The 57,671-nt window shown below is 67.6% G+C and carries 46 protein-coding genes, 5 tRNA genes and 1 pseudogene (2 of these 52 only partly in view); 17 read left to right on the top strand and 35 right to left on the bottom strand.

Annotation, left to right across the window (positions count from 1 at the left end; translation table 11 throughout):
• Positions 1–1,087, top strand: the 3' portion of a protein-coding gene (locus RIV14_RS03945) for a 6-phosphofructokinase (RefSeq protein ID WP_070658975.1). It extends 35 nt beyond the left edge of the window; only the last 1,087 of its 1,122 coding nucleotides appear in the window; its start codon lies off the left edge, out of view; its stop codon occupies positions 1,085–1,087.
• A 31-nt stretch (positions 1,088–1,118) separates the two neighbouring features.
• Here the strand turns inward: RIV14_RS03945 and RIV14_RS03940 are convergent, their stop codons facing one another.
• Positions 1,119–2,390 (bottom strand): GNAT family N-acetyltransferase, encoded by a 1,272-nt coding sequence (locus RIV14_RS03940; RefSeq protein ID WP_075372547.1) that lies wholly within the window; start codon positions 2,388–2,390, stop codon positions 1,119–1,121.
• Between the two features lie 421 nt (positions 2,391–2,811).
• Here RIV14_RS03940 and RIV14_RS03935 point away from each other — a divergent pair, with 421 nt between their 5' ends.
• The 4 genes from RIV14_RS03935 to RIV14_RS03920 all read left to right on the top strand — a co-directional run bounded on the left by RIV14_RS03935 (position 2,812) and on the right by RIV14_RS03920 (position 6,481).
• Positions 2,812–3,924, top strand: a complete 1,113-nt coding sequence (locus RIV14_RS03935; protein WP_075372548.1) for an ABC transporter permease — start codon at positions 2,812–2,814, stop codon at positions 3,922–3,924.
• Positions 3,921–4,670 (top strand): ABC transporter ATP-binding protein, encoded by a 750-nt coding sequence (locus tag RIV14_RS03930; RefSeq protein WP_075372549.1) that lies wholly within the window; start codon positions 3,921–3,923, stop codon positions 4,668–4,670. Before RIV14_RS03935 ends, RIV14_RS03930 begins: the two co-directional genes overlap by 4 nt.
• Before the next feature lie 44 nt (positions 4,671–4,714).
• The gene (locus tag RIV14_RS03925) at positions 4,715–5,338 is read left to right on the top strand and encodes an SGNH/GDSL hydrolase family protein (RefSeq protein WP_075372550.1); all 624 of its coding nucleotides are present in this window, start codon (positions 4,715–4,717) and stop codon (positions 5,336–5,338) included.
• A gap of 111 nt (positions 5,339–5,449) precedes the next feature.
• Positions 5,450–6,481: a LacI family DNA-binding transcriptional regulator gene (locus tag RIV14_RS03920; RefSeq protein ID WP_075372551.1), complete on the top strand. Its 1,032-nt coding sequence runs from the start codon at positions 5,450–5,452 to the stop codon at positions 6,479–6,481.
• A gap of 81 nt (positions 6,482–6,562) precedes the next feature.
• On the opposite strand, the gene RIV14_RS03915 is transcribed toward RIV14_RS03920, so the two are convergent.
• The 4 genes from RIV14_RS03915 to RIV14_RS03900 form a co-directional block, all read right to left on the bottom strand.
• A complete protein-coding gene (locus RIV14_RS03915; RefSeq protein WP_178387864.1) occupies positions 6,563–8,629 on the bottom strand; it encodes a PTS sucrose transporter subunit IIABC in 2,067 nt (688 codons plus the stop codon).
• Between the two features lie 232 nt (positions 8,630–8,861).
• On the bottom strand, positions 8,862–10,394 hold the full coding sequence (locus RIV14_RS03910; RefSeq protein WP_075372553.1) for a glycoside hydrolase family 32 protein: 1,533 nt from the start codon (positions 10,392–10,394) through the stop codon (positions 8,862–8,864).
• A gap of 43 nt (positions 10,395–10,437) precedes the next feature.
• Positions 10,438–10,683, bottom strand: coding sequence for a hypothetical protein (locus RIV14_RS03905; protein ID WP_081379582.1), 246 nt, complete (start codon positions 10,681–10,683; stop codon positions 10,438–10,440).
• Positions 10,680–11,918, bottom strand: coding sequence for an inorganic phosphate transporter (locus RIV14_RS03900; RefSeq protein WP_075372554.1), 1,239 nt, complete (start codon positions 11,916–11,918; stop codon positions 10,680–10,682). Before RIV14_RS03900 ends, RIV14_RS03905 begins: the two co-directional genes overlap by 4 nt.
• 308 nt (positions 11,919–12,226) lie before the next feature.
• Here RIV14_RS03900 and RIV14_RS03895 point away from each other — a divergent pair, with 308 nt between their 5' ends.
• The gene (locus RIV14_RS03895; RefSeq protein WP_075372555.1) at positions 12,227–13,828 is read left to right on the top strand and encodes an Hsp70 family protein; all 1,602 of its coding nucleotides are present in this window, start codon (positions 12,227–12,229) and stop codon (positions 13,826–13,828) included.
• Between the two features lie 23 nt (positions 13,829–13,851).
• Here the strand turns inward: RIV14_RS03895 and RIV14_RS03890 are convergent.
• The 7 genes and pseudogenes from RIV14_RS03890 to gndA form a co-directional block, all read right to left on the bottom strand.
• Positions 13,852–14,173: pseudogene (locus RIV14_RS03890) on the bottom strand (aldo/keto reductase); the annotation flags it as partial.
• A 126-nt stretch (positions 14,174–14,299) separates the two neighbouring features.
• Entirely contained in the window at positions 14,300–14,827 is a 528-nt protein-coding gene (locus tag RIV14_RS03885; protein WP_009397704.1) for a MerR family transcriptional regulator, read from the bottom strand.
• Positions 14,828–15,144: 317 nt separating this feature from the next.
• A complete protein-coding gene (locus RIV14_RS03880) occupies positions 15,145–15,621 on the bottom strand; it encodes a DUF151 domain-containing protein (RefSeq protein ID WP_075372557.1) in 477 nt (158 codons plus the stop codon).
• Positions 15,622–15,750: 129 nt separating this feature from the next.
• Entirely contained in the window at positions 15,751–16,401 is a 651-nt protein-coding gene (gene ftsR / locus RIV14_RS03875) for a transcriptional regulator FtsR (RefSeq protein WP_075372558.1), read from the bottom strand.
• A 110-nt stretch (positions 16,402–16,511) separates the two neighbouring features.
• Positions 16,512–16,964 (bottom strand): FHA domain-containing protein, encoded by a 453-nt coding sequence (locus tag RIV14_RS03870; RefSeq protein WP_075372559.1) that lies wholly within the window; start codon positions 16,962–16,964, stop codon positions 16,512–16,514.
• 257 nt (positions 16,965–17,221) lie between these two features.
• Positions 17,222–19,921 (bottom strand): aminopeptidase N, encoded by a 2,700-nt coding sequence (gene pepN / locus RIV14_RS03865; RefSeq protein WP_075372560.1) that lies wholly within the window; start codon positions 19,919–19,921, stop codon positions 17,222–17,224.
• A gap of 72 nt (positions 19,922–19,993) precedes the next feature.
• Positions 19,994–21,469, bottom strand: a complete 1,476-nt coding sequence (gene gndA, locus RIV14_RS03860; RefSeq protein ID WP_075372561.1) for an NADP-dependent phosphogluconate dehydrogenase — start codon at positions 21,467–21,469, stop codon at positions 19,994–19,996.
• Positions 21,470–21,825: 356 nt separating this feature from the next.
• On the opposite strand from gndA, the gene zwf reads away from it, so the two are divergent.
• The 8 genes from zwf to RIV14_RS03820 all read left to right on the top strand — a co-directional run bounded on the left by zwf (position 21,826) and on the right by RIV14_RS03820 (position 29,371).
• Entirely contained in the window at positions 21,826–23,409 is a 1,584-nt protein-coding gene (gene zwf / locus RIV14_RS03855) for a glucose-6-phosphate dehydrogenase (RefSeq protein WP_075372562.1), read from the top strand.
• Complete coding sequence (locus tag RIV14_RS03850) at positions 23,406–24,374, top strand: glucose-6-phosphate dehydrogenase assembly protein OpcA (protein ID WP_075372563.1); 969 nt, start codon at positions 23,406–23,408, stop codon at positions 24,372–24,374. The genes zwf and RIV14_RS03850 overlap by 4 nt, the downstream gene beginning before the upstream one ends.
• A complete protein-coding gene (gene pgl / locus RIV14_RS03845) occupies positions 24,367–25,158 on the top strand; it encodes a 6-phosphogluconolactonase (RefSeq protein ID WP_075372564.1) in 792 nt (263 codons plus the stop codon). Before RIV14_RS03850 ends, pgl begins: the two co-directional genes overlap by 8 nt.
• A gap of 82 nt (positions 25,159–25,240) precedes the next feature.
• On the top strand, positions 25,241–26,302 hold the full coding sequence (locus tag RIV14_RS03840; protein WP_075372565.1) for an HNH endonuclease family protein: 1,062 nt from the start codon (positions 25,241–25,243) through the stop codon (positions 26,300–26,302).
• Positions 26,303–26,324: 22 nt separating this feature from the next.
• A complete protein-coding gene (locus RIV14_RS03835) occupies positions 26,325–26,762 on the top strand; it encodes an RNA-binding S4 domain-containing protein (protein WP_075372566.1) in 438 nt (145 codons plus the stop codon).
• Between the two features lie 100 nt (positions 26,763–26,862).
• Positions 26,863–26,939: transfer RNA gene (locus RIV14_RS03830), tRNA-Pro, on the top strand.
• A 471-nt stretch (positions 26,940–27,410) separates the two neighbouring features.
• Positions 27,411–28,358, top strand: a complete 948-nt coding sequence (locus RIV14_RS03825; protein WP_075372567.1) for a CAP domain-containing protein — start codon at positions 27,411–27,413, stop codon at positions 28,356–28,358.
• A gap of 143 nt (positions 28,359–28,501) precedes the next feature.
• Positions 28,502–29,371: an HAD family hydrolase gene (locus RIV14_RS03820; RefSeq protein WP_075372568.1), complete on the top strand. Its 870-nt coding sequence runs from the start codon at positions 28,502–28,504 to the stop codon at positions 29,369–29,371.
• Positions 29,372–29,432: 61 nt separating this feature from the next.
• Here RIV14_RS03820 and RIV14_RS03815 read toward each other — a convergent pair whose 3' ends face one another.
• The 16 genes from RIV14_RS03815 to rapZ all read right to left on the bottom strand — a co-directional run bounded on the left by RIV14_RS03815 (position 29,433) and on the right by rapZ (position 46,465).
• The gene (locus RIV14_RS03815) at positions 29,433–29,729 is read right to left on the bottom strand and encodes a rhodanese-like domain-containing protein (RefSeq protein ID WP_075372569.1); all 297 of its coding nucleotides are present in this window, start codon (positions 29,727–29,729) and stop codon (positions 29,433–29,435) included.
• A gap of 63 nt (positions 29,730–29,792) precedes the next feature.
• A complete protein-coding gene (gene pgi / locus RIV14_RS03810) occupies positions 29,793–31,448 on the bottom strand; it encodes a glucose-6-phosphate isomerase (RefSeq protein WP_075372570.1) in 1,656 nt (551 codons plus the stop codon).
• Positions 31,449–31,536: 88 nt separating this feature from the next.
• Positions 31,537–33,696, bottom strand: a complete 2,160-nt coding sequence (gene der, locus RIV14_RS03805; RefSeq protein WP_075372622.1) for a bifunctional cytidylate kinase/GTPase Der — start codon at positions 33,694–33,696, stop codon at positions 31,537–31,539.
• 129 nt (positions 33,697–33,825) lie between these two features.
• Complete coding sequence (locus RIV14_RS03800; protein ID WP_075372571.1) at positions 33,826–34,986, bottom strand: prephenate dehydrogenase; 1,161 nt, start codon at positions 34,984–34,986, stop codon at positions 33,826–33,828.
• The gene (locus tag RIV14_RS03795; protein ID WP_075372572.1) at positions 34,983–35,957 is read right to left on the bottom strand and encodes a pseudouridine synthase; all 975 of its coding nucleotides are present in this window, start codon (positions 35,955–35,957) and stop codon (positions 34,983–34,985) included. The genes RIV14_RS03800 and RIV14_RS03795 overlap by 4 nt, the downstream gene beginning before the upstream one ends.
• The gene (gene scpB, locus RIV14_RS03790; RefSeq protein ID WP_070658947.1) at positions 35,954–36,553 is read right to left on the bottom strand and encodes an SMC-Scp complex subunit ScpB; all 600 of its coding nucleotides are present in this window, start codon (positions 36,551–36,553) and stop codon (positions 35,954–35,956) included. Before scpB ends, RIV14_RS03795 begins: the two co-directional genes overlap by 4 nt.
• Positions 36,550–37,371, bottom strand: coding sequence for a segregation and condensation protein A (locus tag RIV14_RS03785; RefSeq protein ID WP_075372573.1), 822 nt, complete (start codon positions 37,369–37,371; stop codon positions 36,550–36,552). The genes scpB and RIV14_RS03785 overlap by 4 nt, the downstream gene beginning before the upstream one ends.
• Positions 37,361–38,233, bottom strand: a complete 873-nt coding sequence (locus RIV14_RS03780) for a ParA family protein (protein ID WP_009406376.1) — start codon at positions 38,231–38,233, stop codon at positions 37,361–37,363. Before RIV14_RS03780 ends, RIV14_RS03785 begins: the two co-directional genes overlap by 11 nt.
• Positions 38,234–38,384: 151 nt before the next feature.
• Complete coding sequence (locus RIV14_RS03775; protein WP_070658945.1) at positions 38,385–39,308, bottom strand: site-specific tyrosine recombinase XerD; 924 nt, start codon at positions 39,306–39,308, stop codon at positions 38,385–38,387.
• A gap of 91 nt (positions 39,309–39,399) precedes the next feature.
• Positions 39,400–39,642: a preprotein translocase subunit SecG gene (gene secG / locus RIV14_RS03770; RefSeq protein ID WP_075372575.1), complete on the bottom strand. Its 243-nt coding sequence runs from the start codon at positions 39,640–39,642 to the stop codon at positions 39,400–39,402.
• Positions 39,643–39,873: 231 nt separating this feature from the next.
• The gene (tpiA, locus tag RIV14_RS03765) at positions 39,874–40,653 is read right to left on the bottom strand and encodes a triose-phosphate isomerase (RefSeq protein WP_075372576.1); all 780 of its coding nucleotides are present in this window, start codon (positions 40,651–40,653) and stop codon (positions 39,874–39,876) included.
• 15 nt (positions 40,654–40,668) lie between these two features.
• The gene (locus RIV14_RS03760; protein ID WP_075372577.1) at positions 40,669–41,862 is read right to left on the bottom strand and encodes a phosphoglycerate kinase; all 1,194 of its coding nucleotides are present in this window, start codon (positions 41,860–41,862) and stop codon (positions 40,669–40,671) included.
• A gap of 112 nt (positions 41,863–41,974) precedes the next feature.
• Positions 41,975–42,982, bottom strand: coding sequence for a type I glyceraldehyde-3-phosphate dehydrogenase (gene gap, locus RIV14_RS03755; protein WP_075372578.1), 1,008 nt, complete (start codon positions 42,980–42,982; stop codon positions 41,975–41,977).
• Between the two features lie 249 nt (positions 42,983–43,231).
• Entirely contained in the window at positions 43,232–44,212 is a 981-nt protein-coding gene (gene whiA, locus RIV14_RS03750; RefSeq protein WP_070658940.1) for a DNA-binding protein WhiA, read from the bottom strand.
• Positions 44,213–44,476: 264 nt separating this feature from the next.
• Positions 44,477–45,487 (bottom strand): gluconeogenesis factor YvcK family protein, encoded by a 1,011-nt coding sequence (locus RIV14_RS03745; RefSeq protein WP_075372579.1) that lies wholly within the window; start codon positions 45,485–45,487, stop codon positions 44,477–44,479.
• A gap of 3 nt (positions 45,488–45,490) precedes the next feature.
• Positions 45,491–46,465, bottom strand: coding sequence for an RNase adapter RapZ (rapZ, locus tag RIV14_RS03740; RefSeq protein WP_070658938.1), 975 nt, complete (start codon positions 46,463–46,465; stop codon positions 45,491–45,493).
• Positions 46,466–46,585: 120 nt separating this feature from the next.
• Between rapZ and purT the strand changes: the two genes are divergently transcribed.
• Complete coding sequence (gene purT, locus RIV14_RS03735) at positions 46,586–47,872, top strand: formate-dependent phosphoribosylglycinamide formyltransferase (protein ID WP_075372580.1); 1,287 nt, start codon at positions 46,586–46,588, stop codon at positions 47,870–47,872.
• 30 nt (positions 47,873–47,902) lie between these two features.
• Here purT and RIV14_RS03730 read toward each other — a convergent pair whose 3' ends face one another.
• From RIV14_RS03730 to RIV14_RS03710, 5 genes are all read right to left on the bottom strand, one after another.
• The gene (locus RIV14_RS03730; protein ID WP_075372581.1) at positions 47,903–49,366 is read right to left on the bottom strand and encodes a glycoside hydrolase family 1 protein; all 1,464 of its coding nucleotides are present in this window, start codon (positions 49,364–49,366) and stop codon (positions 47,903–47,905) included.
• A 167-nt stretch (positions 49,367–49,533) separates the two neighbouring features.
• Complete coding sequence (gene uvrC / locus RIV14_RS03725) at positions 49,534–51,681, bottom strand: excinuclease ABC subunit UvrC (RefSeq protein ID WP_075372582.1); 2,148 nt, start codon at positions 51,679–51,681, stop codon at positions 49,534–49,536.
• A gap of 125 nt (positions 51,682–51,806) precedes the next feature.
• Positions 51,807–51,881: transfer RNA gene (locus tag RIV14_RS03720), tRNA-Val, on the bottom strand.
• Position 51,882: 1 nt separating this feature from the next.
• Positions 51,883–51,953 (bottom strand) — tRNA-Cys (locus RIV14_RS03715).
• A 36-nt stretch (positions 51,954–51,989) separates the two neighbouring features.
• Positions 51,990–52,062, bottom strand: a tRNA-Gly gene (locus RIV14_RS03710).
• Between the two features lie 150 nt (positions 52,063–52,212).
• Between RIV14_RS03710 and RIV14_RS03705 the strand changes: the two genes are divergently transcribed.
• Positions 52,213–52,285: transfer RNA gene (locus tag RIV14_RS03705), tRNA-Val, on the top strand.
• Between the two features lie 184 nt (positions 52,286–52,469).
• Here RIV14_RS03705 and RIV14_RS03700 read toward each other — a convergent pair.
• Positions 52,470–53,846: a UTP--glucose-1-phosphate uridylyltransferase gene (locus RIV14_RS03700; protein ID WP_075372583.1), complete on the bottom strand. Its 1,377-nt coding sequence runs from the start codon at positions 53,844–53,846 to the stop codon at positions 52,470–52,472.
• Between the two features lie 208 nt (positions 53,847–54,054).
• On the opposite strand from RIV14_RS03700, the gene RIV14_RS03695 reads away from it, so the two are divergent.
• The gene (locus RIV14_RS03695; RefSeq protein ID WP_075372584.1) at positions 54,055–56,688 is read left to right on the top strand and encodes a DUF2339 domain-containing protein; all 2,634 of its coding nucleotides are present in this window, start codon (positions 54,055–54,057) and stop codon (positions 56,686–56,688) included.
• Positions 56,689–56,748: 60 nt separating this feature from the next.
• On the opposite strand, the gene uvrA is transcribed toward RIV14_RS03695, so the two are convergent.
• Positions 56,749–57,671: the end of an excinuclease ABC subunit UvrA gene (gene uvrA, locus RIV14_RS03690; RefSeq protein WP_075372585.1), read on the bottom strand. It continues 1,924 nt past the right edge of the window; the window shows 923 of its 2,847 coding nt (coding positions 1,925–2,847); its start codon lies off the right edge, out of view; the stop codon is at positions 56,749–56,751.

Here is a 57,671-nt window from a genome sequence, read left to right as displayed (position 1 = left end):
CGACGCCCCGGGACTCAACGCAGCGATCCGAGGCTTCGGAAAGGCGGCGATCCAGGAGCACGGCTGGGAGCTCATCGGCTTCCGGGACGGTATGCGCGGCCTGGCCGAGAACCGCTTCACCGAGCTCGACCCCGCCGCCCTGTCCGGGATCCTCACCACCGGCGGAACCATGCTGGGAACCAGCCGGGACAAGGTGCATCGCATGATGGTGGACGGCGAGCCCCGTGACATGGTGCCCACCATCGTGGACAACTGCGAGAAGGACGGGATCGACGCCCTGGTCTGCCTCGGCGGGGGCGGAACCGCGAAGAACGCCAAACGCCTCATGGATGCGGGTCTCAACGTCATCCACCTGCCCAAGACCATTGACAACGACATCGTCCACACCGACTCCTCCTTCGGTTTCGCCACTGCCCTAGAGATCGCCACGGAAGCCGTGGACCGCTTGCACTCGACGGCGCACTCCCACCACCGCATCATCCTCACCGAGATCATGGGGCACCGGGCCGGCTGGCTGGCCCTGGGCGCGGGCATCGCCGGTGGGGCGGACGTCATTCTGCTGCCAGAGATTCCATACTCGGTGGACGCGATCGCGGACAAGATCGAGCGACGCCGCTCCCACGGGTCGTCCTTCTCCGTGGTGGCCGTGGCCGAGGGGGCATTGTCAGTGACGGATCACGCCGAGCTGGAGCACGCCCGTGCCCTGGTCAAGGACGCCTCCAGTCCCGAGCGCAAGGCGATGGCCAAGCGGGGCGTCAAGCGTCTGGAGGCCTCCCACCGCGCCAACACCTTCACCTTGGCCGAGCAGCTGGAGAGTCTGACCGGGCTGGAGGCGCGCGTGTCCATCCTGGGGTACGTCCAGCGTGGCGGTTCACCCTGCGGCGCGGATCGCCTCCTGGGTACGCGCCTGGGCGTAGCCGGGGCCAACGCGATCGCCGAGGGCCGCTACGGGGTCATGGTGGCCGACCGCGGTCAGGGCACGGAGCTGGTACCACTCAAGGATGTGGCCGGACGCACCAAGTTCGTTCCGGCCGATCACGAGTGGATTCAGGCCGCTCGCGCGGTGGGGACGGCGCTGGGGGACTGAGAGCCCAGTCTGCGGCGGGCGGCTGTGCGCCTCAACGGGCCAGGAGCGGCCCGGGAATCCAGGCGGTCTCTCCCGGCTCCACACCGGCCGAAGCGTCTCCGGAGACGATAACGTCGGCGCGCCGCCAGGGACGGTCCTTGGCGAAGAAGAGGCGCTCGCCGGCCATCCACCAGTGCCAGAAACGCACCGACTCCTCGGCGTCGCCGTTGACTCCCTCAGCGATGTCCCGCTTGATGCCGCGGCGCTCGGCTACGTCGTCGCTGGTCTGGACCCACACGTGTGCGTCAATGAGGCTGCGGACTGCCGCCAGGCCGGCCCCGGTTCCCTCGACGAAAACCACGGGGGAGCCGGCCGGGATCCGGATGGAGCCCTCGCGTCCGTGCTCGCGCCACTTGTCCGGGACAAGGTCGAGGCTGCCGGCCTGACGCAGCCGGGTCAGGGTATCGACGTACAGCTGGTCCCAGTCGTAGAGCGGCTCGTTCCAGATGAGGTCATCCAGGTGGAGGACCTGCGCGCCAGGGACGGCCGCGGTCAGCGCCGTGGTGAGCGTGGTCTTGCCCGAACCGCCTCTCCCGTCGACCGCGACGATCGCCGGCCGCCCCTGCGGGGCTCCGACAAGGCTCAGCAGGTGCGCAACGAGCTCATCGGTGGCGCTGACCTGCCACCGAGTGACGGCGGGTTCCTCGGGCTGCAGCTCGATGGACTGGTCGGCGTTGACCCATCGGGGGCTCTCTCCGTCGGCGGGCTTGTTCTGGTGACAGCACATGGTGAGTCCTTTCAGGCAACGGCTCATGAGGGTCAGGTCGAGGATCTGACCATGCTTCTCGCCGGCCTGTGGGACAGTGCCGACAGTGGTGAAACCATAGCGCGCGTGCAGGTGCACCGAGGTCGCGTTACCCGCCTCGATCAGGGCGATCATGGTACGGTCCCCGGCCCGCCGTGAGGCCTCGATGAGGGCGGCGAGGAGCCTGGCTCCCAGCCCTTTCCCTTGAGCCGACGGGCTGAGGTAGATCGAGTCCTCGACTGTGCGGGCGTAGCCCTCGTAGGAGCGCCAGGGACCGGCCACCGCGAACCCGACGACGTCCTGCGGCCTGCCGCTGACGTGGGCGACGAGAGCCGTTCCACGCTGCACCATGGGGGCCAGCCAGGTCTTGGCCTCAACGGAGTTCTGCTCGATGCTGGTCCAGATGGCCAGGGACTCCCGCACGGCGGCGTTGCGGATCCGGCGGATAGCGGAGCAGTCCACCATGGTCGCCGGACGGATCTGGTAGGTCTGTGCCGTTGTGGTCTCGCGTGAGGGCATGTTCGTTCACCTGCTCGATGTACCGGGCGAGGTACTGTCCCGTCGGCGTACTTCGGTCCGTCACCATCTGCGTCAGTGTTCCGGTGAACACGACACGGCCGCAGTCCACGAGGCGGCCCAGGAGCGTCCCTGGTTCAGGTGATGTTGCCGGACGTCGCCGACCGGATGGCGAGGACATGATGCCGTGCGCGTTCCTCAGCAGAACAAGCCCCACTCATTCAACGCCGATAATGTACATTATGTCATTCTTGCTGGAGCGACCCTCTCCCGCGACACGCCGCAGGACTTGGGCGTCCTGCCTGGTCGCCGCCCCGCGACGGCCACTACCCCTGAACCGTCCGCCGTGCGAGCCCCAAGCGGCATGTACCCTCTCACGGAGCGCGCCAGCCGGCCCGCTGCTGATTTTCCCTTAGGGAGCCCAATGTTCCTCGCGCTGCGCGAGATCCGGCACGAACCCGCCCGCTTCACGCTCATCATCTCCGTCATTACCTTGGTGGCTTACCTCACATTTTTCTTGGCTTCGTTAGCCGTGGGCCTCGCCCATCGCTACCGCGCCGGCATCGACGGCTGGAACTCCGCCAGCGTCGCCGTCACGGACGCCTCTAACGAGAACCTCTCCGCCTCACGCTTGAGCGACAAGCAGCTGAGCGCGGCCACGGACCTGGCCAAGGACAACGGGACCACGGCCTCTGCCCTGATGAGCACGGCCGCTGTTGCCCAGGTACCTGATGTCAAGGACGAGGACGGCGGGGCCTTGCGAGAAGACATCTTCGCCTTCGGAATCGATCTGGACGGACAGCTCAGTCCACCAGTGGCCGACGGACGGGCGATCTCCGCCCCCGATAGCGAGGTCCTCGTCGACGACTCACTGAAGGCCAAGGGACTCGCAGTCGGTGACACGCTCCGGCTGCTGGGCTCCGACCACGACTGGACCATCGTCGGCTTCACCCATGACACCACCTTCCAGGCGGCGCCCGTCGTGACCGTGGACAGCCAGGCCCTGAGCCAGCACTGCCCCGCCAGCCTGTCCCCGGCCGTCTCCGCCGTCGTCTTCACCTCCGACCTGACCACCAACAGCAAGGCCACACAGTCCGCCAAGGACGCGGGACTGACGATCCTCACCACCGAGGAGCTCGTTCGCACGCTCCCCGGCTACTCGGCCCAGGTCCTCACCTTCAGCCTCATGATCGGCTCACTGATCATCATCGCCTCCACGGTGCTGGGCATCTTTATCTACGTGTTGACGCTGCAGAAGAGGCCGGTACTGGGCATCCTCAAAGCCCGCGGCGTTCCCACCAGCTATCTCATCCGCTCCGGATGTGCCCAGACCCTCGTGCTGTCGGTCGTCGGCATCGGCGTCGGCCTACTTCTGACGATAGTGACGTCCCTGTTCCTCCCCCGCGCCGTGCCCTTCAGGATTTCCGCTCCGCTGGACCTTCTCATCGTCACGGCATTCATCGTCATCTCCGTCATCGGAGGCTTCATCTCCGTACGGGTCATCTCCCGCATCGACCCCGTGGAGGCCATCTCATGACCGCATCAGCAGCAGCGAGCGAAGCGACAACCCCCGTCATGTCCCTGGAGTCAGTGACCCGGAACTACCGTCAGGGCGATGAGATCGTTCATGCCCTGCGTAGCACTGACCTTGAGCTGCGTGCTGGTGAGCTGGTGGGAATCCTGGGCCCTTCCGGCTCAGGGAAGTCCACGCTCCTGACCATCATGGGCGGCCTGCGCACTCCCTCCAGCGGCACCGTGACAATCTCCGGTCAGCCCTTCTCCGACCTGTCGGAGAAGCAGCGGGCCAGGCTCCGACTTCGGCGCATCGGCTTCGTCCTCCAGGCCTCGGGGCTGGTCCCCTTCCTGAGGCTCAACGACCAGTTCGGCCTGCACGACCGAGCGGCACGATCGAAGGGCGACACTGACAGACGGGACCATCTGCTGGACTCGCTCGGTATCACGAAGCGCGCCCACGCCTATCCCTCCGAGCTGTCCGGGGGCGAGCGTCAGCGCGCTGCCATCGCGGTGGCGCTCTACCACGACCCAGACATCATCCTGGCCGACGAGCCCACCGCCTCTCTGGATACTCGACGGGCGCAGGACGTCGCTCATCTGCTCGCCGACCAGACCCACGAGCTGGGCAAGGCCACGGTGATGGTCACTCATGACGAGCGGCTGCTTCCCGTATGCGACCGGGTACTGGTCATGCACGACGGCGTCCTGACGGAGCAGCACATGGCCAAGGATGACGAAAGCCAGAGCGACTCGCAAGATGACCGCTGAGCTGCCCTGGTTCCCTCCAGCCTGGAGAACTACAGTCGGTAGCCGTGTCCACGATCCCGCACTCCGACCACTTCCCCGTTGCCGTCTTCCTTGGTGATTCCATCACCACCGGCTGGCGAGCCCTGAGCCATCCCCGCAATCGCTGGACCTCTCTGGTGTGCGAGCACCAGCGGTGGCGGGAAGTGAACCTGGCGGCGGACGGTCTGGGTTTCTTCGCACGACGCGGGGGCCACCTGCCCGGCGGGCAGCGCTCGCCGTCGTGCCGTGACACCACCTGGCTCGAAGCGGTTCTGCGTTGCGAGCCCGACATCGTCACGATCAGCCTGGGCCTGAACGACGCCGCCTTCCTCCCCTCTCAGCGTGAGCTGGTCGAACAGGCGATCGACCACGACCTCAGCTTCGTCGCCACACGCCTGCGGGGTGCGCCGGTTGTCATCGCCCCCTACTTCCCCTCACTGGAGGCCGGCCCACGCTTCCAAGCCGTCCGCCGCCTCGTTCATGAGAGGGCCACCTCCCTGGGTCTGACCTCGACCGACGCCTTGAGCACGGCCATCAACGGTGATGAGGACCGGCTGGCCATCGACCAGATCCACCCCGACGACGCCGGACACGCCCAGATGGCCCGCGCCATGATCTCCTTCTACGCTGAAATCCTGCCCGACACGTAACACTTCCAACCACGTTTACGCAGGTCAGTTGGGTAATGGCCCCCTCGAGGCATATGCTTGGCGGCAGATCGCACTCACCGTGACCGACTGAAGGAGCTCGAGGACCCACTCGTGGAGTCACACCGCGAACCCACACTGGCCGATGTCGCTCAGGCTGCAGGCGTCTCACTGACCACAGTCTCCCGCGTGCTCAACAACCGCGGTTACCTCTCCCAAGAGACACGGGAGCGGGTGGCTGAGGCGATTGCGCAGCTCAACTACCGCCCCAATCAGATCGCCCGAGCACTGCACGGCAAGTCGACGCATTCGATCGGCCTGATCGTCCCCACCGTCGCCCTGCCCTTCTTCGGCGAGCTGACCGAGCACGTCGAGGACTTCCTCGCAGAGCGCGGCTACAGGACCTTCGTCTGCAACTCCATGGGCAAGGCGGATCGGGAACGCGAATACCTCGACCTTCTCGTCTCCCACCGGGTCGATGGCATCATCTCCAGCGCCCACAATGACGGCCTGGCCGACTACAGCTCGATCCGCCTGCCCCTGGTCAGTGTGGATCGGGACCTCTCCCCCATCGTCCCCAATGTCCGCTGCGACAACGAGGCCGGCGGTCGGCTCGCCGCCGAGCACCTGCTCAAGCGGGGGGCGCGCCGCCCGGCCCTGCTGACTTCTCGCACGGGAACCCACAACCTGCGGGAGAAGGGCTACCGCCAGGTGCTCCAGCGGGCGGGTATCGAGCCGGTGGTCCTGACCGTCGACTTCAACACACCCAATAGTGAGCGCCCCGGCCTCATTCGCGAACGGCTCAACCTCGTGGCCGACGACGTCGACGCGGTCTTCGCCACCGACGATCTGGCTGCCGCGCAAGTGATGGAGTGGGCGGCCCAGCGTGACCTGAGGATTCCGGACGACTTCAAGGTGATCGGCTTCGACGGAACGGTCGCCATGCAGCACGCCCTGCCAGCGCTGACCACGATCCAGCAACCCATTACCAAGCTGGCACGGGCAGCGGTCGACCTGCTCCTGAACCGGATCGAGTCGACGACGGCCGTCTCCTCGGAGAGCACGCCGTCGGGCGGTCCCAGGATGAAGGACCTGCAAACTCCCTCCCCCATGCCGGTGAAGCTGCTGCCCGGCCGTACCGCCTAGTGATCCGTTGACGATACTCGGGGCCCCGACCTGGATGGTCGAGGCCCCGAGTATCTGTGTCACAGACAGTCCTTGAATGGATCAGGCCGTGGCCTGTGCGGCGTCGGCCTGAGCATTCTCCTTGCCGTCATCGGAGTCGTCGGTCTTGCGCACAACGTCGAAGAGGGCATCACCTCGGTGAATCGTTCCAACACCGTGCTCCTCGATTCCCTCGTAGCCCTGGGCGTTGGAGACGACGATGGGGGTGACGGTCTGGTAGCCGGCGGCTCCGACGGCGGCCCAGTCGACGTCCACCAGCGGCATGCCGCGCAGAACCTTGTCGCCTGCCTTGACCTTGGGGCTGAAGTGCTTGCCCTCGAGCTGGACGGTGTCCATGCCGACGTGAATGAGCAGCTCGACTCCACTGGCGGCTCGCAGGCCGTAGGCGTGACCGGTCGGGAAGGCCACGAGGACCTCTCCGTCGACCGGGGAGACAACCGGACCCTCGGAGGGGGCGATGGCCATACCCGGGCCGAGCATGCCCGAGGCGAAGGTCTGGTCCTCCACCTCGGACAGCGGGATAGCGCGCCCCTGGATCGGAGCGGTGACGGTGAAGTCCTCGGCGGCCTCAGCGGGCAGCTCGACGGTCTCGGCGTGCTCGGCCATGGCCTCGGCTTCCAGGGCGGCCTCATCGGCGTCGACGTCATCACCGGCCAGAGAGGCCTTACCACGGGTGGTGCCGTAGGCGAAGGCAGCGCCGAAAGCAGCGAAGAAGACGATGACCTCGAGGATGAGGTACTTGACGATGTCGTCGGGAACGATCGAGACGAAGCCAACGAATCCGGCGGCGCCCAGAGCCTGGTTGTGGATGTCGAGCAGGGCGACGGCGGCGCCCCCGAGGGAGGCCACGCCCATTCCGATGAAGAATGGCCAGCGCAGACGCAGGTTGACACCGAAGATGGCGGGCTCGGTGATACCGACGATCGCCGAGACACCACCAGCACCGGCCAGACCCTTCATCTTGGAGTCCTTGGTCAGGAGGAAGACCGCCAGGGTCACGGCACCCTGGGCAATGTTGGCCATGGAGGCGATCGGGAAGATGAAGGAGCCGGGACCGCCGCTGCTCATCTGTGCGATGAGAGGCAGCTCCACTGCCGGGAAGGACTGGTGCAATCCGGTAACGACGATCGGCGAGTAGACCAGGCCGAAGAGGAAGCCACCCACGGGTCCGGCGGTCGTGTACAGCCAGCTCAGGCCGTTGGTGATGCCGTCGGAAAGCTCGCGTGCCAGAGGGCCGACGACGACGAAGGTGAGGAAGCCAGTCACCAGCAGCGTGATGAGCGGGGTCAGCAGGAAGTCGGCAGTTCCCGACAGGCGCTTGTGAAGCCATTTCTCGATGTATGCCAGCAGCCATGAGACGCACAGGACGGGGATGACCATGGCCTGGTAGCCGATCTTGTCCACTGTCAGGCCGAAGAGGTGCCACACCTCAATGGTGCCGGCCTGTCGAGCTGTCTCGATCTCGTAGGCGCTGGTCAGTTGAGTGGAGACCATAGCGGCCCCCATGGCCGCACCCAGGTAGACGTTGCCGCCGAAGCGCTTGACTGCGGAGAAGCCGACGAGCACCGGCAGGAAGGCGAAGGCTGCCGAGGATACGAGGTTGATGACGTCGTCGTAGTCGGCAAGCCATGAGAACCGGTCGACGAGTCCATAGGCGCCAGTGGGGTTGTCCGAGGTGACAAAGGAAGGCGCAGTGAAGAAATCGGCCGTGAGGACGTTGTGAATCGCCATCATAAGACCGCCGGCGACCAGGGCCGGAAGCAGCGGGACGAAGATATCCGCGATTGCCTTGATGAAGCGGGAGAGCGGGTTACCGCCCTTGGCGGCCTGCTCCTTGGCCTCGTCCTTGGAGACCTCCTTGACGCCTCCGGTTCGGATCATCTCGGAGAAGACGAGGTCGACGTCTCCCGGTCCGACGATGATCTGGAACATACCGCCCGCGATGAAGGTGCCCTTAAGATCGGGATCCTTGTCGAGAGCCTTCTGATCGACCTTGTCCATGTCATTGAGGACAAGACGCAGACGCGTTGCGCAGTGCGCTGCTGCGTTGATGTTGTCGGCGCCACCGACGTACGTCAGGACGTCCTTCGCCACGCGGGCGTGATCCATGGCCACCCGGGGGTTTCCTTTCTCGTGATGGGACCGCAGCACCTGGGAGGGCGGGGAAACCCAACGGTCGGGATCATCGCTGACTCCCTGCGGCCACACCTGTGTCAATCGATAGTCACATTACAGTGAGTTAGAGCACCCTGCAACCGGAGAGAAAGGTCCTGGTCAATTCCCTGTCTTCGCCCTGTTCAGGAGCCCTTTGCTCCCGTGGCAACGCCACGTCGGGAAGGCCTCAGGACGGTGCAAAAGTCCTCGCGCTGCCAGCTGTCAGCGCGAGGCTCTCCCCCACCATCAGCCGCGCTCCCGAGCTGTTGATGTCGACGAAACTGCGCAGGGTGAGCACCAGCGCCCCATCACCGACGAAGACCTCAGTCAGCGAGCGGTCATGGATGACCTCCAGCACCGGCTCGCATCCTTCAGGAAGTGTTACAACGCGCGTGGAGCCGTGCTGGGTATAGCGGGAGGTGGAGCGATCCACCCGAAGCACCCGCCCGTCCAGAGTGATGTCCACGTGCGAGTCATCCGATCCGATTCGCAGTCCCCACGGCCCCATGGTCTGCTCTGCGTCGGCCTCCAGGCGCAACTGCCAGCTGCGGTGCGCACTGAGGTCATCGATCTCATAGATGCCCGTTTCCAGGTGCTCACCCACAAGAACCGGCTCCCCAGCGTCGTATGGGAGACAAGCGGCAGGGCGCTGGACGAGCCTCCCCGCTTTGAGACTCAGCATCCGAGGCATACTCAGGGCGTGGACCCACTGTCCGGTCTCGATGGAGGGCTGATCGTCCTCGGAGGCGTTGCCCGCCCACCCGGTCAGCAGCACCGGCCCTGGCTCGGAGGGACGCCGGGCAAAGACCTGAGGAGCGTAGAACTCGAAGCCCCGGTCGACCTCGTAGAAGACCCCGCCGGTGTCTTGCAGCTCAGTACCCACGAGGTGACCCACCGTATAGACGCAGGGGAAGATGTTCTCAAAGCCCTCCCGGTCGGGGTTGATGCCCTGCGGGCACCAGAAGAGAACGTCCCAGTCCTCACCGGTGTCCTCGTCCTTCAGCCGCACCAAGCCGGGGCACTCCCACATGTACCCGAAGGAGTCGAAGGCGCCTCCCGCCCCGGGGAAGCTCAGCTCCCCCTCCAGCTCCCAGGAGACCAGGTCCCGGGAACGGTACAGGACTGCGGCTCCGGTGGCGTTGGCGCGCTGGACCCCGATGAGCATCCGGTACTCCCCCGGCCGGTCGGCGTCCCGGAAGACCTGCGGGTCGCGGTAGTGGGCGGTGTATCCCTCAGCATGGGTGGGGATGAGGGGGTTGCCGGGCCACTTGGTGAAGTCGGTCAGGTCACCGCTGGTCACCAGGCACTGGCTGGCGGTGCGCTCGTCGGTCACCGGGTCCTTGAGGTTCCCGGTGTAGAAGAGGTGATAGGGAACCTGAGCGGCTGCGCCGTTGAGCTCAGCCCCCTCCAGCACGATCGCGTTGCCGGAGTACGCCCCGGAGCGGTCGTAGGAGGAGTCCGGGATGATCGCGGGAGCGTGGTGGCGCCAGTGCAGCAGGTCCGTCGAGGAGGAGTGCCCCCAGTAGACCAGCTTGCGGTGGGGGTGAAGAGGACTGAACTGGTAGAAGGCGTGGTAGGTGTCGCCGTCAACCAGCAGCCCATTGGGATCGTTGAGTCGCCCCACCGGTGGGACAACGTGGAAGCGGGGGTAGTCCGGGTCATCAGCCGCCGTGGACGCGGCAATCGCATCCAGGGCCAGGCCCTTAAGGTCCTCAGTCACGATCGGATGTTAGCAGGGCCACTGTCGCGCACCGGGTCGGTTCTCAGTGGAAGTACGGGATGATGAGCCACAGGCCGAATAACGCGATCATGGCGGCAATGGTGATAAAGACGCCCGCCAGGACCTGAGCCAGACGCACCCCTTCGACCTCGCCGGCCTCGTGCTTGGCGTGCACGATGGCCAGCATGCGAGCCGCCAGCGAGCAGATGGTGAGGATGAAGGCGGTGCCCAGCACCGTCACTGACGCCACCAGCCCCAGCGAGCCCCAGTCGATCGCCATACCGGTCATGCCATGGATCCTGTCGTCATCCGATGCGTACTGTCCTGGTCCGACACGCCGTTGACGATCTCCGAACGCACCTCGTCCAGCGTCAGCGGTTCACGTCCCAGCCCCGGTCCCTGCTTGACGACGACGATCTCGGAAGCGTCATTGACATTGGAAAAATCCACCCGGTTGTGGCCCGCCTGACGGATGATGGCCAGGGCTCCGAGAATGAGCAGGCAGATGACGGCAATCGTGCCCGGCACCCCGCCCTTGACCGCGACATAGGACGTGGCGGCTCCCACCAGGCCTGAGCACGGAAGCGTCACCAGCCAGGCGATCCCCATCTTGCCAGCGGTTCTCCACGAGACCTTGGTGCCCCGGCCGATCCCTGAGCCCAGGATCGACCCGGTGCAGATGTGGGTGGTGGACAGGGCGAAGCCCAGGTGGGAGGAGGCCAGGATCGCCACCGTTGAGGCGGTCTCGGAGGCGAAGCCCTGCGGCGCCTCGACATGTACCAGCCCGCGCCCCATGGTGCGCATGATGCGCCAGCCGCCCGAGTAGGTGCCCAGACCGATGGCGAGGCCCGCTGCGGCGATGACCCACCAGTGGGGGCCGGTACCGGCCTCCTGGTAGCCGCTGGCCACCAGCACCAGCGTGATGACCCCCATGGTCTTCTGCCCGTCAGATGTGCCGTGAGACAGCGCCACCAGCGATGCGGTGACCCGCTGACTGTTGCGGAAGAGCCTCTCGGAGTAGGGGTTGGTCGGATGCGCGATGCGGTAGGCCAGGGCTGTGGCCAGCGCTGCCGCCAGCCCGGCCACCACCGGTGCAATGACGGCGGGCAGAATGATCTTGGAGATCACCGTCCCCCAGTGGACTCCCTGCACCCCGGCCGCCACCACGACCGCTCCAATGAGTCCTCCGAACAGGGCGTGGGACGAGGACGACGGCAGTCCGAACAACCAGGTCGCCAGGTTCCACAGGATGGCGCCGGCCAGACCAGCGAAGATCATGGCCGGCGCCGCCTCGATCACCGTGTCGTCGAACATGCCGTGAGAGATCGTCTTGGAGACCTCGGTCGACAGGCAGGCACCGACGACGTTGAGCACGGCGGCGACCAGAACCGCTCTTCTGGGCGTGAAGGCGCCTGTCGCCACCGACGTCGCCATCGCATTGGACGAGTCGTGGAAACCGTTCGTGAAGTCGAAGATGAGGGCCGTCACGACGACAACGATCACGAGGAAGAGAATGGTGCTCATACCGTTCCCGATGGGAGATTTGGCTGCCCCTCTCGGCCGCCCTGGCAGACGGTTGCGGAGGTCCGGGTCGCGTGAGCGCAACCCACTAGTATTGTTACCCGCCGACCCCCCTGCTGCCTAACCAATCGCATACGAACCTCGCACCGGTTCCGGACGGCTCATAAGCACGTCATGCCCACTCCCCAGCAACACGGTCTTTCGTCCCATCTCAGGGGCAAAGCCGCTGAGCCAATTGTCACGTTCCACAAATACCTCTCGACATGGTGGCATTCCCCGGAAAGAGGAGCCCGTCACGATAGGGTCAACGCATGGCAGCGGACACCATGAAGAGCCTGGACAGCATCGGCAGCGGCATCCTCCCCGACCAGGGGATCGACTCCGAGTCGGCAACGGACATCGACCTGGGTATCGATCTGGGGACGACACGCACCGTCGTGGCACGTGCTGATCGGGGGAACTATCCCGTTATCAGCTTCACCGACGAGCACGGTGACGAGCACGACTTCATCCCCTCACTGACAGCACTGCACGAAGGCGCGCTCGTTCACGGTTTCGCCGCCAGGCAGGCCGCTCACCAGGGGGCTCCGTTGCTGCGCAGCCTCAAACGGGCCCTGGCCTCCCCCACGCTGACGGCCTCGACGCCGGTACGGCTGGGAGACCAGACCTTCTCCGTTTTGGAGGTTCTCACCAGCTTCCTACGCCACCTTGAAAGCGAGCTCGCTGAGCGAGGCATCGACATCGCACGCGTCCGCGTGGTGGTCGCGGTGCCAGCCCACGCCTACGGCGCTCAGCGTCTTCTGACTCTTGAGGCCTTCCAGCAGGCGGGCTTCCGTGTCGCAGCCATGCTCAACGAGCCCAGTGCAGCCGGATTCGAGTACACCCATCGCAAGGCGACCACCGTCTCCTCCAGGCGCACCCGGGTGCTGGTCTACGACCTGGGCGGCGGCACCTTCGACACCTCACTGGTCGACGTCATCGGCACTTCTCACGAGGTGCTGGCCTCTCACGGACTGGGGGACCTGGGCGGAGACGACGTCGACCTGCTCATGGCCACGATGGTCCTGAACCGGGCGGGCATCACCGAGGAGGATCTCTCCCCCACTGAGCTCGACGACCTGCTGGACCAGTGCCGGGATGCCAAGGAGCACCTCACCCCTCAGAGCCGTCGGGTGCTCATCATCCTGAGAGGTCAGGACGTCGTCCTGCCCGTGGCCGACCTGTATAAGGCCTGCACGCCGCTCATTGAGCGGTCCTTGGACACGATGGCCCCCCTCGTCGGCAGGCTGGACGACGGGAGCCCGGATCTGACCGATATCGCCGGCGTCTACCTGGTCGGCGGCGCCTCAGGCCTACCTCTGGTGCCCAGGCTCCTGCGGGAGCGTTTCGGTCGCCGGGTTCACCGCTCCCCCTACCCCGGGGCCTCCACCGCCATCGGTCTGGCGATCGCGGCGGACCGCACCAGCGACTATGACCTCACCGACCGACTCTCACGGGGCTTCGGTGTCTTCCGCGAGGCCGACGGCGGTCATCGTCTCACCTTCGATGCGATCCTCAGCCCCGAGTCAGTCCAGGCCTCTCCCGGTGGCCGGGAGGGTACGGTGCTGACCCGCGAGTATGATGCGGCGCACAACATCGGCTGGTACCGCTTCGTGGAGTGTGCCGGTGTCGACGAGGGCGGCGAGCCCCGCGGCGAGATCGCACCCTACCAGGACATCGTCTTCCCCTTCGAGGCCCCACTGCGGGACGTCGACGACCAGGAGCTGAGGACCTACTCAGTGGAGCGGCGCGATCACGGACCGCGGATTCAGGAGCACTACCGCGTCGATGAGGCCGGTCTGGTTCGCGTCACCATCACCGACCTCACCGACGGATACAGCCGCCGTTACGTTCTGGGCAGGCGCACTCTGTAGGCGCAGGCCGGCCCCACAGTGGGTCAGGAGCGCGCGGCATCGGAGACCCGGGTGAGAGCCCGGGTCTCCTCGTCACTGACACCTCGAGGGTCAGTGCCTCCAAGATCGGCCGAAGCTGACTCAGGTTGCGCGCCGAGGCCAACGGAGCGGTGACACCGGGACGATCACACAGCCAGGCCAGTGCCACCGCTGCCGGATGCGCTCGGGCGTGTAGTTGGACAGCCCCACGTGCCGGATCCTGCCGGCAAGACGGGCCTCTTCGAAGGCGCCGACGGTCTCCTCCAGCGGAGTGGACTCATCGTCGAAGTGGGCGTAGTAGATATCAATGACGTCAGTGCGCAGCTGCACCGCGGCGATACTCGCCTTGTCATGAGTCGGATCGACTCGGCCAGAATATGTGTGAGGCTGGAACCGTCACCACGGTTCCAGCCTCAGCGAACAACCGCTCTGATGGCGCGCGCCTCGCGTCGCTCAGATGGCCTGCTGGCGCTTGGCGGCGCGACGCTTGGCCAGCTCGTCCTCGACCAGCGGCGTGCCGAGCGCCTGAGCGTGATCGACGGGCAGGTCCGCCAGCGCTCCCTCAACCTCGTGCCACACCCGCCCCACGGCGATGCCGAAGACGCCTTGGCCGCCGGCGACCAGGTCGACGACCTCGTCGGCCGAAGTGCACTCGTAGACCGAGGCGCCGTCGCTCATGAGAGTGATGGAGGCCAGGTCCTCGACACCGCGGGAGTGCAGGGCGCTGACGGCCGTGCGGATCTGCTGGAGCGAGACTCCGGTGTCCAGGAGGCGCTTGACGACCTTGAGGACCAGGATGTCGCGAAAGGAGTAGAGGCGCTGAGAACCCGATCCTTTGGCGCTTCGAATCGATGGCTCGACCAAGCCGGTGCGCGCCCAGTAGTCGAGCTGGCGGTACGTGATACCGGCGGCGCGGCAGGCGACCGGCCCGCGGTAGCCCGAGTCGGCATCAAGCTGGGGCAGCGGGTCCCCGAACAGCATGCCCTGAGTACGCTGAGGCCTTGCTATCGCACTGGCTTCATTCATGCTCACGACCCGCTCCTGTCGCCGGAAGAACACGCACCTGAAACTGGTGCGGCGGCACGCCTCGTGCGGCCACGGCTCCACGATAGGGCCACTTGGGGCGATGCTCAACGAAGGGCACGCCTCATCTCGGTGTGCCGTCGGGCGTGAATCTCTAGCTGAGATCAACAGTTGCCTCCCAGGCGCCCACTATTCCCTGCGATGAAGCCAGTTCTCTGCTAGTACGTCACTTTCAACAAGTGATATAGATTACAACATTAGTCACACGAGTCACATCAGTCCCGCGTGTCGTCATCGGCGAGATCATCAGTCTGCGACAACATTCGCTGCCACTGCTCAAGTCTCTCCGCCCCATGGTCGTCACTGAGATCCACAGCCCTCAGGCGCGTCAGCGAGCTGCTGGCGTGCACCGGGAGCCGGTGGTATCCGCTCAGAAGCAGCCCCTCCCCCGGAGTGCAGGCAACCGTCGTCATCCGACTGGTACAGGCAGGAGTCTCAACGATGAGCCTGGCGACGATGCGCGCATCATCGTCAACGTCGAGCTCAGTGCGCCCGATCCGACCACCCAGTGCCTCGACGACGTCGTCAAGGAGCCGTGGCCAGGAGGGCGACCGGTGCGAGCTGTGAGCCTGCAGCGCCAGTCCCTCGTGCGCCGTCACCGGAATGGCCAGCATCGCCGGCCCGCCGTCCTCCACGAGGACGGCGACCAAGCCGTCATCAGGATCAGTGGATCTGACACCCACCAACTGCATCAATGGCACGTTCCAACCCTACGGGAGGCAGTCACCCCTGTCCCGGGAACACGCAACCGATGTACGCTGACCTTCGTCGACACGGGGCCCGGCCTGGTCAACGCCTACTGGGCGTGCGCACACCCGCTGTCAGCCCAGAGCATCGACAGCGCGACGCAGCAGAATCGTGTGCAGATCCGCGACGAGCTCGGCCAGTTCCCGAGCCGTCTCCTCACCGGCACTGCGCGACCGCGAGCGGCGCGGAGCCACCGCCTGATCGATCGTGTCCGCCTCCCGCTCAGCTGAGGCGCGTACCGCACGCAGGTTGCGCAGGGGCACTCCCTTGCGGGTGATCTCCATGGCTAGACGCACGGTCCTCAGGTTCTGCTGACTGTAACGCCCCCGAACATCGGGACTGATGAGTCCGACGGCGACGAGCTCCTCGATCTGGGACTCACTGGCACCGGAGTGGACCAAGAGCGCCTCCAGGTCCATGGGGCCGTCGTCGACGATCTGCCCGTCTCGGGCAACCACCCGAGCAACAGGCTGCGGAGCGGGGGCCTCGACGTCGGCGTCCAGCCGTGCCAGACGGTCACGGATGACGTGCAACGGAAGGTACTCGTCGCGCTGCACCGCCAAGGCGTAGCGCAGACGCTCCAGGTCCGCCTGCGAGTAGCGGCGGTACCCGTTGCCGACACGATGAGGACTGATGAGCCCCTCACCCTCGAGATAACGAACCTTGGAGATCGACAGGGCAGGGAACTCCACCTTGAGGAGATCCACCACCTGCCCGATCTTCATCACGGGCTCTCGAGAGATTCCGCGGGGCCAGGTCTCGCCTGCCGGGCACTCAGAGGCTTCAAGCAAGGAGGAGGGGGCGTCTCGCTTCTTGCTTCGTGCTGTTGCAGCGCTCACCGAGACGCGGCTCCGCCCTGGGGGCCGGGGTGGTAGGTCATCCGGTACTTGCCGATCTGAACCTCATCACCGGAGCGAAGAGCCGCCTGCTCCACGCGCGTGCGATTGACGTATGTTCCATTGAGTGAACCGGAGTCACGGACGCCGTACCCGCCATCGGGCAGAGACGAGAAGACCGCGTGCTTCCTGGAGACGGTGACGTCGTCGAGGAAGATGTCGGCACGGGGGTGGCGCCCGACCGTCGTCTCCTCGGCGTCCAGGAGGAACCGCGCACCGGTAGTCGGCCCGTGGTGGACGAGGAGAAGCGCCGTTCCCGACGGCAGGGCAGCGATCGCAGCGGCGTCCTGCTGGCTCAGCCCCACCACCGGGGAGTCAACTGAGCTGGCAACGTCAACGACCCCGAAGGTCTGTGTGGAGGAGGGATCCTGCTCGATCGGACTGCTCGACATTATTCCTGCCCCTCAGTTCGTTGCGGCGCCCGGTGCGCCGCCTCAGGGACCACCATACCGTTCGTTGCACCGCCGTCGAGCCAACACCACGACGCGGCTCTCCATGATTGTCCACGAGCCTACCCGCTGCACGCCCGCAACAATGCCCTCGAGGTGACCAGGAGCACCGATTGAAGGTCTCAAACAGGTCACGGCTCCGCATTGATGTTGGTCAGGCTAGGACAAAGGTCTCACAGGCATGGAGATGGTCTGAGCTCTCAGAGATCCTCTGAGCCGGTGCGTCGAGCGTTCAGATCACGTCGCAGGTCGTCGAGGCTCTTGAGGACGAGCCGGCGCAGGGCCGACGGCGCATCGGGGTGCGTCGTGAGCCAGTCCTCGACCGCTTGGGCGTCCGCCTCGTCCCCGCAGGCCGGGAAGAGCCCGATGACCAACCGGGTGGCGATCTCCTGGCCGCGCCCGGACCACAGTCCGGGAAGCTCCTGGAGGTATCGAGGGGTGAATGCCGCGGTCAGCTCTCGGTGGGCATCGACGGCGAAGCCCGCCACGAGGGCATCGATGTGGTCGTTGCTCAAAGCGGTGTCGTTCAGGAGCCGGTCGAAGACCTCGGCCTTGAGGTCCTGGCGGGGCATCGAGCTGGAGGCCTGCAGGTGACGGGTGATGCCACTGGCCGTCGGGTCTGCCTTCCGCTGCGCCTCGAGCTCGTCGGCGCTGACGGCATCCAGTCGCGCCAAGGCGGTCAGGGCCCGCCACCGCATGTCGGCGTCCAGCTCCAGGCCGGGCAGAGCGCCATCCAGGATCTCGCGTGCACGAGTGGCCGCCTGGGCGCTATCCGCCTCACCGAGCAGCCGTGCCTGCCCTGCGGCCTCCAGCCAGGCACGGGCTCGCACCATCTGAGCGTCGGAGCCCGGCGCGGCAGCACGGAGCCTGCCCCACCCGCCGCGCAGGACGGCCGGGTCCGTCTCTTTCGACGGCTCGGTCGAGTCATCGGCCAGGAGGAGACCCAGGAGCGCACGACGCCTGTGCCCTCCGGCATACCTGCAGGCGACCCGCAGCGCCTGGTTCAGCAGGACGGTCAGGGTGCTCGGCTCGGTGTCGTCGTCGGCGTGTGCCAGGACGGCCTGGACGAACAGTGCCGCATCGATGAGCGCGTCACGCACCAGGTTGTGCAGCATCGACCAGGCCAGGGACCGCGCCATGGGGTCGCGCAGGGAACCGAGCGAGGTGGTCAGGCAGGACAGTGAGGCGTCGTCAGGCCGCACGATGGCGTAGGTGAGGTCCTCGTCGTTGACGACGACGAGATCGGGAGCGGGCAGACCCACGGCCTCGGCGACGTCGAGCCGCTCGGCATCCAGAGTGACCGGCAGCCTGTGGGTGCGTACCAGCACCCCTCCCCCGTCGAAGGAGTACAGGCCGACGACGAGTGTGTGCGGACGCAGGACGCTCTGCCCGGTCACCGGGTCGATTCCCTCCTGCCTTAGGGTCAGGGAGACGATCCGCCCCTCATGAACGGCCAGCTCGTCGGTGATGACCGAGGGACCTGCGGTGTGGAGCCAGGCGCGAGCCCAGTCGTGCATGTCGCGGCCCGAGACCTGGGAGAGCACGCGCAGGAAGTCGTCCAGGGAGGCGTTTCCGTAGGCCCTGCATTCAAAGAGGAGCCCCGCGGCCTCCAGGAAGGTCTCCTGGCCGACGTGGGCGACGAGCTGCTTGAGGACGGCGGCGCCCTTGGCGTAGGTGATGCCGTCGAAGGCCTGCCGGGCGGCCTCGACGTCATCGACCTGCGCAACGATGGGGTGGGTGGTGGCCGGCCGGGAGTCCTCCAGGTAGGCCCAGGCCTTACGGGTGGAGGCGAAGCTCACCCAGGCCTCGGTGTAGCCGGCCGCCTCGGCCTCGGCCCAGGTGCCCTGGTGATCGGCGAAGGACTCCTTGAGCCAGGTGTCCTCCCACCACGTGGGGGTCACGAGGTCGCCGAACCACATGTGACACATCTCGTGGAGGATCGTGTTGGCGCGTCCGGCCCTCTGGGAGCGGGTGACCGGCCCCCGGAAGAGGTAGAGCTCCTCGTTGAAGGTGACGCAGCCCGGATTCTCCATGGCTCCGAGGTTGTACTCCGGGACGAGCACGCTGTCGTAGGAGTCCCAGGGGAAGCCGTAGGCATAGGCACGGTCGTAGAGGTCCAGGCCGGCGCGGGTCAGGTCGAGGAGCTCGGCGGCATCGAGGTGCTCGGCCAGGCTGGCGCGGCAGGACCAGGACAGTGGGATCGTCAGGCCCGGACGGCTCGGGGACGTCCATTGCCCGGTCACTCGGTGCCAGGGGCCTGCGGCCAGTGCCGTGAGGTAGCTGGGCAGGGGTCTGGAGGCAGCGAAGGATGTCGTCTCACAGCCGGAGTCGGTGCCGGTCGGGGACTGACGGCTCGATCCGCCTGCTTGCGGTCGGGTGTTGGACATGACCGTCCAGCCGCGTGGGTGAGTGACCTCCAGCGAGAAGCGGGTCTTGATGTCCGGCTGCTCCATGATCGGCCAGGCCCGGCGCGCGTCGGAGGGCTCGAAGTGGGTGTAGAGGTAGGTGGCGCCGTCAACCGGGTCGTGGAAGCGGTGCAGCCCCTGGCCCGAGTTGGAGTAGAGGCCGCGCGCCGTGATCTCCACCGTGTGCTCGCCCGGGTCGAGGACGGGCAGCTCGATACGGGCCCCGTCCCAGCTCACCGGGGCGGGTTGCCCGTCAATGCTGAGGGAGTCGACCGCCTGCCCCACGAAGTCCACCCAGAGACCTTCAACGCGTTGCCTGATGTCCAGGCGCATCAGGCAACGCACACTGAAGGCGGGCTCGCGACGGACGGCGGCCCCGGTGATGTCGACGACCACGTGGGTAGAGGGCACCTGGCACACGGAGGATCGCCAGGAGGCCTCCTCGTGACGCAGGTTCGTGGGACTGTCTGAGCGGGCAGGCGCGGTGGTTGTCATGCGCCAGAATCTAGCGCTATGTGATCGCGACTGAGGCCTCCACGAGACGGGTGCGAGGCCTCATCGGGGGTCTCAGTCCCACTTCTCCTCGGTGCGCTCGGGCGTGGCCCACAGGGTGTGGTAGACGCCCTCGACGTCGTCGGTGCGGTGGTAGGTGTGCGAGCCGAAGAAGTCTCGCTGCCCCTGGATGAGAGCGGCCGGCAGACGGCGTGAGCGCAGCTGGTCAACGTAGGCCAGGGAGGAGGCGAAGGCAGGGGCGGGGACACCGGTGGTGGCGGAGGTGGCGACGACCTGGCGCCAGGCGGGCAGGACCTTCGCCAGGGAGGAGGCGAAGACCGGCGCCGTGAGCAGACTGGCCAGAGCCGGGTTCTCGTCGTAGGCGCGGGTGATGTCGTCCAGGAAGCGGGCGCGAATGATGCAGCCGCCTCGCCAGATGCGGGCCATGGCGCCCAGGTCGATGTTCCAGTCGAACTGCTTGGAGGCGGTGGCGATCTCATCGAAACCCTGGGCGTAGGCAGCGATCTTGGAGCCGTAGAGGGCCTGCTTGACGGCATCGACGAAGGCGCCTCGCTCCTCGGGGTCGGTCAGGGCCGTCTGCGTGGTTCCTGCAGCGATGTCGGCGGCCTGGACCGCGGCCCGCGCCGCGCTGGAGGAGGAGACCGCGCGCGCGAAGGTGGCCTCGGCGATGGCGGGCACAGCCACTCCCAGCTCGAGGGCCGTCTGGGTGGTCCACACGCCGGTGCCCTTCTGGCCGGCCGCGTCGACGACGACGTCGACGAAGGCCTCTCCGGTGGCCGCGTCGGTGTGGGACAGGACCTCGGTGGTGATGTCGATGAGGTAGGAGTCGAGCTCGGAGTCCTTCCAGGAGCGGAAGACCTCGGCGATCTCCTCCACGGTGAACCCGCCGACGTGGCGCAGCAGGTCGTAGGCCTCGGCGATGAGCTGCATGTCGGCGTACTCAATGCCGTTGTGGACCATCTTGACGAAGTGGCCGGCGCCGTCGGGACCGACGTGGGTGCAGCACGGCGTGCCATCGACGTGGGCCGAGATGGACTCCAGCATCGGCCCCAGGCGGTCATAGGACTCGGCAGTGCCGCCAGGCATGATCGAGGGGCCGTTGAGCGCCCCCTCCTCGCCGCCGGAGACCCCCATGCCCACGAAGTGCAGGCCGCGCTCACGCAGGGAGACCTCACGGCGCCGGGTGTCGGTGTAGAGCGTGTTGCCGGCGTCGACGATGATGTCACCGGGCTCCATGAGGGCGGCGAGCTCCTCGATCACCGCCTCCGTGGCCGCTCCGGCCTGGACCATGATGATGGCCACACGCGGCGTGCGCAGCGAGGCCACGAAGTCCTTCAGGTCGGCCGCGGGCACGAAGTCGCCCTCGGAGCCGTAGCGTTCGATGAGCCTCTCGGTACGGGCCAGCGTGCGGTTGAAGACGGCGACCGCGTGACCGTGACGAGCCAGGTTGCGGGCCAGGTTCGCCCCCATCACCCCCAGCCCGAAGACACCGAGATCGGCTGTGGCCGGTGCGGGGGTGAAGCTGCTCATGGAAGTCCTTTCCTGTGCCGCAGCCCTGATGACGGCGCTGCGATTCCAAGCCTTGGTGGTGGACGATACTGGTTGCGCTCTGCGAGGACCCTACCGCGTCCAGTCCTCGCGCACGAGGAGCGTCCGTGGTTCAGACGTGTCCGCAACGGCGTGTAACGGCTCACGGCAGGCCTGTCCCTTCCGGGTGAGACGCCTCCGGGGGCGCTACAGTGACATGTGCGGCGAGCACAGTTCCTCGGGGCGGTGCAGTGGCCCTGCAGTGGCCCTGGCCGGGCCTCCGCTCAGAGTGCCGCAGCGCGCCGACGACCCGTTGGTGGCGCCTGGTCCGCCGTTCGTCGAATCTCAGAAAGGCTGACGTGTCCAGCTCCGACTCTGCGACTCCGTTTCCGTCGTCGAGACCCGCGCGGGCGGTCAACCCGCTTCTCGACGCCCGTGACCTTCGCCTTCCGCGTATCGCGGACCCCTGCGTCCTGGTGATGTTCGGCATCACTGGTGATCTGGCCCGCCACAAGCTCCTGCCCGCAATCTACGACCTGGCCAACCGCGGCCTGCTCTCCCCCAGCTTCTCCCTGGTGGGGGTCGGCCGGCGCTCCTGGTCCGACGACGACCTGCGCGCCTACGTGGAGGAATCGGCTCGGGCGGGTGCCCGCACCCCCTGGCGTCCCGCCATCTGGGAGCAGCTGGCAGCGGGGATGCGCTTCGTGGAGTTCGCCTCCTTCGAGGATGACGCCGCCTACGACCGGCTCACGGCCGTGGTGGATGACCTGGATGCCACCCGGGGCACACGCGGCAACCGCGCCTTCTACCTGTCGATCCCCCCGGGATGGTTCCCGGCCGTGACTGAGCGGATCGCCCGCTCCGGGCTCGTGGAGGAGTCGGCTGACGCCTGGCGGCGCGTCGTCATCGAGAAACCCTTCGGGCACAACCGCTCCAGCGCCCGAGAGCTCGACGCCCTGGTGGGACGCATCGTGCGTCCCGACGACGTCTTCCGGGTCGACCACTACCTGGGTAAGGAGACAGTGCAGAACATCCTGGCGCTGCGGTTCGCCAACACGATGTTCGAGCCGCTGTGGAACCAGCGCTACGTCGACCATGTCCAGATCACCATGGCCGAGGACATCGGTATCGGAACCCGGGCCGGCTACTACGACACCATCGGCTCAGCTCGCGACGTCATCCAGAACCACCTGCTCCAGCTCCTGGCGCTGACCGCGATGGAGGAGCCCACCAGCATGGAGGCGGCCGCGGTACGCCTGGAGAAGGAGAAGGTGCTCAACTGCGTGCGCCTGGAGCGCAACGGGGTGCTGGACCTGGACCTCACCACAGCCCGGGGCCGTTACGACGCCGGCTTCCAGGGAGGGCTGCCGGTGCGGGGCTACCTGGAGGAGGACGGCGTCGCCGCCGACTCCCGAACCGAGACCTTTGCCGCCCTGCGTCTGGAGATCGCCAACCGTCGCTGGGCCGGCGTGCCGTTCTACCTGCGCGCCGGCAAGCGCCTGACTCGCCGGGTCACTGAGGTCGCCGTCGTCTTCAAGCAGCCGCCGTTCCTGCCCTTTGAGTCGGCGGCCACCACGGCCGTGGGAGCCAACACCATCGTGCTGCGGATCCAGCCCGATGAGGGCATCACGCTGCGGCTGGCTTCCAAGGTACCCGGAACCCAGATGGAGCTGCGCGACGTCTCCATGGACTTCGGCTACGGAGCCACCTTCAACGAGGAGTCCCCGGAGGCCTATGAGCGCCTCATCCTCGATGCGCTCCTGGGCGACGCCCCGCTCTTCCCCCACCAGCGCGAGGTCGACCTGTCCTGGCGCATCCTAGATCCTGTCATCGAGCACTGGAGCGCCTGCGGGAGCCCCGAGGGCTATCGCCCCGGCTCCTGGGGGCCGGACAGTGCCCACGAACTCCTTGCCCGCGACGGCCGCACCTGGAGGCGCTCATGATTACCACACTGACCGCGACGACCACCTCCCGGATCGTCTCCCGGCTGGTGGAGCACGAGGGGGCCTCCGGCTCCTCCCGGGTGCTGACGCTCGTGATCTCCACCGACGAGAAGGGCCTGGAGGATGCGCTGTGCGCCGCGCACGGTGCCAGCCGGGATCATCCCAGCCGAATCATCGCCGTCGTCAAGCCGCCTGAGGAGGACATCGGCCGCGTGACTCCGCGCAGTCGTGACGGACACGTCTCAGCTCAGGCCGGTGGACACCTGGACGCCGAGATCCGAGTCGGTCACGACGCCGGCGCCGGCGAGACGCTGGTCCTGAGGCCCTGGGACGAGGCGGCTCTGCACACCGACACGCTGGTGGTGCCCTTCCTCCTGCCCGACGCCCCGGTGGTCGTGTGGTGGCCAACGACCGTCCCTGAGATCCCCTCGCAGGACCCCTTGGGCCGCCTGGGATCCACTCGCATCACCAACACTCCCGCACAGGACTTCCCGGCCAGGGCGCTGCGGAAGCTGGCACCGGTGAGCGTGCGCGGCGACATCGATCTGGCCTGGACCCGCATCACCCTGTGGCGCGCCATGGTGGCCTCCACCCTGGACCCGCTGCTGCGCGCGGACGGGCTGCGGGAGGTGGTGGTGGCCGGCGAACCAAGGAACTCCTCGCTCTGCCTCATGATCACCTGGCTGCGGCTGCGGCTGGATGTACCGGTCACGCGAGTCGATGAAGAGGGCTTCAAGGGCATCTCCTCCATCACCGCCAGAACCGACGACGGCGAGATCATCATCGCCCGCCACGACCTGGAGCGGGTCACGATCACGCGCCCCGGCTCTCCCGAGCCTCAGGTGGTCACGATGGCCCGACGCGAGCCGATCAGCACCCTCGACGAGGAGCTGCGCCGACTCACCCCCGACCTCGTCTACCAAGAGGTCCTGGCCTCACTGCTCGAGGAGCCCCTCAATGGCTGACTGCACGCCCGACGCCCAGCCGATCGCCGAGATCCAGGCGGCCGCCTCTGCGGCTGCTGCGCCGGACGTCATCGTGGTTCCCACACTGAACGACGCCGCGCTAAGAGCCTGCCAGGACACCATGCGGCTCCTGTCCACGGTGGTAACGGACCGGGGAGTCGCCCACTTGGCGCTGACAGGCGGTTCCGGAGGGATGGCGCTGGCTGAAGCCCTCGCGCCGCTCATCGCCGCCCAGCCCGAACCGGTGCGTCGCGCCATCCACCTGTGGTTCGGTGACGAGCGCTTCGTGCCCGCCGGGGACCCGCAGCGCAACGATCTGCTGGCTGCGCCGCTCATCGCCGCAGGCATCAGAGAGTCTCAGACGCACCGGCTGGCCGCTCCGAACGAGGTCAGCGGTCTGGATGAGGCGACCGCGCGCATGGTCCATGAGCTTGAGTCGGCAGGTCTGACCCACGGGGGTTTCGACGTGGTCCACGTAGGGCTGGGACCTGACGCACACGTCTGTTCCCTCTTCCCCGGGCACCCGGCCGCGCTCGCGGTAGGAGTGCCCGCCGTGGCCGTGCGCAACTCGCCCAAGCCCCCTCCCGAGCGCTACTCCTTGACCTTCGAGGCCCTGCAGCATGCCGGCCGGGTCATGGTGGTGGCCGGCGGCGGAGGCAAGGCCGAGGCGGTACGCCTGGGTCTAGGAGCCCCCGATGTGCTCAAGGCACCGGCCTCGTGCTGCCGGGGGAATCAGACCACCTGGTACCTGGATGAGCCGGCCAACGCTCTGATGCCTGCTTGAGTCCGATCCGGTCGCCCTGCTGGCGCGCTGTGGGCAACGAGCCCACGATTTTCGTGTCGGCGGGTCAGGCTACCGTAGCCCTATGAACGCTACCGGCCGGCTCCTGGTGCACCTCACGGTGCTCGGTGCACTCAGTGCGTCGGGGATGGCAGCCGCCCTTCCCGTCCATGCCGATGACGCCTCGCCGGTGCCCGTCCAGAACTCCGCGGCCACTGAGCTCGCCGCTCTCCACGAGGCACCCTGGGACCGGAGAGGAGACTTCATCCTGTCCCCGAAGGCCTCTCTCGAGGCGCTTTCGGAGCTGCCCGAGGACGCTCCGGCCGCCCACTCCTGGGCGGAGGGAGGTTCCCGCACCGGCTGGTTCGGTGAGGCGTGGACCGACGTCGACGGCGACGGTTGTGACACTCGTAACGAGATCCTGGCCCGGGACCTGACGGACGCCGACTTCTCGCGTGCCGACGGCGTTCAGTCCCGTGAGGAGGGACGTGGCCAGGGTGCGGGTGTGTGTCCGGACGCCACCGTCTGGGCGGGTGTCCTTCAGGATCCGTACACCGGGAATAGGATCACCTTCACGCGTGGTCAGGGGACCTCGGAAGCCGTCCAGATCGACCATGTGGTACCGCTGAACTACCTCTACGCCCACGGAGCCTGGCAGTGGGATGAGCGCACCCGACTGCTGGCAGCCAACGACCCGCTGAATCTCGTCGCTGTTGAAGGCGAGGCCAACCAGGCCAAGGGCGCCTGCGGCCCGGCGAGCTGTCCCGTTGGTTCCACCGAGACCGGCAGCTGGCGACCGACCGGTCCGGGGGGCTGGTGGCCGGAGAACACCTCCTACCGCTGCACTTACGCGCGTCGATTCGTCTCAGTGGCAGCCGCCTACCGGCTCGGCCTGCCCCAGGCCGACAGGGAGGCGCTGCGCTCCGCCTTGAACAGCTGCCTCGCCGGTGGGAACGGGACCGCGTCGCTCCCGGAACGAGCCGCTCGCAGCGCGAAAGAGGTCGGCTCCGTTATGTGGCGCAGTCCCGGGTACGCCGCGCTGGCGGCCGTCGGCGCCCTGATTCTGGGATGGGGACTCATGGTTCGGGGGCAGCGCCGCGGGCGCGCAGCCTCACGGCGCCGAAGCCGTTCCATGCCCCGCCGCTGAACCACTTGCTTAGGATGCCACCATGGCAGTTCACCCTCGTTCCGCACCCAGTGGCAACAGCACCCCTGGTGCCCCGGCATCGGCCCGTATCGACGTCTGGCTGTGGAGCGTGCGACAGATCAAGTCCCGCTCGGCGGCGACGAGCGCCTGCAAGGCGGGGCATGTGCGTATCAACGGAGAGACCGCCAAGCCCGCCCAGCACGTCTCGGTGGGAGATGAGGTCCGCTACCGTGTCGACGGGTTCGACCGGCTGCTGACCGTCACTCGGATCCTCACCAAGCGGGTGGGTGCTCCTATCGCCCGCACCGCGTACATCGACTCCTCTCCCCCTCGCCCGTCGCCTCTGGATGCGCCGGCCGCCATCATCCGAGATCGCGGGGCAGGACGGCCCACGAAGAAGGACCGTCGTCAGCTCGACGCCCTCATGGGAGGTGGGCGCCATCAGGACGACCGCGCCTGACATCTCGGGGTGAGCGGCCTCACCGCCAGCAGATTTCTGAAGGAGCCGTTCCATGGGTTAAGGTTCTGCTCGTTGCAAGCGGCCCGGTGCCGCAAGTCAACGGGCTGTGGCGCAGTTTGGTAGCGCACTTGACTGGGGGTCAAGGGGTCGTGGGTTCAAATCCCGCCAGCCCGACCAGCATGAAAATCCGCACTCTTTCACAGAGTGCGGATTTCTTTTTGAAAGAACTTTGGCGGTAGATCCTCGCATTATTCTGATATCACCCTCATCAACACTAGTCACATTTGCATCCCACATAACAACCATTGAGTCTATTTAAGTCTCCAACCTCTACTGCAACCCACCGACCCTTAATCACGATCCAGTAAACGCTGCGATGACGCCGCTTCCCCGACGACCCCAACACTCGCACCCACCTTTCATCAGTGTCCCAAGACGAAAGGACTACCCCTCACGATCCGCCACGCGATTCGGTCATGTGACGAATTCGGTCAGGAAAGTCACAACCGAATAACATGCATGGCCGGCGCGACTGTGGTTGAGTGAACACCGACATCAAGGGTGTCTCACAGCATCCCGCACATCGGCTCATAGCCGGTTGTGCAGATCAGACTGTGTTCTCACATTCCCGATCAGAGAGAACGACACATGAACATCAAGCGCGTCATCGCCGCAGCTGCGCTCACCGTCGTGCCGCTGACCGCCTCCTCGGCCGCACTGGCCGCTCCGGCCGCCCCTCAGGGTGCACCGGCAGCCGCCGCTGCGGTCCCCGCCCAGGTGACCTCGGAGGGGGCCCAGTACGCCGACACCGTCCTGAACAAGGTCAACGAGCTGCGCAGCAGCAAGGGCCTTCAGCCCGTGACCCGGTACCAGGAGCTCGACGCCGTCGCACAGGACTGGTCCGAGCAGCAGGCCGCCGCCAACAACATGAGCCACCGCCCCGACTTCACGTCGGCCTACCCGCAGGGCTGGACCACTGGCTCTGAGAACGTGGCCTGGCGCACCGCGGGTGGCGACACCGGCGCGCAGATCTTCGAGCAGTGGCGCACGTCCCCCGGCCACTACAAGAACATGACGGACCCGGACGTCAACTCCATCGGCATCGGATTCGCCCAGACCTCAGACGGCAAGTGGTACGCCACCCAGAACTTCGCCGCCTACAACGTCAGCAACTCGACGCTGACCCCGACGACCACGACGACGACCAACACCACGACGACGAAGAGCAACACCCCGCCGTCGACGACCAACACCCCGCCGACGGGCAGCACCGTCCCCTCCCCGACGCCGACCCCGGAGACCACTCCGTCGACGCCGTCCACCTCGACGACTCCTCCGGCTCCGGTTGCTACCCCGACCGCGGAGACCACCACCCCTGCGGCCACGCCGACGCCGTCCGCTCCGGCCACCACGGTGACCACTGAGACCGGCACCCCGGCCAAGCCGTCCGCAACTCCTGTCGTTACGGCTCCTCGCACCACCCCGACGAAGCCCGCGCTGGCCACCACCGGTCCGAGCATCGCCGTCGCCGTCGCCGCCGCCGGCCTGCTCGGCTCCGGCGCTGTCCTCGTCATGCGTCGCCGTCAGGCCAGCTGACTGAGCTGAAGGCTCTCAGAGCGCGAGCCGTTCCTCTGACGGGCGCCTGCTTGTCCACTGATCGGTGTGGACCAGCAGGCGCCCGTCTTCGTGCTCCTCGCGCCGTGGTGACGTGGAGGTGTCATCCTTGAGAGGATAACGCCGTGAAGCATCTTCCCCTGGAGCCCGAGCTCCTCGCAGCGTTGCCGGCACAGATCGATCTCCGTCTTGTTGTCACCGACATGGATGGAACTCTCCTTGATGGCCAAGGGCGCGTTCCCGCCGGGTTGATGGATGCGGTGGCGGAGATGCGAGACGCCGGCATCGTCTTCGCCCCCGCCTCGGGCAGACAGCTGGCCAACCTGCGTGCGGTCCTGGGCCCCGCCGTTGAGGACTCACCACTGATCGCTGAGAACGGTTCCTTCGTCGTCCACGCAGGTGAGGAGGTCCATTCCGACACCATCAGCGCCCAGGCCGCCGAGGCCGCCATTGTCACGACCCGTCACCTGGTCACCTCCGGGTACGACGTCGGCGCGGTTGTTGCCTGCAAGTACTGCGCCTATATCGAGCGCTCCGATGCGGCCTTCCTGGAACAGGCCAAGTTGTACTACGAGGCACTGGAGATCGTCGAGGACCTCACTGCCATTCCTCTGGATGAGGCGCTCAAGGTCGCGGTCTTCGACTTCGACGATGTTGAGAACGGAAGCTCCCAGGCGCTGACCGCGGCGGTTCCCCACGTGCAGACCGTCGTCTCCGGGCTGCACTGGACGGACATGATGTCGGCTCGGGTCTCGAAGGGGCGGGCCTTGGCGGCGCTTCAGGCCAGGCTCGGGGTCCTCCCGGAGCAGACTGCCGTCTTCGGGGACTACCTCAACGACCTGGATCTCTACAACCACGCGGACCTGGGCTTCGCCATGCGCAACGCCCACCCCGGCATCCATGCCGCAGCGGCGTACACGGCACCCGCCAACACCGAGGACGGTGTCCTGCGTACAGTCGAGGAGATGCTCAGGCGCTCACAGAGACAGGGCTGAGGCACGCGGGACGGCCCCGAACCGGTCAGTCCGAGGCCGTCCCGAAAAGTCGCCCGCCGGTTTACTGGCCCAGCCACGCCTTCATGCCGCCGCTGACGTTGACCAGCTCACCGGTGTAGCCGGCAGCAGTCAGAGCCTTGACCGCCTTGACGGAACGCACTCCGCCGGCGCAGATGACCGCGGTGGGGCGGGCCGCATCGAGCTCTCCCATCCGGTCGACCACCTCACCCAGCGGGATGTTGACCGAGCCGGGGATCGCCGCGCGCTCGACCTCGTCGGGCTCACGCACGTCAAGGACAACCAGGTCCTCCCCAGCCTCGAGCCGGCGACGCAACTCATCGACGCCCACTTCCTTCATCACGTCCTCCTCAACGGGTTATCAGTCGCTGACACAACAGAGCATCCGGCTGGTCTGGTCGGGCTAGTGACGCAGGCTGCGGTAGCGGGTGATGAGGCCGCGGGTGGAGGCGTCCTGTCCTGCGAGGGCCTCCTCGTCGCCCTGGACGGCGGGGGCGATCTCAAGGGCCAGCTTCTTGCCCAGCTCGACCCCCCACTGGTCGAAGGAGTCAATACCCCACACGATGCCCTGGGTGAAGGTGATGTGCTCGTAGAGGGCGATGAGCTCTCCGACGACCGCGGGCGTCAGCGCCGGGGCGAGGATCGAGGTGGTCGGCTTGTTGCCGGCGAAGACGCGGGCCGGGACGATCTCCTCGGCGGTGCCTTCGGCACGCACCTCGTCGGCGGTCTTGCCGAAGGCGAGCGCCGCGGTCTGTGCCAGGTAGTTGGACAGGAACAGCTCGTGGACGTCCACTCCCCCGTCCTTGGTGGGGTGAGCGGGATTGGCCACGGCGATGAAGTCCGCGGGGATGAGCTGGGTGCCCTGGTGGATGAGCTGGTAGAAGGCGTGCTGGCCGTTGGTGCCCGGCTCTCCCCAGAAGACTTCACCAGTCTCCGTGGTCACGGGGCTGCCGTCCCAGCGCACGGACTTGCCGTTGGACTCCATGGTGAGCTGCTGGAGGTAGGCGGGGAAACGGTGCAGGTACTGGGCGTAGGGCAGGATGGCGTGGGAGCCGGCCTTGAAGAAGTTAACGTACCAGACGTTGAGCAGGCCCATGAGCATGGGGACGTTCTCGGCCGGAGCCTTGGTGGCGAAGTGCTCGTCAACGGTGTGGAAGCCGGAGAGGAAGTCGGCGAAGTTCTCCGGGCCGATGGCCACGACCAGGATCGTACCGACGGCGGAGTCCACCGAGTAGCGCCCACCCACCCAGTTCCAGAACCCGAAGGCGTTGGCCGGGTCGATGCCGAACTCGGCGACCTTGTCCAGGGCGGTGGACACGGCCACGAAGTGCTTGGCAATGGCGCCGTCGGTCTCAATGCCCTTGGCCTGGAGGGCGGCCAGGAACCAGTCGCGGGCCATGCGGGCGTTGGTGAGGGTCTCCAGGGTGGTGAAGGTCTTGGAGGCGATGATGAACAGGGTCGTCTCCGGGTCGAGGTCCGCGACCTTCTCGGCGCAGTCGGTGGGGTCGATGTTGGAGATGAAGCGGCACTCAAGGCCCTTCTGCACATAGGGCTTGAGGGCCTCGTAGACCATGACGGGGCCGAGGTCGGAGCCTCCGATGCCGATGTTGACCACTGTCTTGATGGGCTTGCCGGTGATGCCGGTCCACTCCCCCGAGCGCACGCGACGGGCAAAGGCGTAGATCTTCTCCAGGACCTCGTGGACGTCGGCGACGACGTCCTGACCGTCCACGGTCAGGGAGTCGGTGGCCGGGCGGCGCAGAGCCGTGTGGAGGACGGCCCGGTCCTCGGTGATGTTGATGTGCTCGCCGGCGTACATGGCGTCGCGGCGGCCCGGGACGTCTACCTGCTCGGCGAGCTCGACCAGGGCGTCGCGGACGTCGTCGGTCAGCAGGTTCTTGGACAGGTCGACGTAGAGGTCTCCCAGCTCGTAGGAGAAGCGCTTGGCGCGCTCGGGGTCGTCGGCGAACCAGGCGCGCAGGTCTGGGGTCATGGTGTCGTGGAGCTCGGTGAGGCGCTTCCAGGCGGGCGTGGTGGTGGGATCAACCGGATTCAGCATGGCTACAGTCTATGGGTGTTGCGGCTGCGCGCCACTGTCCGGCGCGGCTCTTCTGGAACTGACTATCACCTTCGCGCCCAACCAGGGTTCAGCGCCGCTGGCGCTTCTCGCGCACGCGCACTCCGATCTGGATGGGGGTGCCGGTGAAGCCGAACTCCTCGCGCAGGCAGCGCTCGATGAAGCGCCGGTAGCCGGCGTCAAGGAAACCGGTGGTGAAGATGACGATCCGGGGCGGGGCCACCTGGACCTGGGTGGCGAAGAGGATGCGGGGCTGCTTGCCGCCGCGCACCGGGTGCGGGGTGGCCGACTGCAGCTGGCCCAGGAAGCCGTTGAGCCGGCCCGTGGGGACGCGCGTGGTCCAGCCCTCCAGGGCGGCGTCGAGGGCGCGCACGAGCCGGTTGGTGTGCCAGCCGGTCCGGGCGGCCAGGTTGATGTGGGGGGCCCAGGAGACGTGGGCCAGGTCGTGCTCGACCTCCCACAGCAGCATCTTCTGACGCTCCTCGTCCACCAGGTCCCACTTGTTGTTGACCAGGACCAGGGCGCGACCGGCGTCGACGGCCTGCTGGATGACGCGCACGTCCTGCTCGCTGATCGGCTCGGAGGCGTCCAGGAGGACGACCGCGACCTCGGCCTTGTCGATGGCGCCCTGCGTGCGCAGCACCGCGTAGTAGTCGGCGCCCCGTGACTGCTTGACGCGCCGGCGGATCCCTGCAGTGTCGACGAAGACCCACTGGCGGGAGTCGAGCTCGATGATCTCGTCGACCGGGTCACGGGTCGTGCCCGCGATCTCATTGACGACGACGCGCTCCCTGCCCGCGATGGAGTTCAGCAACGAGGACTTGCCGACGTTGGGCCGCCCCACGAGGGCGATCCGGTGCAGATCCCCCTCCGGCGCTGCGGCGGCCACGGCGGAGACCTCCGGGAGGACCTCCATGACGGCGTCGAGGACCTCGCCGCTGCCCCGGCCGTGCAGGGCAGAGACCGGGAAGGGCTCGCCCAGCCCCAGGTTCCACAAGGCGGCGGCGTCCCCCTCCTGGGCCGGGGAGTCGACCTTGTTGGCGGCCAGGACCACCGGCTTGCCGCTGCGGCGCAGCATCCGCACCACGCGGGCATCGGTCTCGGTGATGCCGACCTGGGCGTCGACGACCAGCAGGACGGCGTCGGCCATCTCCACGGCGACCTCGGCCTGGGTGGCCACGGCGGCGTCGAGGCCGGCCACGTCCACCTCCCAGCCGCCGGTGTCAACGATGGTGAAGCGGCGCCCGGCCCACTCCGCGGGGTAGGAGACCCGGTCGCGGGTGACACCGGGGGTGTCCTGGACGACGGCCTCGCGGCGGCCCAGGACCCGGTTGACCAGAGTCGACTTGCCCACGTTGGGCCGGCCGACGACTACCAGGACCGGCAGCCCGGGCTCGACGCTGTCACCGGTGGGCAGGCCCCCGTCGGCCTCCAGGAGGGCAAGGTCCTCCTCATCGAGCTCGTAGTCGGCCAGGCCCGCACGCATGACCTGGGCCCGCAGGTCCTCCTGGGCGTCCCGCTGAGCGGCGGCGTCTGCGGCCTCCTCCACCAGATCCAGGACCCGTTCAACGGACTGCTCCAGGGTCAGCTCCGAGGTGTCCACCAGGGTGACGCCCTCGGGCGCGGTGAGGAACTGGGAGACCGTGGCGTCGTCGCGGTCTCGGCGCACCACCTGGTCACGCAGGGCCGCGGCGTCGACCTGCTTGCCGGCAGCTTCCAGGTCCCCGGCGCGGCGGGACAGGCGGGCCTCCTCGGAAGCGGTCACCAGCAGGCGGGCGTCGGCGTCGGGCGCGATGACGGTGGTGATGTCACGTCCCTCGGCCACGATGCCGGCACCGCCGGAGAAGGACCCGGTGTGCCCGGTCGCCTCGAAGCGGATGATCTCGCGCTGGCGGCGCGCCAGCTCGGCGCGCACCTCGAGGTTGGTGGCGACCTTCGAGACGACGGTGGCGATGTGCGGGTCACGGATCGCAGTCGATACGTCTGTGCCGTCCACGGTGAAGGTGGGGTGCTCGGGATCCAGGCCCATGTGCAGGGGCATCGCGGCGACGGCCTCGGCGACGGCGGCCCCGTCCTCCAGGTCGATCCCCTCGTGCTCGCACCACCAGGCGGCGGCCCGGTACATGGCACCGGTGTCCAGGTAGGCCAGTCCCAGCTCGGCGGCGACGCGCCGCGAGACGGTGGACTTGCCCGATCCGCTTGGTCCGTCGATCGCAACGACGATTCCCATGGTGCCCTCCATCAGGGTCCGATTGACGGTCATGAACTGGGCCAAGCGTCCCACACTTCGGCGCGGTACTGCGGATCAGGCCCCCATGAGCACTGACACAGGGACCTTCCACAAACGGGTTAACCGGTTTCAACCCGCGACGACGCGCCAGCCCTGGGCGTCCAGGGCCTCCTCCAGCCGTAGGGCGGCCGCCGGTAGGACGGAGATGAGGGCGATGCCCGCGCTCTGCCCGGCCGAGTGCTCCAGGGAGAAGTCCTCGATGTTGACACCGGCGGCACCGACGTCGGAGAAGAGCCTGCCCAGCTCACCGGCGGCGTCGGGTACCAGGACCTGGACCTCGGTGTAGCGGCGCGGCGCCCCGCCGTGCTTGCCGGGAATGCGTGCCCGACCGATGTTTCCCCGAGTCATGACGTCGGTGATCGCGCCGACGGCCCCGGGAGCGACCACACGTGCCGCTCCTGGGGCTGTGTGCTCTGGGCGATCCGGATCGCAGACGGCGGCCTCGATCCCCGTGATCAGCGCACCCAGGTCATCACTGATCCGGCGCAGCAGGCCGACCACGGGCCCGGCATTACCCACGATGATGGCCGACCACAGCCGGGGGTCCGAGGCCGCGATCCGAGTGACGTCACGAAGGCCCTGTCCCGACAGGGCCAGGGCCCCCTCCCCCAGCTCCTCCAGCCGGGCGGCTACAAGTGAGGAGACGAGCTGGGGCACGTGGGAGACGGCGGCGACGGCGGCATCGTGCTCCGCCGCACCCATGCGCACCGGGCTGGCGCCCACATCGACCGCCAGGTTCCTGATGACCAGCTCCGCCTGCGGATCCGAGTCCTGAGCGACAACCACCCAGGGGCGCCCGGCGAAGAGGTCGGAGTCGGCGGCACCGGCGCCCGAACGCTCCCGGCCCGCCATCGGGTGGGAGCCGACGTACCTGCGCGCCTCGGCACCCGCCCGGGACCGGACTTCGTTGACGACGCGTTCCTTGATGGAGGCGACGTCAGTGACCACGGCACTGGGGTGGGCGCTCAGCTGTGCGACGACGACGTCGGCGGTCACGTCGGGCGGCGTGGCCACGACGACGACCTGTGGCTCGGGGCTGTCCTCGCCGTGAAGCGCTCCCGCGCCCATGTCTCGGGCCAGAGCCAGGGAGGTGGGCGAGGTGTCGGCGAGCTGGACCTCGACACCCGCCGCCCGCAGCGCCAGGGCGAGCGAGGTGCCCAGCAGCCCCGTACCGACGATAAGCACCGGGCCGCGCGTGGACACTGACGCCCGCGGCTCGGGGGCGCTCACAGCCCGACCTCCTGCTGCAGCGCGGCAATCTCCTCGCCGCTGAGGGGGCGGGTCTGGCCGGGGCGCAGGTTGCCCAGCCGCAGCGGTCCGAGTCTGGTGCGCGCCAGGCGCGTCACCGGGTGGCCGACGGCGTCCAGCATGCGCCGCACGATGCGATTCTTGCCGGAGTGGAGGGTGATCTCGACGATGGAGCCGCGTGGCCCGGAGTCCTTGACGGTGACCCGGTCCGCCTTGGCCTCACCGTCCTCCAGCTCGATGCCGCGCCGCAGCTTGCGCGGGACCCACGGCTCGACCTGTCCCTCGACAATGGCGACATAGGTCTTGGCGATCTCGAAGCTGGGGTGCATGAGCCGGTGGGAGAGCTCGCCGTCGTTGGACAGCAGGAGCAGCCCCTCGGTCTCGGTGTCGAGGCGGCCGACGTGCACCAGGCGCAGCGAGTCGGGCAGCTCGGGGTGCTCGGCCAGGTAGTCGCGTCCGTACTGGGCCACGGTCGGTCGGCCCTCGGGGTCCTCCATGGTGGTGACCACCCCGGCCGGCTTGTGGAGCATGAGGGTGATGAGCTCGGGGTTGGTGAGGATTCGGCTGCCGTCGAGGCGGATTTCCTGAGCCAGCGGGTCCACCCTGACGCCCGGTTCGGTGACGGTGATGCCGTCGACGCTGACACGGCCGTCGGCGATGAGCTGCTCGCAGGCACGGCGCGAGGCGACCCCGGCGTGGGCCAGGACCTTCTGCAGCCGCTGTCCGGAGGCGACGTGAGGGTCGTCCTGACCGCCCTTGGTGGCGCGCTCACGCATCTCAAGCAGACGGGACTCCTCGTCCTCACCGATGGCCTGGGCGTCGAAGGCGGCCAGATCGGCGGCGTCAGCCTGCTCGTCGAGCTCTTCGAGGTCGTCCTCGTCGTAGAACTCCTGCGCCCCGAAGTCGCTGTGGGGCACGGACTCACTTCGGGTGTGGCGGTTCCTCAGGGTCATGGGGTCCTCCTACCGGCCATCTCATCGGCCTGTTCGACGATCTCCCCCAGCGCCTCGACGCGGGGGAGGTAGGGAGCCAGGGGTGGCAGCTCGTCCAGGGAGTCGATTCCCAGGTACTCCAGGAAGTCTCCCGTGGTCCGATACAGGATCGCACCGGAAGTCTCGGCACCGGCCTCCTCGATGAGGCCGCGGGCATGGAGGGTGCGCATGACGCCATCGACATTGACCCCGCGGATCTGCGCGACGCGTCCCCGGGTGACCGGCTGCCGGTAGGCGACGACTGCCAGGGTCTCCAGCGCGGCCTGGCTCAGGCGTGCGGTGGCGCCGCCGATGATGAACTGCTCGACGAGATCGGCATGCTCGGGCACGGAGGCGAAGCGCCACCCGCCTGCTGCCCGTCGCAGGAGGAATCCGTGAGCACGGCCGCCGGGCACCTCTCCGCGGTACTCGGCAGCCAGCTCCTCGAGCAGCTCCTCGCAGGCGCTCTCGTCGATGCCGAGGGCCTCGGCGATCGCAGAGGTGGTCACTGGTTCGTCGGCAACGATGAGGATGGCCTCAGCCGCACTGCGCAGCTGAGACCCGGCGGCCTCGCTCATGCGAATTCCTCCTCGAGCTCAGTGAGGTTCTCAGAGGTCATCATGCCGGTCAGGTCGTCCTGGCCGCCGCACCAGGTCACGGTGATCTCGCCCATGGCCTCGATCTGCTCCAGCTCGGCGCTGCCCTGCCGGTGGAGAATGAGCAGCGCGAGGAACCGGGCCACTACGACGGCGGTGCGCTCGGCGTCCTCAATGATCTGGGCGAAGGTCAGGGTTCCGTGACTGCGCAGCCTGCCGGCGATGAGGCTCAGCTGTTCACCGACCGGTACTCGCTCGTGCAGGTGGACGGTCTGGACGCCCGGATCCGCGGGCCGGGTGAAGGCGCCCACCGCCATCCGGGTCAGATCCTCGGGGGTGATGGTGGCCACGAGCCTGGGCAGTAGCGCCGCCAGATGCGGTTCCAGGGTGACGATGCGGGGGTGGCTGCGTGCGGAGGTCTCCGCCCGGTGGCGGAAGGCCGCGGCGGCCTCCTTGAAGGCCCGGTACTGCAGGAGCCGGGCGAAGAGCAGGTCACGGGCTTCGAGCAGCTCGAGGTCGGGCTCCTCCTCGTCCTCGTCGTGAGGCAGAAGGCGATGGGCCTTGAGCGCCAGGAGGGTGGAAGCCACGACGATGAACTCCGATGCGCGCCCCAGGTCCCAGTCCGAGCGCATGTGGGCGATGAAGTCGTCGGTCACCTCGGCCAGCGCCAGCTCGGTGACGTCGAGCCGCTTGCGGGCAATAAGGCTCAGAAGCAGGTCGAAGGGCCCCTCGAACTGGGGCAGCGTGACACTGAATCCGGGCAGCCGGGGCGGCCCCTGCTCCTCCGGCTCAGGCGACATCGCCGCGGGCGATGACCTCACGGGCCAGCCGGCGGTAGGCGTCCGCGCCGGGGTGGGAGGGCGCGTAGCTGGTGATCGGCTCATTGGCCACGGAAGCGTCCGGGAACTTGATCGTGCGCCGGATGCGCGTGTCGAAGAGCTGCTCGCCGAAGGCCTGCTCCAGGCGTTCGAGCACCTCTCGTGAGTGCAGGGTGCGGGAGTCCACCATGGTGGCGAGGATGCCGTCAATCTCCAGGGTGGCGTTGAGACGATCCTTGACGCGCTCAACGGTCTCGACCAGGAGCGCCACTCCGCGCAGGGCGAAGAACTCGGTCTCCAGCGGGATGATGACGCCATGGGAGGCGGTCAGGGCGTTGATGGTCAGCAGTCCGAGCGAGGGCTGACAGTCCACAAGGATCACGTCGTACTCGTCGAGAACCGGACGCAGCACCCGCTTGAGGGCCTGCTCGCGGGCAACCTCGTTGACGAGCTGGACCTCAGCTGCGGACAGGTCAATGTTGGCCGGGACGATGTCCAGTCCCTCCACTGTGGTCTCGTGGATGACCGTGCGAATATCCGGACGGCTGGCGACGAGCAGGTCATAGATGGTGGAGTCGAGCTCGTGAGCGTTGATGCCCAGGCCGGCCGAGGCCGCTCCCTGGGGGTCGAAGTCGACGATGAGGACCTTGCGCCCCAGCTCGGCCAGCGCCGCGCCGAGGTTGATCGTCGTCGTGGTCTTTCCGACGCCGCCCTTCTGGTTGCACATGGAGATGACCCGAGCGGGTCCGTGCGACTCCAGCGGCGCGGGAACGGGGAAGTCCTTCTCCTCGCTCTCGTCGGTGCCGGGGTTGTCGATCAGGCCTGGCTGGATGGAGTCATTCACGTCGCCCAGCCTAGTCGAAAGCCGACCGACATCGCCCAGTTCAGACGGGACACGCCAGAGAACAGCCCTGACAGGATCCTGCTTTCAGGCGCGACCGGGTGCGCACTCAGGTTTGGACCGGGAGCACGGCCTGCGGCAATGGGCTCAGTGATCACGCCAGAGCCCGCGGGTGACTGGTGGCGTAGACCTCCCGCAGGTGGTCGACGGTGACCTTCGTGTAGATCTGGGTGGTGGTGACCGAGGCGTGTCCGAGCATCTCCTGGACGACACGCACGTCCGCCCCTCCCGCCAGCAGATGCGTGGCGAAGGAGTGGCGCAGGGTGTGGGGGGAGATGCGTCGCTCGTCGGCGCAGTCCGTCCCGATGAGCCCGGCCCGTTCAGCGGCCTGCTGCAGGACGGCCCAGGCGCTCTGCCGACTCAGGGGCCTGCCCAGGGTGTTGAGAAAGACCTGCGGCACTCCCCTGCCCTTCTCAGCCAGGATCGGCCGGCCTCGTACCAGGTAGGCGTCCAGCGCCTCCCAGGCGTAGGTCCCCATGGGGACCACGCGTTCCTTGCGTCCCTTGCCGAACAGCCTCAGCAGCCGGGAGCCGGTGTCGAGATCGTCGACGACGAGCCCCACCGCCTCGGAGATGCGGGCGCCAGTGGCGTAGAGGACCTCCAGCAGCGCCCGGTCGCGCAGGCTCACCGGGGAGTCGTCAACACCTGCGGCCTCCAGGAGGCGGCGGACCTCATCGATCCCTAAGGCCTTGGGCAGGCGCCTTCCGGGCTGGGGCGGGCGCACGGTGGCCGAGGGGTCCTCGGTGGTGGTGCCCTCGGCCAGGAGGAACTTGTGCCAACCGCGCACGGCCGTGACGGTTCTGGATGCCGACGACGACGCCAGTGGGCGGGCCCCGTCGGAGCCGGAGCGCAGGACCTCCAGGAAGCCGGCGACGTCGTTGCGGCTGACCTCCTGCGGGGATGAGATGCCTGCGCTTCTCAGATAACGCAGGTAGCGGCCGAGGTCGCGCTCGTATGCGCTCAGGGTGTGAGGGCTCAGCCCTCGCTCAACACGCAGGTGGGCGAGGTAACCGCGCAGCCCCCGGTCCAGGACGTCGCCACGAGGATCGGGGGTGGTATCGACGGTCGGCTCCGTCGTGTGCGCAGTGCTCGTCGGAATCCGCCGATGCTCAGCCGAGCTTGGCGACCAGGCCGAGCCCGACGATCGTGATCGTCCAGACAACGGCCACCGCCACCGTGATGCGGTCGAGGTTGCGCTCGGCCACGCCGGAGGACCCGGCCGAGGAGGAGATACCGCCTCCGAACATGTCCGACAGACCGCCGCCCTTGCCCTTGTGCAGGAGGATCGACATGATGAGGAAGAAGCTCGAGAGGACGAGCAGCACCTGAAGGACGATACGCACTACGTTCACGTCACGTTCCCTTCGTTGTTGGTTCCGTCTTGCTGCGGGGGCCTCACGCTCCGGCTGGGTCCGGCGCGACTCCCGACAGGGTCCGCGCCCCCACCTGTCCGCGTGGCAGTCTACCTGCAACGCACAGGGTCCCGGACACCTCGGGGTGTGAGGTGTCCGGGACCCTGTCAGTGAGTGGTGAGACGCTACGGGGAGACGATCACTCGGCTCCTTCGTCGTGGCTCGGGCCGCTCAGGCGTAGAAGCCTGCCATGGCGGCGAAGGAGTCCGCCTTGAGGGAGGCTCCACCGACGAGCGCGCCGTCAACGTCGGGCTGGGCCATGAGCTCCTTGATGTTTCCGGGCTTGGCGGAGCCGCCGTAGAGGATGCGGGTGGCCTCAGCGGTGGCGTCACCGTAGTCGGCGCGCAGGGCCTCGCGGATCGCTCCGCACACCTCCTGGGCGTCCTCGGCGGTGGCGGTCTCGCCGGTGCCGATGGCCCAGATGGGCTCGTAGGCAATGACGATCTTGGCGACGTCCTCGCCGCTCCATCCCTCCAGGGCGGCGCGGATCTGCCCCAGGACGAAGTCGACGTGGGTGCCGGCCTTGCGGATCTCGAGGGCCTCGCCGCAGCACAGGATGGGGGTCATCCCGGCGTCGAGCACCTTGCGGGCCTTGGCGCCCACGAGGGCGTCGGACTCGCCGTGGTACTCGCGACGCTCGGAGTGCCCCATGACCACGTAGCTGACGCCGAGCTTGGTGAGCATCTCGGTGGAGATCTCACCGGTGTAGGCACCGTTGTCGTGGATGGAGACGTCCTGGGCGCCGTACTTGATGTTCAGGGAGTCGGCCTCGACGATGGTCTGAACGGTACGGATGTCCGTGAAGGGCGGGATCACAAGGACCTCGCACTTGGTGTAGTCGTGGTCGTGGTCCTTGAGCTCCATCGCCAGGCCCTGGACGAGGTGATTGGCCTCGAGGTGGTCGAGGTTCATCTTCCAGTTTCCCGCCATGAGCGGGGTGCGGTTACTCATCTGGGTTGCCTTCCTTCAGTCGTTGAGCACTGCGATACCGGGCAGGGTCTTGCCCTCGAGGAGCTCGAGGGAGGCGCCGCCGCCGGTGGAGATGTGGGAGAACGTGGCCTCATCGAAGCCGAGCGTGCGCACGGCCGCGGCGGAGTCGCCACCGCCAATGACGGAGAAGGCGTCGGACTCGGAGATCGCCTTGGCCACGGCCTTGGTGCCCTCGGCGAAGGCAGGGAACTCGAAGACACCCATGGGGCCGTTCCACACCACGGTCTTGGAGGTGGCGATGGCGTCGGCGAAGAGCTGTCGCGTCTTAGGACCGATGTCCAGCCCCATCTGGTCGGCGGGCAGCTCGTCGGCAGGCACCACGGTGGCGGGGGCGTCCGCGGCGAAGGTCGGGGCCACGACGGTGTCGACGGGCAGCAGCAGCTCGACGCCGTTGGCCTTGGCGGTCTCCAGGTAGCCCTTGACGGTGTCGATCTGGTCCTTCTCCAGCAGGGAGGTGCCCACCTCGTGGCCCTGAGCGGCCAGGAAGGTGTAGGCCATGCCGCCACCGATGAGGAGACGGTCGGCCTTACCCAGCAGGTTGGAGATGACGCCGAGTTTGTCAGAGACCTTGGAGCCGCCAAGCACCACGGTGTAGGGGCGCTCGGGGTTGTTGACGGCGCGCCCCAGGGACTCAATCTCCTTGACGACGAGCAGGCCGGCTGCGGAGGGCAGCAGCTTGGCCACGTCGTAGACGGAGGCCTGCTTGCGGTGCACGACGCCGAAGCCGTCGGAGACGAAGACGTCGGCCAGGGCGGCGAGCTCGGCGGCGAAGGCCTCGCGCTCGGCGTCGTCCTTGGAGGTCTCAGCGGCGTTGAAGCGCACGTTCTCCAGCAGGACGATCTCACCGTCACCGGCTGCGGCGACGGCGGCCTTGGCGGACTCGCCCACGGTGTCCTTGGCGAGGGTGACCTTGACGCCGGTGACCTCGGCGAGGCGCTTGGCGACAGGGGCCAGGGAGTAGTCGGGGTTGACCTGCCCCTTGGGGCGTCCCAGGTGGGCGGCGATAATCACCTTGGCACCGGCGTCGAGCAGGGTACGCAGGGTGGGCAGAGCAGCCTGGATACGACCGTCGTCAGTGATGTTCTTGTCGGCGTCCAGCGGCACGTTGAAGTCGGAGCGGACCAGGACTCGCTTGCCCTTGAGGTCGCCCAGGGACTCGATGGTCTTCATAAAGCCTCTCATCGGTTGTGGGTGATGGTGTGGGTGTGGGACGGACGGCGCCCGCGCACGCATAGCGTGGCGCGGGCGCCGTCTTCTAGAGAGTCATGCTCTCGGTCTGGTCTCAGGCGAGCTTGGAGCCGACCAGGGCGGTCAGGCGGACCAGGGCGTTGGAGTAGCCCCACTCGTTGTCGTACCAGGTCAGGACCTTGACGAGGTTGCCGATGACCTTGGTCTCGGTGGCGTCGAAGATCGAGGTGTGCGGGTTGCCCACGATGTCGGTGGAGACGATCGGGTCCTCGGTGTACTCGAGAACGCCCTTGAGCTCACCCTCGGCGGCGGCCTTGACGGCGGCCTTGACGGCGTCGACGGAGACCTCCTTCTCGGCGACGAAGGTCAGGTCGGTCAGCGAGCCGGTCGGAGTGGGGACACGCACGGCCAGACCGTCGAACTTGCCCTTGAGCGCGGGCAGGACGAGGGCCACGGCCTGGGCGGCACCAGTCTTGGTGGGGATCATGTTCAGGGCGGCGGCGCGAGCACGGCGGAGGTCTTTGTGCGGGGCGTCGAGGACGCGCTGGTCACCCGTGTAGGAGTGGATGGTGGTCATGATGCCGCGCTCGATGCCGAAGTTCTCGTGGAGAACCTTGGCCAGGGGGGCGAGGCAGTTGGTGGTGCACGAGGCGTTGGACACGATGTTCATCGTGGCGTTGTCGTAGTCGCCCTCGTTGACACCCATGACGAAGGTGCCGTCGACGTTCTTGGCGGGAGCGGAGATGACGACCTTCTTGGCACCACCGTCAATGTGGGCCTTGGCCTTCTCGCCGTCGGTGAAGAAGCCGGTGGACTCCACGACGACCTCGACGCCCAGGTCGCCCCAGGGCAGGTCGGCGGGGTTGCGCTGAGCGAGCACCTTGATGTGCTTGCCGTTGACGGTGATGCCATCCTCGTCGTAGGAGACCTCGCCGTCGAAACGACCGAGGATCGAGTCGTACTTGAGCAGGTGGGCCAGGGTCTTGTTGTCCGTCAGGTCGTTGACGGCGACAACCTCGATGTCGGCGCCCTGCTCGAGGGCGGCACGGAAGAAGTTGCGGCCGATCCGGCCGAAGCCGTTAATACCAACGCGGGTGGTCACTTTGTGTCCTCCTAGTGCGCCGGTTGGCGGCGCACGGTTGCTGGGCTCTTCTCACACATGGCGTGTGCTGCCGGAACTTCTTCAGCTCATATCCGAATCGGCTCCGGCACGGCCGAGTCTAGTCACACTGGGCGGGCGCTGGGAGTCGCCGACCACGCCACGGGCGAACACTGTGATGCACAAGCCAATCCGAGGGGGACTAAAGACCATCGGGCACCCTCGAGACAAGGACCGAGGTCCTATCTCGGCTCAGGGTTCGAGCATCTCCTGGGTGAGAACCGACTCAGTGTCGGGGATGCCCAGCTCGTGGGCCTGCTTGTCCGCCATGGCCAGGAGGCGCCGGATACGCCCGGCCACGGCATCCTTGGTCAGCTGCGGGTCGGAGAGCTGCCCGAGCTCCTCCAAGGAGGCCTGCTTGTGCGCGACCCGCAGGCGGCCTGCCTGAAGCAGGTGGGCGGGGACGTCGTCCCCCAGGATCTCAAAGGCGCGCTCGACGCGGGCCCCCGAGGCGACGGCGGCGCGGGCCGAACGGCGCAGGTTGGCGTCGTCGAAGTTGGCCAGCCGGTTGGCGGTGCCCCGCGACTCGCGCCGGGATCGGCGCTCGGCCCAGACCTTGAAGGCCTCCGGCGCCCCCATCCGCTCCAGGAGGACGCCGATGGCCTCACCGTCGCGAACGACGACGCGGTCGGCACCACGCACCTCGCGGGCCTTGGCGGAGATGTCGAAGCGCCGCGCGGCCCCGACCAGGGCCAGCGCGGCCTCAGAGCCGGGACAGGTGACCTCCAAGGAGGAGGACCGGCCGGGCTCGGTCAGGGATCCGCGGGCCAGGAAGGCTCCGCGCCACGCGGCGGCGGCAGCGTTGCGCCCTCCTTGAATGACGGCAACCGGCATGCCCCGTACCGGCCGGCCCCGGTCGTCGACCAGCCCGGACAGCCGGGCCAGGTCCTTGCCACGCTTGGTCACGCGCAGCACGTAGCGAGATCCTCGGTGCAGGGAACCACCCTGGACCACCATCACCTCGGGCTCCATCCCGTAGAGCTCCTTGAGGTGCTGGTGCAGCCGGCGCACGGCTCCCCCGTGATCGAGCTCGGCCTCGACGACGATGCGCCCGGAGACGATATGGAGCCCTCCGGCGAAGCGCAGCATCGCGGAGACCTCGGCCCGTCGTTGGGCGGCGTTCTCGGTGGCGACGAGCGCAAGCTCATCCTTGACGGTGACCGTCAGTGACATGGGCGGGCTCCTCGTGGTCGGGGTTCGTGATTCGGGTCTGGCGGCATGGTGGAGGCCGCTGCCGTTGCCAGGGCGTCCTAGGTGCAGGCGAGGCGCTGCTCGAACGGACGCGGGCCAAGCGGCTGAGACGTCAAAGCGCTGTCAAACGGCGCCCGAGGCGTATCAATGCAGATTTTCTAGCCGCAGCACCCGGCAGCCGGCTGAAAGCGGCCGCGGAGAATTATGGACGATCACGGGCAGCAGGACTCGTCAATGAGTCCAGCATCACATGCCGTCACGTTCGCTGAGATCGGTGACGTCTCCCAGCGCCCCCTCGAAGGCGTCCCGGAAGGCGGCTGCCAGGCGCAGCGGGTCGTGGTGGCACAGGGCCTCGCCGGTGCGCACCTGCCGCAGGACGACCGTGGCCCCCATGGTTGCGGCCACGGCTTCAAGGTCGGAGACGTCCTCAACGGTGGAGGGGTCGGCCAGCACCACGTCCAGGCGCAGGTCGGGCGCGTACTGGTTCAGGACCCGTAGATGATCGGCGATGGTCATCCCGTCGGTCTCGCCCTGCTGAGCGGAGAGGTTGAGGACCACGACCTTACGGGCCGAGGTGTTCACCAGCGCGCGACGCATGGACGGCAGGATGAGGTGCGGGAGCACTGAGGTGTACCAGGAGCCGGGCCCTAGGACCACCCACTCCGCCTCATCGATGGCGCGCAGCGCCTCGGGGTGGGCGTCGGCGTCCTCGGGAACCATCACCACGTTCTCCAGACGCCCGCGGGCCGAGGCCACTGCCACCTGCCCACTGACCCGGCGCCGGTTCCCCCCGGAGACGATGTCGGCCTCAATGACCAGGGGTGAGGAGGACATGGGCACGACGCGGCCGTGAATCGTCAGCAGGCGCCCCACCCAGTCGAGCCCGGCGACCTCGTCCCCCAGCAGCTGCCACAGCGCCAGGATGAGCAGGTTCCCCAGGGCGTGATTGTCGAGCTCTCCCTGCCCCTCGAAACGGTGCTGAAGCACATCCCGCCAGGTGAGTCCCCACTCGGAGTCCTCGCACAGCGACGCCAGCGCCATTCTCAGGTCTCCTGGCGGCAGGCAGTCGAACTCCCGGCGCAGGCGTCCCGAGGAACCTCCGTCGTCGGCAACAGTGACGACGGCGGTCAGCCGGTGGGTGACGTGGCGCAGCGCCCGCAGCGTGGCGGACAGTCCGTGCCCACCTCCCAGGGCGACGACGGCCGGTCCTTCCTCACCGCGACGGGGCCAGCCCGCCGCATCGATCGTTGTTCCCACTGCCTACTCCCGTCCCAGATCGCGGTGCTGGACAACGACCTCGAAACCCGCCCGCCTCAACCTGGCCCCGAGCCTCTCCGCCGAGGCCACGGAACGGTGCTTGCCACCGGTGCAGCCCACAGCCAGGGTGACGTGAGGCTTGAGCTCATCAACGTACTGCGGGAGCGCGGGGATGAGCAGGTCGGCGTACCCGTCGACGAAGGCCGCCGCCCCCTTCTGGGCGAAGACGTAGTCGGCCACCGGTGCGTCGCGTCCGGTGAGGTGGCGCAGCTCGGAGACCCAGTAGGGGTTGGGGATGAAGCGCACGTCCAGGACGTGGTCGGCGTCCAGGGGGATGCCGTACTTGAACCCGAAGGACATGACATTGATGCGCAGGGCCAGGTCGGACTCGTGCGCCACGAGCTCGCGCACGCGCCGGGCGAGGTCGTGGACGGAGTAGTTGGAGGTGTCGATGACGCTGTCGGCCACGCCACGCAAGCCCCCCAGGAGAGTGCGCTCGTGCTCGATCCCGTCGAGGACGGAGCCACTGCCCTGCAACGGGTGGGGTCGGCGGGAGGACTCGAAGCGTCGGACCAGGACGGCGTCGGAGGCGTCCAGGAAGATGAGCCTCACGTCGGTGCCGTTGTCGCGGACCTTGCGCAGATAGTCCATGAAGTGGGAGAAGAACTCGCGACTGCGCACGTCAACCACCGCGGCCAGCCGGTGCACCCCGGCGCCGACTGTCGTCATCATTCCCGACAGGGCCGGCAGCAGCTGGGGCGGCAGGTTGTCCACGACGTACCAGTCGAGGTCCTCCAGCGCGTTGGCCGCGCGCGAGCGCCCCGCCCCAGACATGCCCGTGACAATGATCATCTCGGGGCGTTCTGCCGGGGGAACCGGAGGAGTCGCCTCATCGAGGGCGGGGATCTCAATGGGAACCGTGTCCTGAAGCCGCTGGCGCTTGCCGGAGGAGGACTGAGGGCGGCGCTCGTCATGCATGTCCCAAGCATCGCATGTCCAGCTCGCTCCGCCCGTCGCCGACGTCGGTTTACCGGTAGCGTTTCATCGTTGCCAGTACTCACTGCCGCCGGTTCTCGGCGCCAGATACCAGGAGGCCCCATGAGCTCCTCCCCCATGTCCGACCACGCCCATTCGCCCCAGTGCGCGCCCCGGGAGACTGCGACGCACCGACCCGCAGCCCCGGTGCTGGGTACACCCTGGACCAGCAGCGCGACGAAGGTGGCGTTGCTGGGTGCCGGTGAGATCGGCAAGGAGGTGGCGATCGCTCTGACCCGCCTGGGGGTGGAGGTCACAGCGATCGACCGCTATGAGGGGGCTCCGGCCCAGCAAGTGGCGCACAACGCCCTGACGGTGGACATGAGCGATCCCAAGGCTCTGACGGCCGCCATCCGCGCCAGCGGCGCCGCCATCGTCGTCCCCGAGATCGAGGCGCTGGCCACCGATGCCCTAGCGGGCCTGGAGGAGGCCGGTGAGGTGCGGGTGGTGCCGACCGCCCGTGCGGTACAGCTGACGATGAACCGCGAGGGCATCCGACGCCTGGCCGCCGAGGAGCTGGGGCTGGCAACCAGTCCCTACGCCTTCGCCTCATCCTTGGACGAGCTGCGGGCGGGGGCTCAGCGAGTGGGCTTTCCGTGCGTGGTCAAACCGGTCATGTCCTCGTCGGGCCACGGCCAGTCGGTGGTGCGCGGGCCGCAGGACCTGGAGGCGGCCTGGCGCTACGCGGCGGCCGACGGGCGGGTCGACCGGGGCCGGGTCATCGTGGAGGGTTTCGTGCGTTTCGACACCGAGATCACCCTGCTCACGGTGCGCTGGCGCGACCCGGATACCGGAGAGACGGTGACGAGCTTCTGCGAGCCGATCGGGCACCGGCAGGTCGACGGGGACTATGTGGAGTCCTGGCAGCCGCAGCACCTGAGCCCGGTGGCCCTGGAGCGGGCCCACCAGGTGGCCGAGTGCGTGACCGCGGCGCTGGGCGGCTGGGGCCTGTTCGGGGTGGAGCTGTTCATCTGCGGGCGCGACGTCCTCTTCTCCGAGGTCTCCCCGCGCCCCCATGACACCGGCCTGGTGACACTGGCAAGCCAGCGCCTGAGCGAGTTCGAGCTGCACGCCCGCGCCCTGCTGGGCCTGCCCGTGGACACCACACTGCACTCCCCCGGCGCCTCGGTGACCATCAAGGCGACAGGCGAGTCCGCGCCGGGCGAGGGCGTACGCTTCGCGGGACTTGACGAGGCGCTCGGGCAGGACGGGGTGGACTTGCGGCTCTTCGGCAAGCCCGAGGCCCACCCGGGTCGACGCCTGGGCGTCGTCGTGGCCTGCGCCGACGACGTACAGGTCGCCCGAGACAGGGCGCGGTCCGCCGCCGGGTCAATTCGTCCCAGCGTCTGAGCTGGCCGCCCGAGCCCGGAATCGCAGTGGCTACGCCCGCGGCGGTTCCTGCGACGGGGGCACGAGGCAGGCGCCGTTGGAGGCGATGACGTCGCGGTACCAGCCGAAGGACTTCTTGCGGTAGCGGGCCAGGGTGCCGTTGCCGTCATCGTCGCGGTCCACGTAGATGAAGCCGTAGCGCTTGGACATCTGGGCGGTGGAGGCCGAGACCAGGTCGATGCAGCCCCAGGAGGTGTAGCCCAGGACCTCGACGCCGTCGGCGATGGCCTGGGCGACCTGGACCAGGTGGTCGTTCATGTAGGCGATGCGGTAGTCGTCCTCGACCGTGGGGCCGTTGGGGCCGTCAACGAGAACATCCTTGGCTCCCAGGCCGTTCTCGACGATGAACAAAGGCTTGCCCCAGCGGTCCCAGTAGTCGTTGAGGATGGTGCGCAGTCCCGCCGGGTCGATCTGCCACCCCCACTCGGAGGCCTCAAGGGTCGGATTGGTCACGCCGCCCATGAGGTTGCCCCGGCCGGCCGGAGCCTCCTGGGTGGCGGTCTCGCACACGGACATGTAGTAGGAGAAGGAGACGAAGTCGACGGTGTGCTCCCGCAGCAGCGCGCGGTCCTCCTCGGTGATCTCCAGCTCGATGCCCTTGTCCCGCAGGGTCCGCCGCAGGTAACCGGGGTACTCGCCGCGCACGTGGAGGTCCCCGAAGGCGTAGTTGGCGCGCTCTGCCTGCTTGGCCGCCCACACGTCCCGGGGATCGGGAGTCAGCGGGTAGGTGGGCACGGCCAGGATCATGCAGCCGACCTGGATGTCGGGGTTGGTCTCGTGGGCGATCCTGGTGGCGGCAGCGGAGGCGACGAGCTCGTGGTGGATGGCCTGGTAGAGGTCCTGCTCGCTGAGCCTGTCCTTGGGCGTGGCGATGCCGCCGGACAGGAAGGGCTCGTGGAGCACAGAGTTGATCTCGTTGAAGGTGAGCCAGTACCTGACCCGCTTGCCGTAGCGCTCGAACAGGGTGCGGGCGTAGCGCTCGAAGAAGCCGATGAGGCGGCGGTCGGTCCAGCCGTCGTAGGTGCGCGCCAGGTGCAGCGGGGTCTCGTAGTGGCTAATGGTGACCAGTGGCTCGATGCCGTGCTTCTCGAGCTCGTCGAGGACCCGGTCGTAGAAGGCGAGTCCCTCCTCGTTGGGCTCGGTCTCGTCGCCGAGTGGGAAGATGCGGCTCCAGGCGATGGAGAAGCGGAAGACCTTGAAACCCATCTCTGCCAGCAGGGCGATGTCCTCGGCGTAGCGGTGGTAGAAGTCGATGGCTTCAAGCTTGAGGTTGTCCGGAGTGGGGGCCTGGGTGGGCGGGGCCATGATGCCCCGGGGCATGACGTCCTGGACGGACAGGCCCTTGCCGCCCTCGTTGTAGGCGCCCTCGATCTGGTTGGCGGCAGTGGCCCCGCCCCACAGGAAGCCTTCGGGGAAGCGCAGGTCGAGGTCGGGGTCAGGCAATGGTGCGGTCATAGCTCCTCATCCTCTGTGTCTTCTGTCGGGTGGCAGGTTCAGAAGGTTCTGGGCCAGTGACCGCCCCTGCCATGATCGCACTGACGGCCGCGCCGACCTGCGCCTCGCGGCGGCGTACAGCCTCAGTCCTGCAGGTTGACATCAGTCCAGCACATTGTGAAATCACACTACTGTTCAGCACCTGGACTGTTGAGGTGAGCCAAGATAGTACCTGCCAACGCCGGTCCGATGCCCTTGACACGGATGATGTCGTCCACATCGGCCTGCCGGATGCGTTTCACCGAGCCGAACTCCCGCAGGAGGGCCGCCTGACGAGCCGGTCCCAGGCCGGGGATCCCGTCCAGGACGGAGCGGGTCATGCCTGCCGAGCGCTTCTTGCGGTGGTGGGTGATGGCGAAGCGGTGGGACTCGTCGCGCAGGTGCTGGAGCAGGTAGAGGGCGGGTGAGGTGCGCGGCAGGATGACGGGGAACTCCTCCCCCGGCACCCACACCTCCTCCAGGCGCTTGGCCAGGCCGATGAGCGGAACATCGATGCCGAGCTCATCGAGGACCGAACGGGCGGCGTTGACCTGCGGCAGACCGCCGTCGACGACGACCAGCCCGGGCGCGTAGGAGAAGCGCCGGGCCTTGCCGGTCTCGGGGTCGATAGGGCCGGAGGCGACGGCGATACCCTCGGCGTCCTCGATCTCCTCGGCCGCACGGGCGGCCGCCTCGCCCTGTCCCTGCTCTGCGATGAGCCGTTTGAACCGGCGGGTGAGGACCTCGTGCATGGCGGTGGTGTCGTCGGCGGCGCCGCTGCCGTCCTGGCCGCGCACGGTGAAGCGCCGGTAGTCGGACTTGCGGGGGGCACCGTCCTCGAAGACGACCATGGAGCCGACCTGGTAGGTGCCCTGGGTGTGGGAGATGTCGTAGCACTCGACGCGCAGGGGCGCCTCGGGCAGATCGAGGGCCTCGGCGAGCTCGTCAAGGGCGAGGGTGCGCTGGGTGAGGTCTCCCGCCCGCCGGGTCTTGTGCAGCCGCAGGGCCTCTTCCGCGTTCTTGCGCACCGTATCCATGAGGGCGGCCTTGTCACCGCGCTGCGGGACGCGCAGGTCGACCTTCGCTCCGCGCAGGCCGACCAACCAGGCACGTACGGTGGCGGCGTTGCTGGGCATCTCGGGGACCAGGATCTCCTTGGGCACCGCCGTGGTGGCCGTGTGGGCGACGTCGTCGACGCTCGTGGCCGCCGACTCCCCGTTGCGCCGGGAAGCGTCACCGTTGGGACCGTTGCGGGGCAGGGGGCTGGACGGGGCGCGCTCCCCCACCCCGACGGAGGTGGTGGTACCCGAGGAGGTGGGGGCGCCGCTGTGGTGGACGGCGCCGGCGTCAGCCGGATCGATGAGAGAGGCGTAGACCTGCTCCAGGAGGCGTTCGATGAGCTCGGCGTCCCCGGCGTCGTCGATGAGGTCGACGACCCAGCCGCGCTGCCCGCGCACGCGGCCGCCGCGGACGTGGAAGACCTGAACGGCGGCCTCGAGCTCGTCGCGGACCAGGGCGAAGACGTCGGCGTCGGTGGCGTCGGGCAGGACGACGGCGTTACCCTCGATGACCTTGCGCAGTGCGGCGGCGTCGTCGCGCAGGCGGGCGGCCTTCTCGAAGTCGAGGGCGGCGGCAGCGGCCTTCATCTCCGCCTCGACCTGACGCAGGTAGGGACCGGTGCGCCCGGCCATGAAGGCGCAGAAGTCCTCGGCCAGCTCCCGATGGTCCTGTGGGCTGATGCGGCCCACGCAGGGGGCGGAGCACTTATCGATGTAGCCCAGCAGGCAGGGACGCCCCGAGGCCTGGGCACGGCGGAAGACCCCGGCGGAGCAGGAGCGCACCGGAAACACCCGCAGCAGCTGGTCAACGGTCTCGCGGATGGACCAGGCCTGGACGAAGGGACCGAAATAGCGGGTTCCCGGTTTGCGGGCCCCGCGGACCACTTGCACGCGGGGGTAGGTCTCCCCCATCGTCACCGCCAAGTAGGGGTAGGACTTGTCGTCCTTGTACATGACATTGAAACGGGGGTTGAACTCCTTGATCCAGGAGTACTCCAGGGCCAGGGACTCCACCTCGGTGGACACGACTGTCCACTCCACCGCGCATGCGGTGGTGACCATCTTCTGGGTGCGCGGGTGCAGGGCGGCAAGGTCCTGGAAGTAGCTGGACAGGCGCTGACGCAGGTTCTTGGCCTTGCCGACGTAGATGACGCGCCCCTGCCCGTCCAGGAAGCGGTAGACCCCCGGGGACGTGGGGATCTCGCCCGGGGCAGGACGGTACGTCGAGGGGTCGGCCATGCCCGCAAGGGTAGACGCCCATCATCCTCATTCACGACACGCCGCCCTGCAGTCGGCCGCCAGGCCCCACAGGAATTCGACATAGTGGAAGGTCCGAGCCAGTATGGACCGGACCTTCATCATGGTGGTGGGCGATACTGGGATCGAACCAGTGACCTCTTCCGTGTCAGGGAAGCGCGCTCCCGCTGCGCCAATCGCCCGAGGTGGGTACCGGATTCGAACCGGTGTAAACGGCTTTGCAGGCCGGTGCCTAACCTCTCGGCCAACCCACCATGAGATGCTGGGGCTGGGCGCTCCCGGCTCCTCGGAGCGGATGACGGGACTCGAACCCGCGACCCTCACCTTGGCAAGGTGATGCTCTACCAACTGAGCCACATCCGCATGACTCCTCGCGGTCCGACCGAACCGCTCGGTGCTGGAAAACCATAGCATCACGATCGCAGTGACAGGCAAACAGCATCGCGGTGATTCACCTCACCGGGCAGCCGTTTGCTCCGGGGGCACCGGCCTGGCTATGGTTAGCGCCGCACCGGGCGATTGGCTCAGGGGTTAGAGCGCCTCGTTCACACCGAGGAGGTCACTGGTTCGATTCCAGTATCGCCCACCGGACAGCACTGTACTTTCCTGGCGCTTGCCCTCTCTTTGGAGGGCAAGCGTTTTTTCATTCCTGCTCAGCGCGGTGGCGCCGGACCTCACGACCGAGAGTCCGGCGCCACCGTGTAACGGCCAGTAACGGCCAGTAACGGCCAGTAACGGCCAGTAACGGCCAGTAACGACCAACGGCTTACTCAGATCCGGGTGCCGTCGGCGATCCTTCCGGGCGAGCCCTCCGCCTCCACGTGCGCCTCACCGGTGGCGACGACGTCGGCGCCGAAGGTCCAGTCGCCATCCACGGTCAGTGACTGCGCCTCCTTGATGGAGGGGACGCCGTCGGGGAACCGGGCCTCGAAGTCCTGGATCTTCTTGTAGAAGCGTGGGTCGAGACTCACGGTGCAGGCCTGCTCCGGGACCATCTGCAGCAGACCGTCGTCGTCAACCTTGTAGACGTCCGAGCGCACCAGCAGCAGATCGTTGGTGGTCTTCACCGGCAGGAAGCGGGAGCGGGGCACCTCGATGGCAGTCGCCCCCTCGAAGGCCTCCACAGCGGCCCCCATGGCCGTCTCGAGCTGGATGACTGGCGTCGAGGAGGAGTCGGCGGGGTCCACCGTCTTGCTGTTCCTGATGAGCGGAAGCCCGAGGATCCCTCCCCGCTCGACCAGGGTGTCGCGCAGCACCTTGAGATCGAACCAGAGGTTGTTCGTATGGAAGAAGGGGTGGCGGAACTGGTCGGTGAAGAAGTGCATCTGGTCGTCGGGGGTCTGCGCCGTGTCACGCAGGATGATACGCCCGTCGCTCTTGCGCACGGCCAGGTGCCCGCCCTTGACGTCGGCCGGAGTGCGGCGGCACATCTCTGGGGCATAGGGCGCACCGGAGGCCGCGAACCAGCCGGCGATCCTGGCCGACGGGGCCGCACCGAGGTTGTCGGAGTTGGCGGTCATGGCGTACCGGTAGCCCTTGTCCAGGAGGGCGTCCAGCAGCCCGGAGGCGAGCAGGGCGGTGTAGATGTCGCCGTGGCCCGGAGGACACCACTCGAGCTCGGGGTCGACCTCCCACTCCACGGGAGTCAGATCGTCAGCGCGCAGCTTGGGCTCGCGGTTCTGCAGGAAGTCCAGGGGCAGGCCGTCGACCTGGATCTCGGGGTGCCCGGCCAGCACCTCGAGGGAGTCCTCGCGAGTGCGGAAGGAGTTCATGAGGATCAGCGGCAGGCTCACGCCGTAACGTCGACGCGCCGCCAGGACCTGATCGACCAGCAGGTCCAGGAAGGTCTTGCCGTCACGCACCGGCAGAAGGGACTTGGCGCGATCCAGGCCCATCGAGGTGCCCAGGCCCCCATTGAGCCGGATGAGGACCGTCTTGCTCAGCGCCTCGCGGGCTTCCTCCTCGCTGACCTCGACGTCAGCCAGGGAGTCGATCTGTGTCAGGGGCTCGATGGTCTCCTCGGGGATGAGTCCTGTGGCTCCGGCCTCCAGGGCCTGGTAGTAGTGGGTGAAGACCGTGATGGCCTGCTCTGCGACGCCGGCGTCGCGCATCTTGTGCTGGGCTGAAGTGAGTCCGTTCTCGCTCATGACGCGCAGCCTATCTCAGCCTGACCGTTCTTGTGTCACTTTGTTCGGTTCTGTTCGTTCTTGAAGGATCGGACCTCTCCCGGTTCTCGAGTTATCCACAGGGCACTTGTGCCCCCTTCACGACATCGACGACTCCCCTTTACTCTCAGATGAACCGGTTGAGTGACACGTGCTCACCGCCGAGCACCGAGTGACGAGGAGAACCGTCATGTCCATACCGCCCACTGTCGGGCCGAATGTCGCCCTGGTCCTGCAGCGACTGGACCTCATCGAGAGGAAGATCGACTGGCTCGCGGAGCGCGTCACCTGGCTGACCTACTCCTCCGCCGCCCCGACGCAGGAGAGCAGCGACTCCCCCGCCACGGCGAGGAGCGACGGCCCCTCCCAGACGGAGACGACTCCACTCACGATTCCCCCGACGGCGAGGGCTGCCTCTCAGGGCTCCTGGCAGCGCCCCAACGAGGCTTCCTCTCAGGCTTCCGTCAACGAGGCCCTCCGCGCGGACAAGGATGCCCACCCCACGACGGCCACGGTTTCGGATGTTCCCCGAGCCTCCCAGAACGAGGTGCCTCCGGCCCAGAACTATCAGAGCCCCGCCCCCGTGGAGCCCGCGCGAGCCTCCGCACCCCAGACGAGCCCGGCTCCGATGCAGCATGCCCCCATGGCTGGCAACGCCCCTCATCTGCAAGGGACGAACCAGGTGGGACCGGCCGGGACCGGCCAGGCACGCGGCGCTGAGGCCGAGGCAGTCCCGGGCTGGGTCCAGCGAGCGATGCGGGAGGGCAACCTCGGGCGCTATCTGCTCTCCGGCGCCGCAGCGGTGCTCGTGCTGTCTGCCGGGGTCAGTCTGCTGGCTCTCGTCTGGGACTCCATTCCCAACCCCGTCAAGATCCTGGGGCTGGCACTGATCGCGGTCACGATGACAGCGGCCGGGGCACGCCTGGGGGTCAGTCATCCCCGTCATCGGGTCGCCGCGGCAACGATCACAGGAACCGGTGGAGGGCTGGGTTTCGTCGCCATCGTGGGAGCCGTTCTTCTCGGCGGAATGCTCAGCCCGGAGCCTGCCCTGGTCCTCATGGCCTGCTGGGGCCTGGTGCTCCTGGCCGTTTCGCACATGACACGGGTGCTGTTCACAGCGGTCGTCTCCACCCTCGGCGCCCTGGTGACCATCGGCTTCGCAGTCAGCCACGTGGCGCGCCAGCCACAGGCAGCGCTCATCACGTGGCTGATGGTCAGTATCTATGTCACGGTACTGGCGCTGACCTGCACCGTCCTGTCGCGCAACACCGGACGGATGAGGATGGCCGCTTGGTATCCGGTGACATCGATGGTGGCGACGGCAACCGCCCTCATCGCCACGCCGATCCAGCCGATGCTGCGAGCCTCCGTCGCCAGTGGCACCGGTGTCGTCCTGGTCCTGTGCCTGCTGCTGGTGTGCCAGTCAATTTACGCGAGCACACGGCTGTGGAGCATTGGTGTCAAGACCTCGGGCTGGGACTGGGGCCTGACCGCGGTGGTCCTCATGGTGGGGTTCATCAGGCTGTTGACGGGGCAGACGAGTCTCCACCTGGCGCACACCGTCATCGTTGTCACCTATCTCCTCGAGCTCCTCCTGCTGGCCGCGGCGGCGCTCGCCATACTCCCGACCTACTGCCCCGACCGTTGGCGCCGCGCCATGGCGATCGGGCACGAGGCCGCATTCTTCCCCCTCGCACTGGCCGGCATGGTGGTCATTGACGACCCCCGGGTCCATCTCTTCGTCGTCGTCGCTGCGATGCTGTGCCTTCTCCCGGCCATCATGAACGCAAGAGTGGAGCCGGCCCCGATCCTGGCCCTTCTCGGGACGGCGCCGATTCTCGTGCCTGCGGGCACTGCTTACTCCCGCAGCGACTCGTGGTCGCTGATCATCTCCGTGGTGATCTCTGCGCTCATGGTGTGCGTGGCCGAGGGGCTCGGCGACCGAGTCGCACGCAGCTCCCCACCCCAGGCTCCGTATGCCGCACCTTCACGCACTCAGCCACGGGTGCTGGCCCTGCGGGCGGCTCTGGCGGCAGTGGCTTTCAATCTCACCGTCCTCGCTCCGTTCCTGGGGTCCGGCCTCGTGGAGGACTCCCAGGACTCCCAAGGCACCTGGGCGGCCCTGCGCATGGTCCCGGGCCTGGTGACGATCGCACTCATCGCGCTGGGTGCGGTCTCTGGTGGCGCCACACCCCTGCGAGTGCTCAGTGGGCAGTGCCGAGGAGCCCGTTACCAGGTAGGCCCCCATGGCGCGGCCCTGCCCGACCCATCAGGGAGGCAGACGGGAGCACCGGCACCGTCCTGGATCGTCTCGGGGATGGTGGCCACGCTGGCGCTGGCGACACTGTCGTGGGCTGATACCGCGTCCTCGTCTGTCTGGATGCTGCTACTGGTCGCCGTCGCCCTGGGGCTGGGCGCGAGCGCCACGTGGCTCCTGCTTCCCTGGCGGCGGAGTGCGGAGGTGTGCCTGAGCCTTGCGATCGGCAACTCGCTGCTCATGTGGTTCTCAGTCATGGTGGCCACCGAGGTGGGACCGGGCTCGGTCCTCATGTCGGTGCTGGTCCTGCTGACGGGCGGAGCCTGCATCGTCTTGGGCTTCGGCGCACGTTTGACGATCCTGCGCCACTACGGACTGACCCTGGTGCTTCTGTCCGTGCTCAAGCTCGCCGTTATGGACGTGGCCTCGCAGAACTCGATCATTCGAGTCATCTCGCTGGCGGCCGCAGGTGTCGTCTGCTTCGTCCTCTCACTGCTCTACAACCGCTTCGCGCAGGAGCAGCGTCGCGAGCACGACCAGGTCCCCATGGGCCCCGGGAGCGTCTGAGCGCGGCGAGGATCCGCCGTCGAGCCGTCCAGCCGAGCCGGACCGGAGCGGGCACGGGCGTCAGCCGCGGGCGGCCTCGAGCACCGGGGCCAGGAACTGGCCGGTGTAGGACGCCTCGGTGGCGGCGACCTTCTCCGGGGTCCCGGCCACGACGACGGTTCCTCCGCCCTTGCCGCCTTCGGGGCCCATGTCGATGACCCAGTCGGCGTTGGCGATGACGTCGAGGTTGTGCTCGATGACGACCACGGAGTTGCCCTTGTCCACCAGTCCCTGAAGCACCCCGAGCAGCTTGCGGATGTCCTCGAAGTGCAGCCCGGTGGTCGGTTCATCCAGGACGTAGATGGTCCGGCCGGTGGAGCGGCGCTGCAGCTCGGTGGCGAGCTTGACGCGCTGGGCCTCACCGCCGGAGAGCGTGGTGGCCGACTGTCCCAGGCGTACGTACCCCAGTCCCACCTCGACCAGGGTGTTGAGGTGGCGGGAGATGACCGAGGAGGCGGAGAAGAACTCGGCAGCCTGGTGGATGGTCATGTCCAGGACGTCGGCGACCGTCTTGTCCTTGTAGCGGATCTCCAGGGTCTCCCGGTTGTAGCGGGCGCCATGGCAGACCTCGCAGGGGACGTAGACGTCGGGCAGGAAGTTCATCTCGATCTTGAGCGTGCCATCGCCCTTGCAGGACTCGCAGCGTCCGCCCTTGACGTTGAAGGAGAAGCGCCCGGGTCCGTAGCCGCGCACCTTCGAGTCGGGCACGGCCGCGAAGATCTTGCGGATGTGGTCCCACACCCCGGTGTAGGTGGCGGGGTTGGACCGGGGGGTGCGCCCGATCGGTGACTGGTCGACGTGGACCACCTTGTCCAGGTGCTCCACTCCCCGCACCGTCTTGTGCCTGCCTGGCACGCCGCGGGCGCGGTTGAGCCTGTTGGCGAGCACCTGGTAGAGGATGGAGTTGACCAGGGAGGACTTCCCCGAGCCGGATACACCCGTGA

This window comes from Actinomyces acetigenes (assembly GCF_031296635.1).
In the GTDB taxonomy this organism is placed as follows: Bacteria; Actinomycetota; Actinomycetes; order Actinomycetales; family Actinomycetaceae; genus Actinomyces; species Actinomyces acetigenes.
The sequence above is the reverse complement of the archived record's forward strand: the minus strand, read 5'-3'. Positions and strand labels throughout refer to the sequence as shown.

Excerpts from the sequence above, each read along its gene's own strand:
- pepN (WP_075372560.1), bottom strand. The coding sequence starts at position 19,921 with ATGACAACCACCGCGCCTGCCCGCTCAGACAGTCCCACGAACCTGCGT.
- pgl (WP_075372564.1), top strand. The coding sequence starts at position 24,367 with ATGGCTGACTGCACGCCCGACGCCCAGCCGATCGCCGAGATCCAGGCG.
- tpiA (WP_075372576.1), bottom strand. The coding sequence starts at position 40,653 with ATGAGTAACCGCACCCCGCTCATGGCGGGAAACTGGAAGATGAACCTC.
- RIV14_RS03835 (WP_075372566.1), top strand. The coding sequence starts at position 26,325 with ATGGCAGTTCACCCTCGTTCCGCACCCAGTGGCAACAGCACCCCTGGT.
- RIV14_RS03870 (WP_075372559.1), bottom strand. The coding sequence starts at position 16,964 with ATGTCGAGCAGTCCGATCGAGCAGGATCCCTCCTCCACACAGACCTTC.
- RIV14_RS03840 (WP_075372565.1), top strand. The coding sequence starts at position 25,241 with ATGAACGCTACCGGCCGGCTCCTGGTGCACCTCACGGTGCTCGGTGCA.
- RIV14_RS03700 (WP_075372583.1), bottom strand. The coding sequence starts at position 53,846 with ATGAGCGAGAACGGACTCACTTCAGCCCAGCACAAGATGCGCGACGCC.
- RIV14_RS03815 (WP_075372569.1), bottom strand. The coding sequence starts at position 29,729 with ATGAAGGAAGTGGGCGTCGATGAGTTGCGTCGCCGGCTCGAGGCTGGG.
- whiA (WP_070658940.1), bottom strand. The coding sequence starts at position 44,212 with ATGTCACTGACGGTCACCGTCAAGGATGAGCTTGCGCTCGTCGCCACC.
- RIV14_RS03695 (WP_075372584.1), top strand. The coding sequence starts at position 54,055 with ATGTCCATACCGCCCACTGTCGGGCCGAATGTCGCCCTGGTCCTGCAG.
- rapZ (WP_070658938.1), bottom strand. The coding sequence starts at position 46,465 with ATGCATGACGAGCGCCGCCCTCAGTCCTCCTCCGGCAAGCGCCAGCGG.
- ftsR (WP_075372558.1), bottom strand. The coding sequence starts at position 16,401 with ATGAAGATCGGGCAGGTGGTGGATCTCCTCAAGGTGGAGTTCCCTGCC.
- RIV14_RS03795 (WP_075372572.1), bottom strand. The coding sequence starts at position 35,957 with ATGACCCTGAGGAACCGCCACACCCGAAGTGAGTCCGTGCCCCACAGC.
- RIV14_RS03885 (WP_009397704.1), bottom strand. The coding sequence starts at position 14,827 with ATGCTGTTCGGGGACCCGCTGCCCCAGCTTGATGCCGACTCGGGCTAC.
- RIV14_RS03900 (WP_075372554.1), bottom strand. The coding sequence starts at position 11,918 with ATGAGCACCATTCTCTTCCTCGTGATCGTTGTCGTCGTGACGGCCCTC.
- RIV14_RS03935 (WP_075372548.1), top strand. The coding sequence starts at position 2,812 with ATGTTCCTCGCGCTGCGCGAGATCCGGCACGAACCCGCCCGCTTCACG.
- RIV14_RS03730 (WP_075372581.1), bottom strand. The coding sequence starts at position 49,366 with ATGACCGCACCATTGCCTGACCCCGACCTCGACCTGCGCTTCCCCGAA.
- RIV14_RS03930 (WP_075372549.1), top strand. The coding sequence starts at position 3,921 with ATGACCGCATCAGCAGCAGCGAGCGAAGCGACAACCCCCGTCATGTCC.
- RIV14_RS03760 (WP_075372577.1), bottom strand. The coding sequence starts at position 41,862 with ATGAAGACCATCGAGTCCCTGGGCGACCTCAAGGGCAAGCGAGTCCTG.
- RIV14_RS03915 (WP_178387864.1), bottom strand. The coding sequence starts at position 8,629 with ATGGATCACGCCCGCGTGGCGAAGGACGTCCTGACGTACGTCGGTGGC.
- gndA (WP_075372561.1), bottom strand. The coding sequence starts at position 21,469 with ATGAGCAGCTTCACCCCCGCACCGGCCACAGCCGATCTCGGTGTCTTC.
- RIV14_RS03785 (WP_075372573.1), bottom strand. The coding sequence starts at position 37,371 with ATGTCGCCTGAGCCGGAGGAGCAGGGGCCGCCCCGGCTGCCCGGATTC.
- scpB (WP_070658947.1), bottom strand. The coding sequence starts at position 36,553 with ATGAGCGAGGCCGCCGGGTCTCAGCTGCGCAGTGCGGCTGAGGCCATC.
- purT (WP_075372580.1), top strand. The coding sequence starts at position 46,586 with ATGAGCTCCTCCCCCATGTCCGACCACGCCCATTCGCCCCAGTGCGCG.
- der (WP_075372622.1), bottom strand. The coding sequence starts at position 33,696 with ATGGGAATCGTCGTTGCGATCGACGGACCAAGCGGATCGGGCAAGTCC.
- RIV14_RS03905 (WP_081379582.1), bottom strand. The coding sequence starts at position 10,683 with ATGACCGGTATGGCGATCGACTGGGGCTCGCTGGGGCTGGTGGCGTCA.
- uvrC (WP_075372582.1), bottom strand. The coding sequence starts at position 51,681 with ATGGCCGACCCCTCGACGTACCGTCCTGCCCCGGGCGAGATCCCCACG.
- RIV14_RS03880 (WP_075372557.1), bottom strand. The coding sequence starts at position 15,621 with ATGCAGTTGGTGGGTGTCAGATCCACTGATCCTGATGACGGCTTGGTC.
- RIV14_RS03825 (WP_075372567.1), top strand. The coding sequence starts at position 27,411 with ATGAACATCAAGCGCGTCATCGCCGCAGCTGCGCTCACCGTCGTGCCG.
- RIV14_RS03895 (WP_075372555.1), top strand. The coding sequence starts at position 12,227 with ATGGCAGCGGACACCATGAAGAGCCTGGACAGCATCGGCAGCGGCATC.
- pgi (WP_075372570.1), bottom strand. The coding sequence starts at position 31,448 with ATGCTGAATCCGGTTGATCCCACCACCACGCCCGCCTGGAAGCGCCTC.
- RIV14_RS03940 (WP_075372547.1), bottom strand. The coding sequence starts at position 2,390 with ATGCCCTCACGCGAGACCACAACGGCACAGACCTACCAGATCCGTCCG.
- RIV14_RS03850 (WP_075372563.1), top strand. The coding sequence starts at position 23,406 with ATGATTACCACACTGACCGCGACGACCACCTCCCGGATCGTCTCCCGG.